This window comes from Streptomyces indicus, assembly GCF_900100315.1.
Classification (GTDB): Bacteria; Actinomycetota; Actinomycetes; order Streptomycetales; family Streptomycetaceae; genus Streptomyces; species Streptomyces indicus.
In genome coordinates, this window is the sequence record NZ_FNFF01000011.1 from 1 (window position 1) to 54,590 (window position 54,590).

Annotated in this window: 64 protein-coding genes, 1 tRNA gene and 1 pseudogene (1 of these 66 running past the window's edge); 60 read left to right on the top strand and 6 right to left on the bottom strand. The window is 68.0% G+C overall.

The features are described from left to right. Nucleotides 1-505: aminotransferase class I/II-fold pyridoxal phosphate-dependent enzyme (locus BLT97_RS24295; protein ID WP_143041374.1), on the bottom strand; the 505-nt coding region annotated here is incomplete at its 3' end. A 237-nt stretch (nt 506-742) separates the two neighbouring features. Here BLT97_RS24295 and BLT97_RS24300 point away from each other — a divergent pair. The 45 genes and pseudogenes from BLT97_RS24300 to rplQ all read left to right on the top strand — a co-directional run bounded on the left by BLT97_RS24300 (nt 743) and on the right by rplQ (nt 36,074). Next, nucleotides 743-815 (top strand) — tRNA-Trp (locus BLT97_RS24300). Between the two features lie 110 nt (nt 816-925). Next, a complete protein-coding gene (gene secE / locus BLT97_RS24305; RefSeq protein WP_093613721.1) occupies nt 926-1,213 on the top strand; it encodes a preprotein translocase subunit SecE in 288 nt (95 codons plus the stop codon). An 84-nt stretch (nt 1,214-1,297) separates the two neighbouring features. Beyond that, on the top strand, nt 1,298-2,152 hold the full coding sequence (gene nusG / locus BLT97_RS24310; RefSeq protein ID WP_093613723.1) for a transcription termination/antitermination protein NusG: 855 nt from the start codon (nt 1,298-1,300) through the stop codon (nt 2,150-2,152). A 194-nt stretch (nt 2,153-2,346) separates the two neighbouring features. After that, complete coding sequence (gene rplK, locus BLT97_RS24315) at nt 2,347-2,781, top strand: 50S ribosomal protein L11 (RefSeq protein ID WP_093613725.1); 435 nt, start codon at nt 2,347-2,349, stop codon at nt 2,779-2,781. Nucleotides 2,782-2,886: 105 nt separating this feature from the next. Next, nucleotides 2,887-3,615 carry a 50S ribosomal protein L1 gene (gene rplA / locus BLT97_RS24320; RefSeq protein ID WP_093613727.1) on the top strand — a complete coding sequence of 243 codons (729 nt, stop codon included), beginning with the start codon at nt 2,887-2,889 and terminating at the stop codon, nt 3,613-3,615. Nucleotides 3,616-3,754: 139 nt separating this feature from the next. Further along, on the top strand, nt 3,755-4,666 hold the full coding sequence (locus BLT97_RS24325; protein ID WP_093613729.1) for an SCO4651 family lipoprotein: 912 nt from the start codon (nt 3,755-3,757) through the stop codon (nt 4,664-4,666). A 392-nt stretch (nt 4,667-5,058) separates the two neighbouring features. Next, nucleotides 5,059-5,589, top strand: a complete 531-nt coding sequence (rplJ, locus tag BLT97_RS24330) for a 50S ribosomal protein L10 (protein WP_093613731.1) — start codon at nt 5,059-5,061, stop codon at nt 5,587-5,589. 115 nt (nt 5,590-5,704) lie between these two features. Continuing rightward, nucleotides 5,705-6,094 carry a 50S ribosomal protein L7/L12 gene (gene rplL, locus BLT97_RS24335; protein WP_093613733.1) on the top strand — a complete coding sequence of 130 codons (390 nt, stop codon included), beginning with the start codon at nt 5,705-5,707 and terminating at the stop codon, nt 6,092-6,094. A gap of 603 nt (nt 6,095-6,697) precedes the next feature. Next, a complete protein-coding gene (gene rpoB / locus BLT97_RS24345) occupies nt 6,698-10,183 on the top strand; it encodes a DNA-directed RNA polymerase subunit beta (RefSeq protein WP_093613735.1) in 3,486 nt (1,161 codons plus the stop codon). Between the two features lie 98 nt (nt 10,184-10,281). Beyond that, nucleotides 10,282-14,181 (top strand): DNA-directed RNA polymerase subunit beta', encoded by a 3,900-nt coding sequence (locus tag BLT97_RS24350; protein ID WP_093613738.1) that lies wholly within the window; start codon nt 10,282-10,284, stop codon nt 14,179-14,181. A gap of 330 nt (nt 14,182-14,511) precedes the next feature. Next, the gene (rpsL, locus tag BLT97_RS24355) at nt 14,512-14,883 is read left to right on the top strand and encodes a 30S ribosomal protein S12 (protein WP_003948652.1); all 372 of its coding nucleotides are present in this window, start codon (nt 14,512-14,514) and stop codon (nt 14,881-14,883) included. A gap of 2 nt (nt 14,884-14,885) precedes the next feature. Further along, nucleotides 14,886-15,356, top strand: a complete 471-nt coding sequence (gene rpsG, locus BLT97_RS24360) for a 30S ribosomal protein S7 (RefSeq protein ID WP_003974303.1) — start codon at nt 14,886-14,888, stop codon at nt 15,354-15,356. Nucleotides 15,357-15,395: 39 nt separating this feature from the next. Next, nucleotides 15,396-17,519 (top strand): elongation factor G, encoded by a 2,124-nt coding sequence (fusA, locus tag BLT97_RS24365; protein WP_093613740.1) that lies wholly within the window; start codon nt 15,396-15,398, stop codon nt 17,517-17,519. Nucleotides 17,520-17,666: 147 nt separating this feature from the next. Continuing rightward, nucleotides 17,667-18,860 carry an elongation factor Tu gene (tuf, locus tag BLT97_RS24370; protein WP_093613742.1) on the top strand — a complete coding sequence of 398 codons (1,194 nt, stop codon included), beginning with the start codon at nt 17,667-17,669 and terminating at the stop codon, nt 18,858-18,860. A 554-nt stretch (nt 18,861-19,414) separates the two neighbouring features. Further along, nucleotides 19,415-19,723 carry a 30S ribosomal protein S10 gene (gene rpsJ, locus BLT97_RS24375; protein ID WP_003948644.1) on the top strand — a complete coding sequence of 103 codons (309 nt, stop codon included), beginning with the start codon at nt 19,415-19,417 and terminating at the stop codon, nt 19,721-19,723. 17 nt (nt 19,724-19,740) lie between these two features. Further along, nucleotides 19,741-20,385 carry a 50S ribosomal protein L3 gene (gene rplC / locus BLT97_RS24380; RefSeq protein WP_093613744.1) on the top strand — a complete coding sequence of 215 codons (645 nt, stop codon included), beginning with the start codon at nt 19,741-19,743 and terminating at the stop codon, nt 20,383-20,385. A 7-nt stretch (nt 20,386-20,392) separates the two neighbouring features. Next, complete coding sequence (gene rplD, locus BLT97_RS24385) at nt 20,393-21,040, top strand: 50S ribosomal protein L4 (RefSeq protein ID WP_093613746.1); 648 nt, start codon at nt 20,393-20,395, stop codon at nt 21,038-21,040. After that, nucleotides 21,040-21,360 carry a 50S ribosomal protein L23 gene (gene rplW, locus BLT97_RS24390; protein ID WP_093613748.1) on the top strand — a complete coding sequence of 107 codons (321 nt, stop codon included), beginning with the start codon at nt 21,040-21,042 and terminating at the stop codon, nt 21,358-21,360. The genes rplD and rplW overlap by 1 nt, the downstream gene beginning before the upstream one ends. 38 nt (nt 21,361-21,398) lie before the next feature. Beyond that, on the top strand, nt 21,399-22,235 hold the full coding sequence (gene rplB, locus BLT97_RS24395; protein WP_093613750.1) for a 50S ribosomal protein L2: 837 nt from the start codon (nt 21,399-21,401) through the stop codon (nt 22,233-22,235). Between the two features lie 12 nt (nt 22,236-22,247). Continuing rightward, nucleotides 22,248-22,529, top strand: coding sequence for a 30S ribosomal protein S19 (gene rpsS / locus BLT97_RS24400; protein WP_053759516.1), 282 nt, complete (start codon nt 22,248-22,250; stop codon nt 22,527-22,529). 43 nt (nt 22,530-22,572) lie between these two features. After that, on the top strand, nt 22,573-22,920 hold the full coding sequence (gene rplV / locus BLT97_RS24405) for a 50S ribosomal protein L22 (RefSeq protein WP_041662774.1): 348 nt from the start codon (nt 22,573-22,575) through the stop codon (nt 22,918-22,920). Continuing rightward, nucleotides 22,920-23,756, top strand: a complete 837-nt coding sequence (gene rpsC / locus BLT97_RS24410) for a 30S ribosomal protein S3 (RefSeq protein WP_093613752.1) — start codon at nt 22,920-22,922, stop codon at nt 23,754-23,756. The genes rplV and rpsC overlap by 1 nt, the downstream gene beginning before the upstream one ends. A gap of 5 nt (nt 23,757-23,761) precedes the next feature. Next, nucleotides 23,762-24,181, top strand: a complete 420-nt coding sequence (gene rplP, locus BLT97_RS24415; protein ID WP_093613754.1) for a 50S ribosomal protein L16 — start codon at nt 23,762-23,764, stop codon at nt 24,179-24,181. Then, nucleotides 24,181-24,405 (top strand): 50S ribosomal protein L29, encoded by a 225-nt coding sequence (gene rpmC, locus BLT97_RS24420; protein ID WP_030759371.1) that lies wholly within the window; start codon nt 24,181-24,183, stop codon nt 24,403-24,405. Before rplP ends, rpmC begins: the two co-directional genes overlap by 1 nt. Then, nucleotides 24,405-24,689 (top strand): 30S ribosomal protein S17, encoded by a 285-nt coding sequence (rpsQ, locus tag BLT97_RS24425; RefSeq protein ID WP_018543912.1) that lies wholly within the window; start codon nt 24,405-24,407, stop codon nt 24,687-24,689. Before rpmC ends, rpsQ begins: the two co-directional genes overlap by 1 nt. Before the next feature lie 128 nt (nt 24,690-24,817). After that, entirely contained in the window at nt 24,818-25,186 is a 369-nt protein-coding gene (gene rplN / locus BLT97_RS24430) for a 50S ribosomal protein L14 (RefSeq protein ID WP_093613756.1), read from the top strand. 2 nt (nt 25,187-25,188) lie between these two features. Continuing rightward, nucleotides 25,189-25,512 (top strand): 50S ribosomal protein L24, encoded by a 324-nt coding sequence (gene rplX, locus BLT97_RS24435; protein ID WP_093613758.1) that lies wholly within the window; start codon nt 25,189-25,191, stop codon nt 25,510-25,512. After that, nucleotides 25,512-26,069: a 50S ribosomal protein L5 gene (rplE, locus tag BLT97_RS24440; RefSeq protein WP_093613760.1), complete on the top strand. Its 558-nt coding sequence runs from the start codon at nt 25,512-25,514 to the stop codon at nt 26,067-26,069. The genes rplX and rplE overlap by 1 nt, the downstream gene beginning before the upstream one ends. A gap of 5 nt (nt 26,070-26,074) precedes the next feature. Further along, nucleotides 26,075-26,260, top strand: a complete 186-nt coding sequence (locus tag BLT97_RS24445) for a type Z 30S ribosomal protein S14 (protein ID WP_003956452.1) — start codon at nt 26,075-26,077, stop codon at nt 26,258-26,260. Between the two features lie 213 nt (nt 26,261-26,473). After that, a complete protein-coding gene (rpsH, locus tag BLT97_RS24455) occupies nt 26,474-26,872 on the top strand; it encodes a 30S ribosomal protein S8 (protein WP_093613762.1) in 399 nt (132 codons plus the stop codon). A 24-nt stretch (nt 26,873-26,896) separates the two neighbouring features. Continuing rightward, complete coding sequence (gene rplF, locus BLT97_RS24460) at nt 26,897-27,436, top strand: 50S ribosomal protein L6 (protein WP_093613764.1); 540 nt, start codon at nt 26,897-26,899, stop codon at nt 27,434-27,436. A gap of 3 nt (nt 27,437-27,439) precedes the next feature. Continuing rightward, nucleotides 27,440-27,823 (top strand): 50S ribosomal protein L18, encoded by a 384-nt coding sequence (gene rplR / locus BLT97_RS24465; RefSeq protein ID WP_093613766.1) that lies wholly within the window; start codon nt 27,440-27,442, stop codon nt 27,821-27,823. Between the two features lie 41 nt (nt 27,824-27,864). After that, nucleotides 27,865-28,470, top strand: coding sequence for a 30S ribosomal protein S5 (gene rpsE, locus BLT97_RS24470; protein WP_052580769.1), 606 nt, complete (start codon nt 27,865-27,867; stop codon nt 28,468-28,470). Next, on the top strand, nt 28,470-28,652 hold the full coding sequence (gene rpmD / locus BLT97_RS24475; RefSeq protein WP_010473936.1) for a 50S ribosomal protein L30: 183 nt from the start codon (nt 28,470-28,472) through the stop codon (nt 28,650-28,652). The genes rpsE and rpmD overlap by 1 nt, the downstream gene beginning before the upstream one ends. Before the next feature lie 2 nt (nt 28,653-28,654). Continuing rightward, nucleotides 28,655-29,110 carry a 50S ribosomal protein L15 gene (gene rplO, locus BLT97_RS24480; protein ID WP_093613768.1) on the top strand — a complete coding sequence of 152 codons (456 nt, stop codon included), beginning with the start codon at nt 28,655-28,657 and terminating at the stop codon, nt 29,108-29,110. A 241-nt stretch (nt 29,111-29,351) separates the two neighbouring features. Next, nucleotides 29,352-30,665: a preprotein translocase subunit SecY gene (gene secY, locus BLT97_RS24485; RefSeq protein WP_093613769.1), complete on the top strand. Its 1,314-nt coding sequence runs from the start codon at nt 29,352-29,354 to the stop codon at nt 30,663-30,665. Continuing rightward, nucleotides 30,665-31,324 (top strand): adenylate kinase, encoded by a 660-nt coding sequence (locus BLT97_RS24490; protein ID WP_093613770.1) that lies wholly within the window; start codon nt 30,665-30,667, stop codon nt 31,322-31,324. Before secY ends, BLT97_RS24490 begins: the two co-directional genes overlap by 1 nt. A 100-nt stretch (nt 31,325-31,424) precedes the next feature. Then, entirely contained in the window at nt 31,425-32,261 is an 837-nt protein-coding gene (gene map, locus BLT97_RS24495; RefSeq protein WP_093613771.1) for a type I methionyl aminopeptidase, read from the top strand. 114 nt (nt 32,262-32,375) lie between these two features. Then, nucleotides 32,376-32,534 (top strand): annotated as a pseudogene (locus tag BLT97_RS24500) (type I methionyl aminopeptidase); the annotation flags it as partial. A gap of 295 nt (nt 32,535-32,829) precedes the next feature. Further along, nucleotides 32,830-33,051: a translation initiation factor IF-1 gene (gene infA / locus BLT97_RS24505; RefSeq protein WP_003948620.1), complete on the top strand. Its 222-nt coding sequence runs from the start codon at nt 32,830-32,832 to the stop codon at nt 33,049-33,051. Nucleotides 33,052-33,110: 59 nt separating this feature from the next. Then, entirely contained in the window at nt 33,111-33,224 is a 114-nt protein-coding gene (rpmJ, locus tag BLT97_RS24510) for a 50S ribosomal protein L36 (protein WP_003948619.1), read from the top strand. 184 nt (nt 33,225-33,408) lie between these two features. Continuing rightward, nucleotides 33,409-33,789 (top strand): 30S ribosomal protein S13, encoded by a 381-nt coding sequence (gene rpsM, locus BLT97_RS24515; RefSeq protein ID WP_093613773.1) that lies wholly within the window; start codon nt 33,409-33,411, stop codon nt 33,787-33,789. A gap of 61 nt (nt 33,790-33,850) precedes the next feature. Continuing rightward, nucleotides 33,851-34,255 carry a 30S ribosomal protein S11 gene (gene rpsK / locus BLT97_RS24520; RefSeq protein ID WP_003948617.1) on the top strand — a complete coding sequence of 135 codons (405 nt, stop codon included), beginning with the start codon at nt 33,851-33,853 and terminating at the stop codon, nt 34,253-34,255. 144 nt (nt 34,256-34,399) lie between these two features. Beyond that, nucleotides 34,400-35,422 (top strand): DNA-directed RNA polymerase subunit alpha, encoded by a 1,023-nt coding sequence (locus BLT97_RS24525; RefSeq protein WP_003966937.1) that lies wholly within the window; start codon nt 34,400-34,402, stop codon nt 35,420-35,422. A gap of 163 nt (nt 35,423-35,585) precedes the next feature. Further along, nucleotides 35,586-36,074, top strand: coding sequence for a 50S ribosomal protein L17 (rplQ, locus tag BLT97_RS24530; RefSeq protein ID WP_093613775.1), 489 nt, complete (start codon nt 35,586-35,588; stop codon nt 36,072-36,074). A 136-nt stretch (nt 36,075-36,210) separates the two neighbouring features. Here the strand turns inward: rplQ and BLT97_RS24535 are convergent, their stop codons facing one another. After that, on the bottom strand, nt 36,211-36,705 hold the full coding sequence (locus BLT97_RS24535; RefSeq protein ID WP_218137323.1) for a peptidoglycan-binding domain-containing protein: 495 nt from the start codon (nt 36,703-36,705) through the stop codon (nt 36,211-36,213). Between the two features lie 114 nt (nt 36,706-36,819). Here BLT97_RS24535 and truA point away from each other — a divergent pair, with 114 nt between their 5' ends. Next, nucleotides 36,820-37,677 (top strand): tRNA pseudouridine(38-40) synthase TruA, encoded by an 858-nt coding sequence (gene truA, locus BLT97_RS24540; protein WP_093613777.1) that lies wholly within the window; start codon nt 36,820-36,822, stop codon nt 37,675-37,677. Nucleotides 37,678-37,815: 138 nt separating this feature from the next. On the opposite strand, the gene BLT97_RS24545 is transcribed toward truA, so the two are convergent. Continuing rightward, complete coding sequence (locus tag BLT97_RS24545) at nt 37,816-38,763, bottom strand: hypothetical protein (RefSeq protein WP_425442759.1); 948 nt, start codon at nt 38,761-38,763, stop codon at nt 37,816-37,818. A gap of 118 nt (nt 38,764-38,881) precedes the next feature. Here BLT97_RS24545 and BLT97_RS24550 point away from each other — a divergent pair, with 118 nt between their 5' ends. The 4 genes from BLT97_RS24550 (at nt 38,882) to glmM (ending at nt 42,918) form a co-directional block, all read left to right on the top strand. Then, nucleotides 38,882-40,156 carry a glycosyltransferase 87 family protein gene (locus tag BLT97_RS24550; protein WP_093613781.1) on the top strand — a complete coding sequence of 425 codons (1,275 nt, stop codon included), beginning with the start codon at nt 38,882-38,884 and terminating at the stop codon, nt 40,154-40,156. Nucleotides 40,157-40,372: 216 nt separating this feature from the next. Next, a complete protein-coding gene (gene rplM, locus BLT97_RS24555; protein WP_093613783.1) occupies nt 40,373-40,816 on the top strand; it encodes a 50S ribosomal protein L13 in 444 nt (147 codons plus the stop codon). 41 nt (nt 40,817-40,857) lie between these two features. Beyond that, complete coding sequence (gene rpsI, locus BLT97_RS24560; protein WP_093613785.1) at nt 40,858-41,373, top strand: 30S ribosomal protein S9; 516 nt, start codon at nt 40,858-40,860, stop codon at nt 41,371-41,373. 186 nt (nt 41,374-41,559) lie between these two features. Continuing rightward, nucleotides 41,560-42,918 (top strand): phosphoglucosamine mutase, encoded by a 1,359-nt coding sequence (gene glmM / locus BLT97_RS24565; protein ID WP_093613787.1) that lies wholly within the window; start codon nt 41,560-41,562, stop codon nt 42,916-42,918. A 171-nt stretch (nt 42,919-43,089) separates the two neighbouring features. Here glmM and BLT97_RS24575 read toward each other — a convergent pair whose 3' ends face one another. Together BLT97_RS24575 and coaA are read right to left on the bottom strand one after the other, a co-directional pair. Further along, nucleotides 43,090-44,040, bottom strand: coding sequence for a DUF389 domain-containing protein (locus BLT97_RS24575; protein WP_093613791.1), 951 nt, complete (start codon nt 44,038-44,040; stop codon nt 43,090-43,092). A 33-nt stretch (nt 44,041-44,073) separates the two neighbouring features. After that, nucleotides 44,074-45,060, bottom strand: coding sequence for a type I pantothenate kinase (gene coaA, locus BLT97_RS24580; RefSeq protein ID WP_093613793.1), 987 nt, complete (start codon nt 45,058-45,060; stop codon nt 44,074-44,076). A gap of 230 nt (nt 45,061-45,290) precedes the next feature. Between coaA and BLT97_RS24585 the strand changes: the two genes are divergently transcribed. From BLT97_RS24585 to BLT97_RS37980, 7 genes are all read left to right on the top strand, one after another. Beyond that, nucleotides 45,291-45,659, top strand: coding sequence for a holo-ACP synthase (locus BLT97_RS24585; protein WP_093614064.1), 369 nt, complete (start codon nt 45,291-45,293; stop codon nt 45,657-45,659). Nucleotides 45,660-45,667: 8 nt separating this feature from the next. Further along, nucleotides 45,668-47,110, top strand: a complete 1,443-nt coding sequence (locus BLT97_RS24590; protein ID WP_093614066.1) for an NAD(P)H-hydrate dehydratase — start codon at nt 45,668-45,670, stop codon at nt 47,108-47,110. Between the two features lie 207 nt (nt 47,111-47,317). After that, the gene (locus BLT97_RS24595) at nt 47,318-48,211 is read left to right on the top strand and encodes a L,D-transpeptidase family protein (RefSeq protein WP_245769525.1); all 894 of its coding nucleotides are present in this window, start codon (nt 47,318-47,320) and stop codon (nt 48,209-48,211) included. Between the two features lie 73 nt (nt 48,212-48,284). After that, complete coding sequence (gene alr / locus BLT97_RS24600; RefSeq protein ID WP_093613795.1) at nt 48,285-49,430, top strand: alanine racemase; 1,146 nt, start codon at nt 48,285-48,287, stop codon at nt 49,428-49,430. 181 nt (nt 49,431-49,611) lie between these two features. Next, nucleotides 49,612-50,847 carry an alpha/beta fold hydrolase gene (locus BLT97_RS24605; RefSeq protein WP_093613797.1) on the top strand — a complete coding sequence of 412 codons (1,236 nt, stop codon included), beginning with the start codon at nt 49,612-49,614 and terminating at the stop codon, nt 50,845-50,847. Then, entirely contained in the window at nt 50,810-51,325 is a 516-nt protein-coding gene (gene tsaE, locus BLT97_RS24610; RefSeq protein WP_093613799.1) for a tRNA (adenosine(37)-N6)-threonylcarbamoyltransferase complex ATPase subunit type 1 TsaE, read from the top strand. The genes BLT97_RS24605 and tsaE overlap by 38 nt, the downstream gene beginning before the upstream one ends. 151 nt (nt 51,326-51,476) lie before the next feature. Next, nucleotides 51,477-51,644, top strand: a complete 168-nt coding sequence (locus BLT97_RS37980) for a hypothetical protein (protein WP_176953880.1) — start codon at nt 51,477-51,479, stop codon at nt 51,642-51,644. An 86-nt stretch (nt 51,645-51,730) separates the two neighbouring features. On the opposite strand, the gene BLT97_RS24615 is transcribed toward BLT97_RS37980, so the two are convergent. After that, nucleotides 51,731-52,279: a hypothetical protein gene (locus BLT97_RS24615; protein ID WP_093613801.1), complete on the bottom strand. Its 549-nt coding sequence runs from the start codon at nt 52,277-52,279 to the stop codon at nt 51,731-51,733. Nucleotides 52,280-52,407: 128 nt separating this feature from the next. On the opposite strand from BLT97_RS24615, the gene tsaB reads away from it, so the two are divergent. The 3 genes in view from tsaB to tsaD are tightly spaced (at most 26 nt apart) and all read left to right on the top strand, a layout consistent with a single transcriptional unit that may run on beyond the window. Further along, nucleotides 52,408-53,061, top strand: coding sequence for a tRNA (adenosine(37)-N6)-threonylcarbamoyltransferase complex dimerization subunit type 1 TsaB (gene tsaB, locus BLT97_RS24620; protein WP_093613803.1), 654 nt, complete (start codon nt 52,408-52,410; stop codon nt 53,059-53,061). Between the two features lie 26 nt (nt 53,062-53,087). Further along, entirely contained in the window at nt 53,088-53,603 is a 516-nt protein-coding gene (gene rimI / locus BLT97_RS24625; RefSeq protein ID WP_093614070.1) for a ribosomal protein S18-alanine N-acetyltransferase, read from the top strand. Beyond that, a protein-coding gene (tsaD, locus tag BLT97_RS24630) for a tRNA (adenosine(37)-N6)-threonylcarbamoyltransferase complex transferase subunit TsaD (protein WP_093613805.1) crosses the window boundary here: on the top strand, nt 53,596-54,590 show its 5' portion. It continues 127 nt past the right edge of the window; the window shows 995 of its 1,122 coding nt (coding positions 1-995); it begins with the start codon at nt 53,596-53,598; the stop codon falls past the right edge of the window. Before rimI ends, tsaD begins: the two co-directional genes overlap by 8 nt.

Below are 54,590 nucleotides of genomic sequence, written 5' to 3' on the forward strand. Positions count from 1 at the left end.
CCGATTCGAGCTGCTCCACCGAGACCCGGTAGCCGGTGGTCTCGTCCGCCGTCACGAACACCGGGACACCGCCCGCGAGCTGGATCGACTCGGGGTACGTCGTCCAGTACGGGGTCGGCACGATGACCTCGTCGCCCGGGTCGAGGATCGTCGCGAAGGCCTCGTAGATGGCCTGCTTGCCACCGTTGGTGACCAGCACGTTGGCCGCCTCGACCTCGTAACCCGAGTCCCGCAGCGTCTTCGCGGCGATCGCGGCCTTGAGCTCGGGAAGCCCGCCGGCCGGGGTGTACCGGTGGTACTTCGGGTTCTTGCAGGCCTCGATGGCGGCTTCGACGATGTAGTCGGGCGTCGGGAAGTCCGGCTCACCCGCGCCGAAGCCGATCACCGGCCGGCCGGCGGCCTTGAGGGCCTTGGCCTTGGCGTCGACGGCGAGGGTCGCGGACTCGGAGATCGCTCCGATCCGGCGGGAGATACGACGTTCGGTGGGTGAGGTTGCAGCGCTCATGCGCCCCATCGTTCCAGACCCGCGGAGCGCCGGGCACATGAGTTCCGAAGAGCGGACGAAGAGCGGACAAGGCCCCGCGCACCGCCCTGCGACAGGTGTCCGAAGGGCTCTCAGCAGGTATCTGTTCGACGCCGGGGCCCGGACCACGTACACTCTTCCCTCGTTGGCCTTCACCGGCCGCTCCCACCTCGCACACCACGTGCTTCCGTGTGGATGCGGTACGTTGGGGGAACCCAAAGGGTCGTAGCTCAATTGGTAGAGCACCGGTCTCCAAAACCGGCGGTTGGGGGTTCAAGTCCCTCCGGCCCTGCTACACACTTCCATCGCCAGGACGTGTGACGCATGTACGTACTGCAAAGCACCGCCGTGCGGCTCCAACCGGGCGCGGCACGGCCACGACCCGGAACCAGGTGAGATTGAGTGACGGACGCCGTGGGCTCCATCGACACGCCTGATGCCCCGGACGAGGCGACCGAGTCCAAGAAGAAGGCCCGCAAGGGCGGCAAGCGAGGCAAGAAGGGCCCCCTGGGCCGGCTCGCTCTCTTCTACCGCCAGATCGTCGCGGAACTCCGCAAGGTTGTCTGGCCGACTCGCAGTCAGCTGACGACATACACCACAGTGGTGATTGTCTTCGTTGTCATCATGATCGCTTTGGTGACCGTGATTGACTATGGCTTCTCCGAAGCCGTCAAGTACATCTTCGGTTAGAAGCAGCAGCGACAAGGACGCCGTTACCCCGGCGTCCCTTTCGCGCGTTCCACCCCCATATGTAGCCAGGAAGAAGCAGCCACCGTGTCTGACCCGAACCTGAACGACGCCAGCGAGTCGATCGAGTCCGTAGAGGACCAGCTCGACATCGTCGAGGCGGCGGACTCCGTGGACCCGGACCAGGCCGAGGCTGCCGACGCCGCTGCCGGTGAGCCGGCCGAAGAAGCCGCGATGAACGTCGAGGACGAGGCCGAGGCCGTCGCCGAGACGGAGGCCGACGAGGCCGCCGCGGAAGAGGCCGAGGTCGAGGAGGCCGAGCCGGTCGACCCGATCGCCGCCCTGCGCGAGGAGCTCCGCACTCTGCCCGGCGAGTGGTACGTCATCCACACGTACGCCGGTTACGAGAACCGTGTGAAGACCAACCTCGAGCAGCGCGCCGTCTCGCTCAACGTCGAGGACTTCATCTTCCAGGCCGAGGTGCCGCAGGAAGAGGTCGCGCAGATCAAGAACGGCGAGCGCAAGACGATCAAGCAGAACAAGCTGCCTGGTTACGTGCTCGTCCGCATGGACCTGACGAACGAGTCCTGGGGCGTCGTCCGCAACACCCCGGGCGTCACCGGCTTCGTGGGCAACGCCTACGACCCGTACCCGCTGACCCTGGACGAGATCGTCAAGATGCTCGCCCCGGAGGCCGAGGAGAAGGCCGCCCGCGAGGCCGCCGAGGCCGAGGGCAAGCCGGCTCCCGCCCGCAAGGTCGAGGTCCAGGTCCTCGACTTCGAGGTCGGCGACTCGGTCACCGTCACCGACGGCCCGTTCGCGACGCTGCAGGCGACCATCAACGAGATCAACGCCGACTCGAAGAAGGTCAAGGGCCTCGTCGAGATCTTCGGCCGCGAGACCCCGGTCGAGCTGAGCTTCGACCAGATCCAGAAGAACTAGCTCTTCCTGAGCTTCCCGGGCGTCCCGGGGCTTTCTGGACAGCACGCTTCCGAACAGGTCAGACGGGCTCTCAAAGCCGGTCTGACCTGCTCGGTTTTTAGCCGCGCATGGATACCCGTTATCGTTGTGCGGTATGCCTCCATCCGGATGATCGGGTGAAGGCAGTTCACTCTCACTAGGACCCGGAGAGAGCAATGCCTCCCAAGAAGAAGAAGGTCACGGGGCTGATCAAGCTCCAGATCCAGGCCGGTGCCGCCAACCCGGCTCCGCCGGTCGGCCCCGCGCTGGGTCAGCACGGCGTCAACATCATGGAGTTCTGCAAGGCCTACAACGCCGCGACCGAGTCGCAGCGTGGCTGGGTGATCCCGGTGGAGATCACGGTCTACGAGGACCGTTCCTTCACCTTCATCACCAAGACTCCGCCGGCCGCGAAGATGATCCTCAAGGCCGCTGGTGTCGAGAAGGGCTCGGGCGAGCCGCACAAGACCAAGGTCGCCAAGATCACCCAGGCGCAGGTCCGCGAGATCGCCGAGACCAAGATGCCCGACCTGAACGCCAACGACCTGGACGCCGCGTCCAAGATCATCGCTGGCACCGCCCGTTCCATGGGCATCACGGTCGAGGGCTGAACCTCACCCTGCGTGGACGTCGTCACTGACGCCCCGTGACCTCAAGTGGTAGGGCCAGGCGCTGGTCCGCACCACGAACTCCAAACCTGAACCTCAGGAGTAGATGTGAAGCGCAGCAAGACTCTCCGCGCTGCGGACGCCAAGGTCGACCGGGACAAGCTGTACGCCCCGCTCGAGGCCGTCCGTCTCGCCAAGGAGACCTCCGCGACGAAGTTCGACGGCACCGTCGAGGTCGCCTTCCGCCTGGGTGTCGACCCGCGCAAGGCCGACCAGATGGTCCGCGGCACCGTGAACCTCCCGCACGGCACCGGTAAGACCGCCCGGGTCCTGGTCTTCGCGACCGGTGACCGTGCCGAGGCCGCGCGTGCCGCCGGCGCCGACATCGTCGGCTCCGACGAGCTCATCGACGAGATCTCGAAGGGCAACCGCCTCAACGAGTTCGACGCCGTCGTCGCCACCCCGGACCTCATGGGCAAGGTCGGCCGCCTCGGCCGCGTCCTCGGCCCGCGTGGTCTCATGCCCAACCCGAAGACCGGCACCGTGACGCCCGACGTCGCCAAGGCGGTCAACGAGATCAAGGGCGGCAAGATCGAGTTCCGCGTCGACAAGCACTCGAACCTGCACTTCATCATCGGCAAGGTGTCCTTCGACGACACCAAGCTGGTGGAGAACTACGGCGCGGCCCTGGAGGAGATCCTCCGTCTGAAGCCGTCCGCCGCGAAGGGTCGCTACATCAAGAAGGCCGCCATCACCACCACGATGGGCCCCGGCATTCCGGTCGACCCGAACCGCACCCGCAACCTCCTCGTCGAGGAGGACCCGGCCGCGGTCTGAGCCCCAGGCTCATAGCTGGTCATTGCCCGGCACCGGCAGCTCTTCGGAGCTGTTGGTGCCGGGTTTTTGCGTTTCTCGCTGTCGTACGCCTCGGCTACGTTGGCTGTCTACTCACAAGCACCACTGGGGGGTTGCACCGATGAACGCGTACAAGCGCATAGGCATGGCCGCCGTATCGGCCGCCGCACTGGTCGCCGTGGCCGGCTGTCAGGGCTCGGAGACGGACGGCAAGGCCGCCGACAAGGCACCGAAGCTCCAGTCCCGGGCGTCGGCCGTCGAGGCGCTGACGGTGGCGTACGAGAAGACGGCCGAGGCGAAGTCGGCCAGGGTCGAGATGACGATGTCGATCCCGGGCGCTCCCGGGGAGACGAAGATGTCGGGTGTCATGGGCTGGGACCCGACCGTGATGGACATGACGATGTCCGGCGCGGCATTCAGCGAGACGCCTGGTGCGCCTGAGCGCATACGCATGGTCTGGCGCGACAACGTGATGTACATGGACATGGGGGCAGAAGCGCCTGCCGAGATGGACGGAAAGCGCTGGATGAAGATGGACCTCGCTGCCATCGCGAAGAAGTCCGGCGCTCCGGGCCTGGAGCAGAAGCTCACCGGCGGCATCGACAACATGAACCAGGACCCGGCCAAGCAGATGGCCATGCTCCTGGAGTCGCCCAGCCTCAAGCACCTTGGCTCCGCGACGGTCTCCGGTGAGAAGACCCAGCACTACAAGGGCACGCTCACCGTCGCCGAGATGCTCAAGACGAACGAGTCCGCATACGACTTCCTCGACGAGAAGGACCGCAAGGAGCTCCTGAAGAACGCGGAGACGGCCGGCATCGAGGGCTACGACACCGAGGTGTGGGTCAACGAGGACGGCTACCCGGTCAAGCTGAACCTCGGCATCGACAGCCCTGAAGGCACCATCGAGATGACGCAGACGTACTCGGACTACGGCGCCAAGGCCCAGGTCGAGGTCCCGCCGGCGTCCCAGACCTTCGACCTGATGCAGATGCTGGAGGAGCTGGAGCAGGCGGGCGGCCTCGAAGGCTGACCGCCCGGCACCTCCCGCCACCTCCCAGTAGCGCGATCGGGCCGGGCGCATCCTAGGTGCTCCCGGCCCGATTTGCTCGGCAAGCATCCGTTCGCGTACTCTTCCTGAGAAGCCAAAGACCGCTGGTCGTTGCTGTGCGCCCGCAAGGGGGTGCGGCGGCCGAAGGATCCGCTTACCGCGGACGACCCGCGCAGGTGACTGTGGAATGTGCTCCTGGACGGTTCCGTCCGGTTGAGTTCACGCCCCGTGCGCCTGCGCCGGGGCGTTTCGTTTTGTACAGACCCGTTTGTGCAGAGCCCCTTCTCCACGTGCCTGATTCAGGCGGTCCGGCGACGTACGGCTGATCGCGAGGTCAGTCGAGGATTCATCACCCCGGAAGGAGGCCGAGGCACATGGCGACGACCGAGAAGGTCACAGCTGTCGAGGAGATCACGCGCGATCTGCGCAACTCCAACGCCGCTGTTGTCACCTCGTACACCGGACTCAGCGTGGCGCAGCTCAAGCAGCTGCGCCGTTCTCTCGGCGAGAACGCTCAGTACCGAGTGGTGAAGAACACGCTGACCAAGATCGCGGCCCAGGAGGCCGGGATCTCTGCGCTGGACGAGCACCTCAAGGGCTCGACGGCCGTTGCCTTCGTTACCGGTGACCCGGTCGAGGCGGCGAAGGGTCTTCGTGACTTCGCCAAGGACAACCCCGCTCTCGTCATCAAGGGCGGTGTCCTTGATGGCAAGGCGCTGTCCGCCGACGAGATCAAGAAGCTTGCGGACCTCGAGTCCCGCGAGGTTCTGCTCAGCAAGCTGGCCGGTGCCTTCAAGGGCAAGCAGTCCCAGGCTGCTTCGCTCTTCCAGGCGCTGCCGTCGAAGCTCGTCCGCACCGTGGACGCGCTGCGCGCCAAGCAGGCCGAGCAGGGCGGTGCCGAGTAATTCGGCTCGCGTCATGATCTGCGCCGCTTGAGGCGCGGGTCGCAGCGGGCCCGAAAGTACGCCCGCCACTCATAGAAACTCCGGCACCAGCCGAATTAGTGGAAGGACCGCCATCATGGCGAAGCTCAGCCAGGAAGACCTGCTCGCGCAGTTCGAGGAGATGACCCTCATCGAGCTCTCCGAGTTCGTGAAGGCCTTCGAGGAGAAGTTCGACGTCACCGCCGCCGCTGCCGCGCCGGTCATGGTTGCCGGTGGCGCTGCCGCCGGTGGCGACGCCGCTGCTGCCGAGGAGAAGGACGAGTTCGACGTCATCCTCACCGGCGCCGGCGACAAGAAGATCCAGGTCATCAAGGTCGTGCGTGAGCTGACCTCCCTGGGTCTGAAGGAGGCCAAGGACCTCGTCGACGGCACCCCGAAGCCGGTCCTCGAGAAGGTCGCCAAGGACGCCGCGGACAAGGCCAAGGAGGCCCTCGAGGGCGCCGGCGCCTCCGTCGAGGTCAAGTGACCTTGCGAGTCTGCTGACTCTTCTGCGTGAACCGGCCCTCGGGCTGTAACGCGCACACACTGAAGGGCGATCACCCATATGGGTGGTCGCCCTTTGGTCTTGTCGAGGGGTCCGTGCGGCGACTGCCTTGCGCTGACAGTGCGGTTGAGTATGGTGATCTTCGTTGTGCTCAGCCAGGCTCCCCAAGGCTCCCGGGTGACGATCTCCACGGGACAGGGGGCCTTGACGAACCGCACGCAGCGCGCAATTCTCAGGACGCGTCGTCACATCGATCCGGATCCGAGGCATGGATCGAAGACGAACTGGGCAGTGTGGATATGCGCCCACCGGCGAGGGGTCTGCCGGAGGCGCCACAACAGCAGCATGACGAGGTGTTCGTGGGTCGGTCGAAAACCCGCACTGGACATCAGTGGGCCTTGTGGCTACACTGACCCTTTGCGCTGCCTGTTAGCTGCCTCCTGCCCGTCACCAGGGGCATGCCCATGCTTGAGCTTCGTTGACCGACTTTCCCTGGCGCCTCTCTGACCAGGGCTTTTCTGTCGACGCGTTCAGTTTGGGACCGGTACGCGCGTAGTGAGTCCGAGCCCTCGGAAGGACCCCCTCTTGGCCGCCTCGCGCACTGCCTCGACCGCGATTACGAACAACGGCGCAAGCACCGCCCCGCTGCGCATCTCCTTTGCAAAGATCAAGGAGCCCCTCGAGGTTCCGAACCTGCTCGCGCTGCAGACCGAGAGCTTTGACTGGCTGCTCGGCAACACCGCTTGGCAGAGTCGGGTCGAGGAGGCTCTGGAGTCCGGTCAGGACGTCCCCACCAAGTCCGGTCTGGAGGAGATCTTCGAGGAGATCTCCCCGATCGAGGACTTCTCCGGGTCGATGTCGCTGACCTTCCGCGACCACCGTTTCGAGCCCCCGAAGAACTCGATCGACGAGTGCAAGGAGCGCGACTTCACGTACGCGGCCCCGCTCTTCGTCACCGCCGAGTTCACCAACAACGAGACCGGCGAGATCAAGTCCCAGACCGTCTTCATGGGCGACTTCCCGCTCATGACGAACAAGGGCACGTTCGTGATCAACGGCACCGAGCGTGTCGTGGTCTCGCAGCTGGTCCGTTCGCCGGGTGTCTACTTCGACTCCTCGATCGACAAGACGTCCGACAAGGACATCTTCTCCGCCAAGATCATCCCGTCCCGGGGTGCCTGGCTGGAGATGGAGATCGACAAGCGCGACATGGTCGGTGTCCGTATCGACCGCAAGCGCAAGCAGTCGGTGACCGTTCTGCTCAAGGCTCTCGGTTGGACGACCGAGCAGATCCTCGAGGAGTTCGGCGAGTACGAGTCGATGCGCGCCACCCTGGAGAAGGACCACACCCAGGGTCAGGACGACGCGCTCCTCGACATCTACCGCAAGCTGCGTCCGGGCGAGCCGCCCACGCGCGAGGCCGCTCAGACGCTGCTCGAGAACCTCTACTTCAACTCGAAGCGCTACGACCTGGCGAAGGTCGGCCGCTACAAGGTGAACAAGAAGCTCGGCGCGGACGAGCCGCTGGACGCCGGCGTGCTCACCACCGACGACATCATCGCCACCATCAAGTACCTGGTGAAGCTGCACGCCGGTGAGACCGAGACGGTCGGCGCCTCGGGCCGCGAGATCGTCGTCGAGACCGACGACATCGACCACTTCGGCAACCGCCGTATCCGTAACGTCGGCGAGCTCATCCAGAACCAGGTCCGTACGGGTCTCGCCCGTATGGAGCGCGTCGTGCGCGAGCGCATGACCACGCAGGACGTCGAGGCGATCACGCCGCAGACCCTGATCAACATCCGCCCCGTGGTGGCGTCGATCAAGGAGTTCTTCGGTACGTCGCAGCTGTCGCAGTTCATGGACCAGAACAACCCGCTGTCGGGGCTGACGCACAAGCGTCGTCTGAACGCCCTCGGCCCGGGTGGTCTGTCCCGTGAGCGGGCCGGCTTCGAGGTCCGTGACGTGCACCCCTCGCACTACGGCCGCATGTGCCCGATCGAGACGCCCGAAGGCCCGAACATCGGTCTGATCGGTTCGCTCGCCTCGTACGGCCGGATCAACCCGTTCGGTTTCATCGAGACGCCGTACCGCAAGGTCGTCGACGGTGTCGTCACCGACGAGGTCGACTACCTCACGGCTGACGAGGAAGACCGTTTCGTCATCGCGCAGGCCAACGCGACGCTGTCCGAGGACATGCGCTTCACCGAGGCCCGCGTCCTGGTCCGCCGCCGTGGCGGCGAGATCGACTACATCCCCGGTGACGACGTCGACTACATGGACGTCTCGCCGCGCCAGATGGTGTCGGTCGCGACCGCGATGATCCCGTTCCTCGAGCACGACGACGCCAACCGTGCCCTCATGGGCGCGAACATGATGCGCCAGGCCGTGCCGCTCATCAAGGCCGAGGCCCCGCTGGTCGGCACCGGCATGGAGTACCGCTGCGCGGTCGACGCCGGTGACGTCATCAAGGCCGAGAAGGACGGTGTCGTCCAGGAGGTCTCCGCCGACTACGTCACGGTGGCCAACGACGACGGCACGTACACCACGTACCGCGTCGCGAAGTTCTCGCGCTCGAACCAGGGCACCTCGGTCAACCAGAAGGTTGTCGTCGACGAGGGCGCCCGGATCATCGAGGGCCAGGTCCTCGCCGACGGTCCCGCCACCGAGAACGGCGAGATGGCGCTCGGCAAGAACCTGCTCGTGGCGTTCATGCCGTGGGAGGGTCACAACTACGAGGACGCGATCATCCTGTCGCAGCGCCTCGTGCAGGACGACGTCCTCTCCTCGATCCACATCGAGGAGCACGAGGTCGACGCCCGTGACACCAAGCTCGGCCCCGAGGAGATCACCCGGGACATCCCGAACGTTTCCGAGGAGGTCCTCGCCGACCTCGACGAGCGCGGCATCATCCGTATCGGTGCCGAGGTCGTCGCCGGCGACATCCTCGTCGGCAAGGTCACGCCCAAGGGTGAGACCGAGCTGACGCCGGAGGAGCGCCTGCTGCGCGCCATCTTCGGTGAGAAGGCCCGTGAGGTCCGTGACACCTCGCTGAAGGTGCCGCACGGCGAGACCGGCAAGGTCATCGGCGTCCGCGTCTTCGACCGCGAGGAGGGCGACGAGCTTCCCCCGGGCGTGAACCAGCTGGTTCGCGTGTACGTGGCGCAGAAGCGCAAGATCACCGACGGTGACAAGCTCGCCGGCCGCCACGGCAACAAGGGTGTTATCTCGAAGATCCTGCCCATCGAGGACATGCCGTTCCTCGAGGACGGAACTCCGGTCGACATCATCCTCAACCCGCTCGGTGTCCCGTCCCGAATGAACCCGGGCCAGGTCCTCGAGATCCACCTCGGCTGGCTCGCCAGCCAGGGCTGGGACGTCTCCGGTCTCGCCGACGAGTGGGCCCAGCGCCTGCAGACCATCGGCGCCGACGAGGTCCAGCCGCGGACCAACGTCGCGACCCCGGTCTTCGACGGTGCGCGTGAGGACGAGCTGGCCGGCCTGTTCGAGCACACCATCCCGAACCGCGACGGCGAGCGCATGGTGCTCCCGTCCGGCAAGGCGCGGCTGTTCGACGGTCGTTCCGGCGAGCCGTTCCCGGACCCGATCTCGGTCGGCTACATGTACATCCTGAAGCTGCACCACCTGGTCGACGACAAGCTGCACGCCCGTTCGACCGGTCCGTACTCGATGATCACCCAGCAGCCGCTGGGTGGTAAGGCGCAGTTCGGTGGTCAGCGCTTCGGTGAGATGGAGGTGTGGGCGCTGGAGGCATACGGCGCCGCGTACGCCCTCCAGGAGCTTCTGACGATCAAGTCCGACGACGTCACCGGCCGTGTGAAGGTCTACGAGGCCATCGTCAAGGGCGAGAACATCCCCGAGCCGGGCATTCCCGAGTCCTTCAAGGTGCTCATCAAGGAAATGCAGTCGCTCTGCCTCAACGTGGAGGTGCTGTCCTCGGACGGCATGTCCATCGAGATGCGTGACACCGACGAGGACGTCTTCCGCGCTGCGGAAGAGCTCGGTATCGACCTGTCCCGGCGCGAGCCGAGCAGCGTCGAAGAGGTCTGACGGGTTCCCCGCCACCCGGCCCAGCCGGCCGGGTGGCGGGACCCCGGACCCCGTACAGACCATTGATGAGACACAACCCTGAGAGGGATTGACGCATAGTGCTCGACGTCAACTTCTTCGACGAGCTCCGGATCGGCCTGGCCACCGCTGACGACATCCGTCAGTGGAGCCACGGCGAGGTCAAGAAGCCCGAGACCATCAACTACCGCACGCTCAAGCCCGAAAAGGACGGACTCTTCTGCGAGAAGATCTTCGGTCCGACCCGGGACTGGGAGTGCTACTGCGGCAAGTACAAGCGCGTCCGCTTCAAGGGCATCATCTGTGAGCGCTGTGGCGTCGAGGTCACGCGCGCCAAGGTGCGCCGTGAGCGGATGGGCCACATCGAGCTTGCCGCTCCCGTCACGCACATCTGGTACTTCAAGGGCGTCCCGTCGCGCCTGGGTTACCTGCTCGACCTCGCGCCGAAGGACCTCGAGAAGGTCATCTACTTCGCCGCGTACATGATCACGTTCGTGGACGAGGAGCGTCGTACCCGCGACCTGCCGTCCCTGGAGGCGCACGTCTCCGTCGAGCGTCAGCAGATCGAGCAGCGCCGTGACGCGGACCTCGAGGCCCGCGCCAAGAAGCTCGAGACCGACCTGGCCGAGCTCGAGGCCGAGGGTGCCAAGGCCGACGTGCGCCGCAAGGTGCGCGAGGGTGCCGAGCGTGAGATGAAGCAGCTGCGCGACCGCGCCCAGCGCGAGATCGACCGTCTCGACGAGGTGTGGAACCGCTTCAAGAACCTCAAGGTCCAGGACCTCGAGGGCGACGAGCTGCTCTACCGCGAGCTGCGTGACCGCTTCGGCACGTACTTCGACGGCTCCATGGGTGCCGCTGCTCTGCAGAAGCGCCTGGAGACCTTCGACCTCGAGGAGGAGGCCGAGCGCCTCCGCGAGATCATCCGTACCGGCAAGGGCCAGAAGAAGACCCGTGCGCTCAAGCGCCTCAAGGTCGTCTCCGCGTTCCTCACCACGAACAACAGCCCCAAGGGCATGGTCCTGGACTGCGTCCCGGTCATCCCGCCGGACCTGCGTCCGATGGTGCAGCTGGACGGTGGCCGCTTCGCGACCTCCGACCTGAACGACCTGTACCGCCGTGTGATCAACCGCAACAACCGTCTGAAGCGCCTGCTCGACCTGGGTGCTCCGGAGATCATCGTCAACAACGAGAAGCGCATGCTTCAGGAGGCTGTTGACGCCCTCTTCGACAACGGTCGTCGTGGTCGCCCGGTCACCGGTCCCGGCAACCGCCCGCTGAAGTCCCTCAGCGACATGCTGAAGGGTAAGCAGGGTCGCTTCCGTCAGAACCTTCTCGGTAAGCGTGTGGACTACTCCGCGCGTTCCGTGATCGTCGTCGGCCCGCAGCTGAAGCTGCACCAGTGCGGTCTGCCGAAGGCCATGGCGCTGGAGCTCTTCAAGCCGTTCGTGATGAAGCGCCTGGTCGACCTGAACCACGCGCAGAACATCAAGAGCGCCAAGCGCATGGTGGAGCGCGGCCGCACGGTCGTGTACGACGTCCTCGAAGAGGTCATCGCCGAGCACCCGGTTCTCCTGAACCGTGCTCCCACCCTGCACCGCCTCGGCATCCAGGCCTTCGAGCCGCAGCTGGTCGAGGGCAAGGCCATCCAGATCCACCCGCTCGTCTGCACCGCGTTCAACGCGGACTTCGACGGTGACCAGATGGCCGTGCACCTGCCGCTGTCCGCGGAGGCGCAGGCCGAGGCCCGCATCCTGATGCTGTCCTCGAACAACATCCTCAAGCCGGCCGACGGCCGCCCGGTGACGATGCCGACGCAGGACATGGTCCTGGGTCTGTTCTTCCTCACCACCGACGGCGAGATGCGCGACGTCAAGGGCGAGGGCCGGTCCTTCGCCTCCGTCGCCGAGGCCATCATGGCGTTCGACGCGGGCGAGCTCTCGCTCCAGTCGAAGGTCGACATCCGCTTCCCGGTGGGCACCATCCCGCCGCGTGGCTGGGTGCCGCCGGTCGCCGAGGAGGGCGAGCCGGAGTACCAGGCCGGCGACAGCTTCCGTCTGAAGACCACGCTCGGCCGTGCGCTCTTCAACGAGCTGCTGCCCGAGGACTACCCGTTCGTCGACTACGAGGTCGGCAAGAAGCAGCTCTCCGAGATCGTCAACGACCTCGCCGAGCGCTACCCCAAGGTCATCGTGGCGGCGACGCTCGACAACCTGAAGGCGGCCGGCTTCTACTGGGCGACCCGTTCCGGTGTCACCGTCGCCATCTCCGACGTCGTCGTGCCCGAGGCCAAGAAGGCCATCGTCGCGGGTTACGAGGCGCAGGACGAGAAGGTCCAGAAGCAGTACGAGCGCGGCCTGATCACCAAGCAGGAGCGCACTCAGGAGCTCATCACCATCTGGACCAAGGCGACCAACGAGGTCGCCGAGGCGATGAACGACAACTTCCCGAAGACCAACCCGATCTTCATGATGGTCAACTCGGGCGCGCGCGGAAACATGATGCAGATGCGTCAGATCGCCGGTATGCGTGGCCTGGTGTCCAACGCGAAGAACGAGACGATCCCGCGGCCTATTAAGGCATCGTTCCGCGAGGGTCTCTCCGTGCTGGAGTACTTCATCTCCACGCACGGTGCTCGTAAGGGTCTGGCGGACACCGCCCTGCGTACCGCCGACTCGGGTTACCTGACCCGTCGTCTGGTGGACGTCTCGCAGGACGTGATCATCCGCGAGGAGGACTGTGGCACCGACCGCGGTCTGAAGCTGCGGATCGCCGAGAAGGACGCCGCCGGCGTGCTGCGCAAGGCCGAGGACGTCGAGACCTCTGTCTACGCCCGCATGCTCGCCGAGGACGTCGTCATCGACGGCAAGGTCATCGCGCCGGCCAACGTCGACCTCGGTGACGTGCTCATCGACGCCCTGGTCGCCCACGGCGTCGAGGAGGTCAAGACCCGCTCGGTCCTGACCTGTGAGTCGGCGGTCGGCACCTGTGCCTTCTGCTACGGCCGTTCGCTCGCCACCGGCAAGCTGGTCGACATCGGTGAGGCGGTCGGCATCATCGCCGCCCAGTCCATCGGTGAGCCCGGTACCCAGCTGACGATGCGTACCTTCCACACCGGTGGTGTGGCCGGTGACGACATCACCCAGGGTCTGCCCCGTGTCGTCGAGCTCTTCGAGGCTCGTACGCCGAAGGGTGTCGCCCCGATCTCCGAGGCCGCGGGCCGTGTCCGCATCGAGGAGACCGAGAAGACCAAGAAGATCGTCGTCACCCCGGACGACGGCAGCGACGAGACGGCGTACCCGATCTCGAAGCGCGCCCGTCTCCTGGTGTCCGAGGGCGAGCACGTCGAGGTGGGCCAGAAGCTCACCGTGGGTGCCACCAACCCGCACGACGTCCTGCGCATCCTCGGCCAGCGCGCCGTGCAGGTGCACCTGGTCGGCGAGGTCCAGAAGGTCTACAACTCGCAGGGTGTGTCGATCCACGACAAGCACATCGAGATCATCATCCGGCAGATGCTGCGCCGCGTGACGATCATCGAGTCCGGCGACGCGGAGCTGCTGCCGGGCGAGCTCGTCGAGCGCTCGAAGTTCGAGACCGAGAACCGTCGTGTGGTCACCGAGGGCGGTCACCCCGCCTCCGGCCGTCCGCAGCTGATGGGTATCACCAAGGCCTCGCTGGCGACGGAGTCCTGGCTGTCGGCCGCCTCCTTCCAGGAGACGACCCGAGTCCTGACGGATGCGGCGATCAACGCCAAGTCCGACAGCCTCATCGGCCTCAAGGAGAACGTCATCATCGGTAAGCTCATCCCGGCCGGTACGGGCCTGTCCCGCTACCGCAACATCCGGGTCGAGCCGACCGAGGAGGCCAAGGCCGCGATGTACTCGGCCGTCGGCTACGACGACATCGACTACTCGCCGTTCGGCACCGGCTCCGGCCAGGCCGTTCCGCTGGAGGACTACGACTACGGTCCGTACAACCAGTAAGAGCGCCTAGGCGCCGGCAGTACGTCCACAGGGCGGTCACCCCTCGCGGGTGGCCGCCCTGTGTCGTATGGTGCCGAGCGGGTGTGCCTGTGCGCGTGCAGTTGTTTTGACCGGAGCCGATGCGATAGGTACGCTCAGACCTTGTGCCTGGGGTGTGCCCTGGCTCGTGCGCGTGCCTACGTCCGCGCGATGAGCCTCTCTAAGGGCCACGCCGCAATCTGTGCCCTCCTCGCCGTATGGCGGGAGCCTGCAGTGCGCGACACACCCGACCGCGTGGGTCGGAGAAGTTCCAGGTTAGCTTTATGACGGCACACAGAAACCGGAGAAGTAGTGCCTACGATCCAGCAGCTGGTCCGCAAGGGCCGGCAGGACAAGGTCGAGAAGAACAAGACGCCCGCACTCGAGGGTTCGCCCCAGCGTCGCGGCGTCTGCACGCGTGTCTTCACCACCACCCCCAAGAAGCCGAACTCGGCGCTGCGGAAGGTCGCGCGTGTTCGCCTGACCTCTGGCATCGAGGTCACCGCTTACATCCCGGGTGAGGGCCACAACCTGCAGGAGCACTCCATCGTGCTCGTGCGCGGTGGCCGTGTGAAGGACCTGCCGGGTGTTCGCTACAAGATCATCCGCGGTTCCCTGGACACGCAGGGCGTCAAGAACCGTAAGCAGGCTCGTTCCCGCTACGGCGCCAAGAAGGAGAAGTAAGAATGCCTCGTAAGGGCCCCGCCCCGAAGCGCCCGGTCATCATCGACCCGGTCTACGGTTCTCCTCTGGTGACCTCCCTCATCAACAAGGTTCTGCTGAACGGCAAGCGCTCCACCGCCGAGCGCATCGTCTACGGCGCCATGGAGGGTCTGCGTGAGAAGACGGGCAACGACCCGGTCATCACGCTGAAGCGCGCGCTCGAGAACATCAAGCCGACCCTCGAGGTCAAGTCCCGCCGTGTCGGTGGCGCGACCTACCAGGTGCCGATTGAGGTCAAGCCCGGCCGTGCCAACACCCTGGCGCTGCGCTGGCTGGTCGGTTACTCCCGCGCCCGTCGCGAGAAGACCATGACCGAGCGTCTCCTCAACGAGCTCCTCGACGCCTCCAACGGCCTCGGTGCCGCTGTGAAGAAGCGCGAGGACACGCACAAGATGGCCGAGTCCAACAAGGCCTTCGCGCACTACCGCTGGTAGTCGCAGCCCACATCGAGACCGAGAGAAGACTGAAGCCTTATGGCTACCACTTCGCTTGACCTGGCCAAGGTGCGCAACATCGGCATCATGGCCCACATCGACGCGGGTAAGACGACCACCACCGAGCGGATCCTGTTCTACACCGGCGTCTCTTACAAGATCGGTGAGGTCCACGACGGCGCTGCCACGATGGACTGGATGGAGCAGGAGCAGGAGCGTGGCATCACGATCACGTCTGCTGCCACCACCTGCCACTGGCCGCTCGAGAACGTCGACCACACGATCAACATCATCGACACCCCGGGTCACGTCGACTTCACCGTTGAGGTGGAGCGCTCCCTGCGTGTGCTCGACGGTGCTGTGACCGTGTTCGACGGCGTGGCCGGCGTCGAGCCCCAGTCCGAGACTGTCTGGCGTCAGGCGGACCGCTACGGCGTTCCGCGTATCTGCTTCGTCAACAAGCTGGACCGTACGGGCGCCGAGTTCCACCGCTGCGTCGACATGATCGTGGACCGCCTCGGCGCCACCCCGATCGTCATGCAGCTCCCCATCGGTGCCGAGGCCGACTTCCAGGGTGTCGTCGACCTCGTCACGATGAAGGCGTACGTCTGGTCGGCCGAGGCCGCCAAGGGCGAGGCCTACGACACCGTCGACATCCCGGCCACGCACACCGAGGCCGCCGACGAGTGGCGCGGCAAGCTCCTCGAGACGGTCGCCGAGAACGACGAAGAGATCATGGAGCTGTACCTCGAGGGCCAGGAGCCCTCGGTGGAGCAGCTGTACGCCGCGATCCGTCGTATCACCATCGCCTCGGGCAAGGGCGGCGAGACCACGGTCACCCCCGTGTTCTGCGGTACCGCGTTCAAGAACAAGGGTGTTCAGCCCCTGCTCGACGCGGTCGTGCGCTACCTGCCCTCCCCCCTGGACGTCGAGGCCATCGAGGGCCACGACGTCAAGGACGCCGAGGTCGTCGTGAAGCGCAAGCCGAGCGACGAGGAGCCGCTCGCGGCCCTCGCGTTCAAGATCGCTTCCGACCCGCACCTGGGCAAGCTCACCTTCATCCGGGTCTACTCGGGTCGCCTGGACGCCGGCACCTCGGTGCTGAACTCCGTCAAGGGCAAGAAGGAGCGCATCGGCAAGATCTACCGTATGCACGCGAACAAGCGTGAGGAGATCGACTCGGTGGGCGCCGGCGACATCGTCGCCGTCATGGGCCTGAAGCAGACCACCACCGGTGAGACGCTGTGCGACGAGAAGGCCCCGGTCATCCTGGAGTCCATGGACTTCCCGGCCCCGGTCATCCAGGTCGCCATCGAGCCCAAGTCCAAGGGTGACCAGGAGAAGCTGGGTGTCGCCATCCAGCGTCTCGCGGAGGAGGACCCCTCCTTCCAGGTGCACTCGGACGAGGAGACCGGCCAGACCATCATCGGTGGTATGGGCGAGCTCCACCTCGACGTCCTCGTCGACCGTATGCGTCGCGAGTTCAAGGTCGAGGCGAACGTCGGCAAGCCGCAGGTCGCGTACCGCGAGACGATCCGCAAGGCCGTCGAGCGCGTGGACTACACCCACAAGAAGCAGACCGGTGGTACCGGTCAGTTCGCCAAGGTGCAGATCGCGATCGAGCCCATCGAGGGCGGCGACAGCTACGAGTTCGTGAACAAGGTCACCGGTGGCCGCATCCCCCGGGAGTACATCCCGTCGGTGGACGCGGGTGCGCAGGAGGCCATGCAGTTCGGCATCCTGGCCGGCTACGAGATGACGGGCGTCCGCGTCATTCTTCTCGACGGTGCCTTCCACGAGGTCGACTCCTCCGAGCTCGCGTTCAAGATCGCCGGTTCGCAGGCCTTCAAGGAGGCCGCGCGCAAGGCCAGCCCTGTGCTGCTCGAGCCGATGATGGCCGTCGAGGTCGTCACGCCCGAGGACTACATGGGTGAAGTCATCGGTGACATCAACTCCCGCCGTGGCCAGATCCAGGCCATGGAGGAGCGCAGCGGCGCCCGCGTCGTGAAGGGCCTCGTGCCGCTTTCGGAGATGTTCGGCTACGTCGGAGACCTCCGCAGCAAGACCTCGGGTCGCGCAAGCTACTCGATGCAGTTCGACTCCTACGCCGAGGTTCCGCGGAACGTCGCCGAGGAGATCATCGCGAAGGCCAAGGGCGAATAAACCACTAGGTTTCACGCTTTAGGCTTGACACCATCCGCCGGGGGTTTCGACCCCGTCCAGGGGCGAACCCCGGCGGCTGGCATCCCAGCAAAGATCACCTGGCGCCGATGAGTAAGGCGTACCAGAACCACTCCACAGGAGGACCCAGTGGCGAAGGCGAAGTTCGAGCGGACTAAGCCGCACGTCAACATCGGCACCATCGGTCACATCGACCACGGTAAGACGACCCTCACGGCCGCCATTACCAAGGTGCTGCACGACGCGTACCCGGACCTGAACGAGGCCTCGGCCTTCGACCAGATCGACAAGGCTCCTGAGGAGCGCCAGCGCGGTATCACCATCTCCATCGCGCACGTCGAGTACCAGACGGAGACGCGTCACTACGCGCACGTCGACTGCCCGGGTCACGCCGACTACATCAAGAACATGATCACCGGTGCTGCCCAGATGGACGGCGCCATCCTCGTGGTCGCCGCCACCGACGGCCCGATGCCGCAGACCAAGGAGCACGTGCTCCTGGCCCGCCAGGTCGGCGTTCCGTACATCGTCGTCGCCCTGAACAAGGCCGACATGGTGGACGACGAGGAGATCCTGGAGCTCGTCGAGCTCGAGGTCCGTGAGCTCCTCTCCGAGTACGAGTTCCCGGGCGACGACGTCCCGGTCGTCAAGGTCTCGGCGCTCAAGGCGCTCGAGGGCGACGCCGAGTGGGGCAAGTCCGTCCTCGACCTGATGAAGGCCGTCGACGAGTCCATCCCGCAGCCCGAGCGTGACGTCGACAAGCCGTTCCTGATGCCGATCGAGGACGTCTTCACGATCACCGGTCGTGGCACCGTCGTCACCGGCCGTATCGAGCGCGGTGTCCTCAAGGTCAACGAGACCGTGGACATCATCGGTATCAAGCAGGAGAAGACCACCACCACGGTCACCGGCATCGAGATGTTCCGCAAGCTGCTCGACGAGGGCCAGGCCGGTGAGAACGTCGGTCTGCTCCTCCGTGGCATCAAGCGCGAGGACGTCGAGCGCGGCCAGGTCATCATCAAGCCCGGTTCGGTCACGCCGCACACCGAGTTCGAGGCCCAGGCCTACATCCTGTCGAAGGACGAGGGTGGCCGTCACACCCCGTTCTTCAACAACTACCGCCCGCAGTTCTACTTCCGTACGACGGACGTGACCGGCGTCGTGACCCTCCCCGAGGGCACCGAGATGGTCATGCCGGGTGACAACACCGAGATGAAGGTGGAGCTCATCCAGCCCGTCGCCATGGAAGAGGGCCTGAAGTTCGCCATCCGTGAGGGTGGCCGCACCGTGGGCGCCGGCCAGGTCACCAAGATCAACAAGTAATTGTCGATCGCGGTACCTGAGCTTCCAGCTCGAAACCGGAGCCCCCGTACACCTTCCGGGTGTACGGGGGCTCCGGCCTTTTCCGGCCCGGTTTCTCAGGGGCCGGGGGAGACCTTGGTCATACGGGAATCGTGATCCGGGTTTGACAAGCGGGCCCGCGGGGGTACGCTTCTCGGCCCGATTGGCGTCCGATGCAACCCGTATGGCACACTATCCAGGTTGCTCGGTTGAGTGCCGATGCTGCGCGCCTCCCGCCGGGAGGACCGGAAGCGAGTCCCACAGTACTCGTCGCCTTAACTGCCATCCGTGGCAGCGCTGGGGCGGACGTACGGGAATCTTCCGGGAAGTGCAGTGCTGTTGCTCGGCCAGGCGCCCGGTGGGTGTTCTTTCCCCGCCACTGCGGTCCTCGGCGGCCGTGACCCCCTAGCAGGGAAATCCTTCGGGAGATCTGTGTCAGTGCGGTTGCGACACGCCCGACCGCGTGGGTCGGAGAAAGAGTCCACAGAGCCCCCGGGTTCCAGAGCGTTTACTAGAGACAGGACTACTGAGTAGCCATGGCGGGACAGAAGATCCGCATCCGGCTCAAGGCCTACGACCACGAGGTCATCGACTCCTCGGCGAAGAAGATCGTCGAGACGGTGACCCGTACTGGTGCGTCGGTCGCGGGCCCGGTGCCGCTCCCCACCGAGAAGAACGTGTACTGCGTCATCAAGTCGCCGCACAAGTACAAGGACTCGCGCGAGCACTTCGAGATGCGCACGCACAAGCGCCTGATCGACATTCTCGACCCGACCCCCAAGACCGTTGACTCTCTGATGCGACTCGACCTCCCGGCCGGTGTCGACATCGAGATCAAGCTCTAAGGGCTGGTGATCTGAGAATGGCTAAGCAGATCAAGGGCATCCTGGGCGAGAAGCTCGGCATGACGCAGGTCTGGGACGAGAACAACCGCATCGTCCCCGTGACCGTCGTCAAGGCCGGCCCCTGCGTCGTGACCCAGGTCCGTACGAACGACAGCGACGGCTACGAGTCGGTCCAGATCGCCTTCGGCGAGATCGACCCGCGCAAGGTGAACAAGCCCCTCAAGGGCCACTTCGCCAAGGCCGACGTGACCCCCCGCCGCCACCTCGTCGAGATCCGTACCTCGGACGCTTCCGAGTACACCCTCGGCCAGGAGCTCACCGCTGAGACCTTCGAGTCCGGCGTCAAGGTCGACGTGACCGGTAAGAGCAAGGGCAAGGGCTTCGCCGGTGTCATGAAGCGCCACAACTTCAAGGGTGGCAAGGCTTCCCACGGTGCCAAGCGCATCCACCGCAAGCCCGGTTCCATCGGTGGCTGTGCCACCCCCGGCCGTGTCTTCAAGGGCATGCGCATGGCGGGCCGCATGGGCAACGAGCGGGTCACCACCCAGAACCTGACCGTCCACGCCGTTGACGCCGAGAAGGGTCTGCTGCTCATCAAGGGCGCCGTCCCCGGCCCCAACGGTGGCCTCGTCCTGGTCCGCACCGCGGCCAAGGGGGTTTGAGGAACCGATGAGCACCATTGACATCCTTTCGCCGGCAGGCGACAAGGCCGGGACCGTCGAGCTCCCTTCGGAGATCTTCGACGCGAAGGTCAGCGTTCCGCTGATCCACCAGGTCGTCGTCGCGCAGCTGGCCGCTGCCCGCCAGGGCACGCACAAGACCAAGACCCGCGGCGAAGTCCGTGGTGGCGGCAAGAAGCCGTACCGCCAGAAGGGCACCGGCCGCGCCCGTCAGGGTTCGACCCGTGCGCCGCAGTTCGCCGGTGGTGGCGTCGTCCACGGCCCCGTGCCGCGTGACTACTCGCAGCGGACCCCGAAGAAGATGAAGGCCGCCGCCCTGCGCGGTGCCCTCACCGACCGGGCCCGCCACAACCGCATCCACGTCGTGTCCGGCGTGGTTGAGGGCGACATCAGCACCAAGGCCGCCAAGACCCTCCTGGGCAAGGTCAGCGAGCGCAAGAACGTGCTCCTGGTCATCACCCGCGAGGACGAGGCCGCTCTGCTGTCCGCTCGCAACCTGCCCCAGGTCCACATCCTGGAGCCGGGCCAGCTGAACACGTACGACGTGCTCGTTTCGGACGACGTGGTCTTCACCAAGGCCGCCTTCGACTCCTTCGTCGCCGGCCCCAAGGCTGACACCGAAGGGAGCGAGGCCTGATGTCCGAGGCCACGATCACCAGCAAGACCTTCTCCGACCCGCGCGACATCCTCGTCAAGCCGGTCGTCTCGGAGAAGAGCTACGCGCTGCTCGACGAGAACAAGTACACGTTCATCGTCGCGCCCACCGCCAACAAGACCCAGATCAAGCAGGCCGTCGAGGCGGTCTTCTCGGTCAAGGTCACCGGCGTGAACACGATCAACCGCCAGGGCAAGCGCAAGCGCACCCGCACGGGTTTCGGCAAGCGTGCCAACACCAAGCGCGCGATCGTGACCCTCGCTGAGGGCGACCGTATCGACATCTTCGGCCAGGCCTCCTAACGGAGACCCTGGTCCGAATATCGGACGAGGACTGAGAAATGGGAATCCGCAAGTACAAGCCGACTACGCCGGGCCGTCGTGGCTCCAGCGTCGCCGACTTCGTCGAGATCACGCGGTCCACGCCGGAGAAGTCGCTGGTCCGCCCGCTGCACAGCAAGGGCGGCCGTAACAACACCGGTCGTGTGACCGTCCGCCACCAGGGTGGTGGCCACAAGCGCGCCTACCGCGTGATCGACTTCCGTCGTCACGACAAGGACGGCGTGCCGGCGAAGGTCGCGCACATCGAGTACGACCCCAACCGCACCGCGCGTATCGCGCTGCTGCACTACGCCGACGGCGAGAAGCGCTACATCATCGCGCCGCGCGGTCTGCAGCAGGGCGACCGGGTTGAGAACGGCCCGACGGCCGACATCAAGCCGGGCAACAACCTCGCGCTGCGCAACATCCCCGTGGGTACGACGATCCACGCCATCGAGCTCCGTCCCGGTGGCGGCGCCAAGTTCGCCCGCTCCGCGGGTGCCTCGGTGCAGCTCCTCGCGAAGGAGGGCACCATGGCCCACCTCCGCATGCCCTCCGGCGAGATCCGCCTGGTCGACGCGCGCTGCCGCGCGACGGTCGGCGAGGTCGGCAACGCCGAGCAGAGCAACATCAACTGGGGCAAGGCCGGCCGTATGCGCTGGAAGGGCGTCCGCCCGACCGTGCGCGGTGTCGTCATGAACCCGGTTGACCACCCCCACGGTGGTGGTGAAGGCAAGACCTCCGGTGGTCGCCACCCGGTCTCGCCCTGGGGTCAGAAGGAAGGCCGTACTCGTTCGCCCAAGAAGGCGTCGAACAAGTACATCGTCCGCCGCCGCAAGACGAACAAGAAGCGCTAAGGACGGGTTGAGATGCCTCGTAGCCTGAAGAAGGGGCCCTTCGTCGACGACCACCTGATGAAGAAGGTGGACGCCCAGAACGAAGCCGGCACCAAGAACGTCATCAAGACCTGGTCCCGTCGCTCCATGATCGTGCCGGCCATGCTCGGCCACACGCTTGCGGTGCACAACGGCAAGACCCACATCCCGGTGTTCGTCACCGAGTCGATGGTCGGCCACAAGCTCGGCGAGTTCTCGCCGACGCGTACCTTCCGGGGTCACGTCAAGGACGACCGGAAGTCGAAGCGCCGCTAGTAGCGGATCGCATTCAGACACGTAAGAAACTGAAGGGACAACCATGGAAGCCAGGGCCCAGGCGCGGTACATCCGCGTCACGCCCATGAAGGCCCGCCGCGTGGTGGACCTCATCCGTGGCATGGACGCCACGGAGGCCCAGGCCGTCCTGCGATTCGCTCCGCAGGCAGCCTCGGTTCCCGTTGGCAAGGTGCTCGACAGCGCCATCGCCAACGCCGCGCACAACTACGACCACTCCGACGCCTCTTCGCTGTACATCAGCGAGGCGTTTGTGGACGAGGGTCCGACCCTGAAGCGGTTCCGTCCGCGTGCTCAGGGCCGTGCCTACCGGATCCGCAAGCGGACCAGCCACATCACCGTGGTCGTCAGCAGCAAGGAAGGAACCCGGTAATGGGCCAGAAGGTAAACCCGCACGGGTTCCGGCTCGGTGTCACGACCGACTTCAAGTCGCGTTGGTACGCCGACAAGCTGTACAAGGACTACGTCAAGGAAGACGTCGCCATCCGTCGGATGATGACGTCCGGCATGGAGCGCGCCGGTATCTCGAAGGTTGAGATCGAGCGCACCCGTGACCGTGTCCGCGTGGACATCCACACCGCCCGCCCGGGCATCGTCATCGGCCGCCGTGGCGCCGAGGCCGACCGCATCCGCGGTGACCTCGAGAAGCTCACCGGCAAGCAGGTCCAGCTGAACATCCTCGAGGTCAAGAACCCCGAGACCGACGCTCAGCTGGTTGCCCAGGCCGTTGCCGAGCAGCTGTCCTCCCGCGTCTCCTTCCGTCGGGCCATGCGCAAGAGCATGCAGTCCGCCATGAAGGCCGGCGCCAAGGGCATCAAGATCCAGTGTGGTGGCCGTCTCGGCGGCGCCGAGATGAGCCGTTCGGAGTTCTACCGCGAGGGTCGTGTGCCGCTGCACACGCTGCGCGCGAACGTCGACTACGGCTTCTTCGAGGCCAAGACCACCTTCGGCCGTATCGGCGTGAAGGTCTGGATCTACAAGGGCGACGTCAAGAACATCGCTGAGGTTCGCGCCGAGAACGCTGCGGCCCGTGCGGGTAACCGCCCGGCCCGTGGTGCTGGCGACCGCCCCGCTGGCCGTGGTGGCCGCGGTGGCGAGCGCGGCGGCCGCGGCCGCAAGCCCGCACAGCAGACGGCTCCGGCCGCCGAAGCCCCCAAGGCTGACGCTGCCGCTGCTCCGGCTGCTGAGAGCACCGGAACGGAGGCCTGACCACCATGCTGATCCCCCGTCGGGTCAAGCACCGCAAGCAGCACCACCCCAAGCGCTCGGGCATGAGCAAGGGTGGCACGCAGGTTGCGTTCGGTGAGTACGGCATCCAGGCGCTCACGCCGGCGTACGTCACCAACCGTCAGATCGAGGCCGCGCGTATCGCGATGACCCGTCACATCAAGCGTGGCGGCAAGGTCTGGATCAACATCTACCCGGACCGCCCCCTCACCAAGAAGCCTGCCGAGACCCGCATGGGTTCCGGTAAGGGTTCGCCGGAGTGGTGGGTGGCCAACGTCAAGCCCGGACGCGTGATGTTCGAGCTGTCGTACCCCAACGAGAAGATCGCCCGTGAGGCCCTGACTCGCGCAGCCCACAAGCTGCCGATGAAGTGCCGGATCGTCAAGCGCGAGGCAGGTGAAGCGTGATGTCGGCCGGTACCAAGGCGTCCGAGCTGCGCGAGCTGGGCAACGAGGAGCTTGTCGCCAAGCTCCGCGAGGCCAAGGAAGAGCTGTTCAACCTCCGCTTCCAGGCGGCGACCGGGCAGCTTGAAAACCATGGCCGTCTGAAGGCGGTCCGCAAGGACATCGCGCGGATCTACACCCTGATGCGCGAGCGTGAGCTGGGCATCGAGACGGTGGAGAACGCCTGATGAGCGAGAAGAACGTGACTGAGAACGCTGAGGCCCGTGGCTTCCGCAAGACCCGTGAGGGTCTCGTCGTCAGCGACAAGATGGACAAGACCGTCGTCGTCGCCGTCGAGGACCGCGTGAAGCACGCGCTGTACGGCAAGGTCATCCGCCGTACGAACAAGCTCAAGGCACACGACGAGCAGAACGCCGCGGGTGTCGGCGACCGCGTCCTCCTCATGGAGACCCGGCCGCTGTCCGCGACGAAGCGCTGGCGCGTCGTCGAGATCCTCGAGAAGGCCAAGTAGGCAATTCCCGTAAGGGAATTCCGGCAAGTACTGCCTAGAGGGGTCTCCCTCTGGGTTCGTTCCGCCAGGCTCCCGGGGCAGTTCCGTGAACTGCCCCGGGGGAACCGGCAGACAAACAGGAGATAGACGTGATCCAGCAGGAGTCGCGACTCAAGGTCGCCGACAACACTGGTGCGAAGGAAATCCTTTGCATCCGTGTGCTCGGTGGCTCGGGTCGCCGCTACGCGGGCATCGGCGACGTCATCGTCGCCACCGTCAAGGACGCGATCCCCGGCGGCAATGTGAAGAAGGGTGACGTCGTCAAGGCGGTCATCGTTCGCACCGTCAAGGAGCGCCGCCGTCCGGACGGCTCGTACATCCGCTTCGACGAGAACGCCGCCGTCATTCTGAAGAACGACGGCGACCCTCGTGGCACCCGTATCTTCGGCCCGGTCGGCCGTGAGCTGCGCGAGAAGAAGTTCATGAAGATCATCTCGCTCGCGCCGGAGGTGCTGTAAGCATGAAGATCAAGAAGGGCGACCTGGTCCAGGTCATCACCGGTAAGGACAAGGGCAAGCAGGGCAAGGTCATTGCCGCTTACCCGCGCGAGGAGCGCGTCCTGGTCGAGGGTGTCAACCGGGTCAAGAAGCACACCAAGGCCGGTCCGACCGCCAGCGGTTCGCAGGCCGGCGGCATCATCACCACCGAGGCGCCGATCCACGTCTCCAACGTCCAGCTGGTCGTTGAGAAGGACGGCAGCAAGGTCGTGACCCGCGTCGGTTACCGCTTCGACGACGAGGGCAACAAGATCCGCGTTGCCAAGCGGACGGGTGAGGACATCTGATGACGACCACCACCACTCCGCGTCTCAAGACGAAGTACCGCGAGGAGATCAAGGGCAAGCTGCTTGAGGAGTTCTCGTACGAGAACGTCATGCAGGTTCCCGGCCTCGTCAAGATCGTGGTCAACATGGGTGTGGGCGACGCCGCCCGCGACTCCAAGCTGATCGAGGGCGCCATCCGCGACCTCACCACGATCACCGGTCAGAAGCCGGCCGTCACCAAGGCCCGCAAGTCCATCGCGCAGTTCAAGCTGCGTGAGGGTCAGCCGATCGGTGCCCACGTCACGCTCCGTGGCGACCGCATGTGGGAGTTCCTGGACCGCACCCTGTCGCTCGCGCTGCCGCGCATCCGCGACTTCCGTGGTCTGTCCCCCAAGCAGTTCGACGGCCGTGGCAACTACACCTTCGGTCTCACCGAGCAGGTCATGTTCCACGAGATCGACCAGGACAAGATCGACCGTACCCGGGGTATGGACATCACCGTGGTCACCACGGCGACCAACGACGACGAGGGCCGTGCCCTTCTGCGTCACCTCGGCTTCCCGTTCAAGGAGGCGTGAGCGAGATGGCGAAGAAGGCTCTGATTGCCAAGGCTGCTCGCAAGCCCAAGTTCGGTGTGCGTGCCTACACCCGCTGCCAGCGCTGTGGCCGCCCGCACTCCGTGTACCGCAAGTTCGGCCTCTGCCGCGTGTGCCTTCGTGAGATGGCTCACCGTGGCGAGCTGCCGGGCGTGACCAAGAGCTCCTGGTAATCCCCGAATTCTCGGGAATTCCAGGCGCTCTCGGTAAGCACTCTGGACGGCAGACCCCTCCTCCGCATGCCGTAGGCTTGTGGGGTTGGGCGTCTGCCGCCCTGAAACGACTTACTACGCCGTAGGTCCCCGCGCCGCACCCGTCCCGCCCCAGTGTGGGGAGAGGGATGGCGCATACAGGAAACCCCGGCGAGAGAGGCCGAAGGCCAATTCATGACCATGACTGATCCGATCGCAGACATGCTGACGCGTCTGCGGAACGCGAACTCGGCGTACCACGACTCGGTGTCGATGCCGCACAGCAAGATCAAGTCCCACATCGCGGAGATCCTCCAGCAGGAGGGCTACATCACCGGCTGGAAGACCGAGGACGCCGAGGTCGGCAAGAACCTCGTCCTCGAGCTGAAGTTCGGCCCGAACCGTGAGCGCTCCATCGCGGGCATCAAGCGGATCTCCAAGCCCGGTCTCCGGGTTTACGCGAAGTCCACCAACCTGCCCAAGGTCCTCGGTGGCCTCGGCGTGGCGATCATCTCCACGTCGCACGGTCTCCTGACCGACAAGCAGGCCGGCAAGAAGGGCGTAGGCGGAGAAGTCCTCGCCTACGTCTGGTAACGGAAGGGAACGGAGGAAACAGCTATGTCGCGTATTGGCAAGCTCCCCATCACGGTTCCCGCCGGCGTGGACGTCACCATCGACGGCCAGACGGTCACGGTGAAGGGTTCCAAGGGCACCCTGAGCCACACCGTCGCGGCTCCGATCGCGATCGCGAAGGGCGAGGAGGGCGTTCTGAACGTCACCCGTCCCAACGACGAGCGTCAGAACAAGGCCCTGCACGGCCTGTCCCGCACGCTGGTGGCGAACATGATCACCGGCGTGACCCAGGGTTACGTGAAGAAGCTCGAGATCAGCGGTGTCGGTTACCGCGTTGTCGCGAAGGGCTCCAACCTGGAGTTCTCGCTCGGCTACAGCCACCCGATCCTGATCGAGGCGCCCGAGGGCATCTCCTTCAAGGTCGAGTCGCCGACCAAGTTCTCGGTCGAGGGCATCGACAAGCAGAAGGTCGGCGAGGTTGCGGCCAACATCCGCAAGCTGCGCAAGCCCGACCCGTACAAGGCCAAGGGTGTCAAGTACGAGGGCGAAGTCATCCGCCGCAAGGTCGGAAAGGCGGGTAAGTAAGCCATGGCATACGGCACGAAGATCGCTAAGGGCGACGCTTACAAGCGTGCTGCCATCAAGCGCCGTCACATCCGTATCCGTAAGCACATCTCGGGTACGGCTGAGCGTCCGCGCCTGGTCGTGACGCGTTCGAACCGCCACATCGTGGCCCAGGTCATCGACGACATCAAGGGTCACACCCTGGCGTCGGCGTCGACCCTGGACACGACGATCCGCGGCGGCGAGGGCGACAAGTCCTCGCAGGCCAAGCAGGTCGGTGCCCTGGTCGCCGAGCGCGCCAAGGCCGCCGGTGTCGAGGCTGTCGTATTCGACCGTGGTGGTAACCAGTACGCCGGGCGCATCGCCGCCCTGGCGGACGCCGCCCGCGAAGCCGGACTCAAGTTCTGAGTCGGTTCCGTAGCTAGCGGAAACAGAGAGAGGTAATTCCAATGGCTGGACCCCAGCGCCGCAGTGGCGGTGCCGGTGGCGGCGAGCGGCGGGACCGGAAGGGTCGCGACGGTGGCGCTGCTGCCGCCGAGAAGACCGCGTACGTTGAGCGCGTTGTCGCGATCAACCGCGTCGCCAAGGTTGTGAAGGGTGGTCGTCGCTTCAGCTTCACCGCGCTGGTCGTGGTGGGCGACGGTGACGGCACCGTGGGTGTCGGTTACGGCAAGGCCAAGGAGGTGCCGGCCGCCATCGCCAAGGGTGTGGAGGAGGCCAAGAAGCACTTCTTCAAGGTCCCCCGTATCCAGGGCACCATCCCGCACCCGATCCAGGGTGAGAAGGCTGCCGGCGTCGTGCTGCTCAAGCCCGCGTCCCCGGGTACCGGTGTTATCGCCGGTGGTCCGGTGCGTGCCGTGCTCGAGTGCGCCGGTATCCACGACATCCTGTCGAAGTCGCTCGGCTCCGACAACGCGATCAACATCGTGCACGCCACGGTGGCGGCCCTCAAGGGCCTGCAGCGTCCCGAGGAGGTCGCGGCCCGCCGCGGTCTGCCGCTCGAGGACGTCGCTCCCGCCGCCCTGCTGCGTGCGCGTGCCGGGGCGGGTGCGTAATGGCTCGCCTCAAGATCACGCAGACGAAGTCGTACATCGGCAGCAAGCAGAACCACCGCGACACCCTGCGCTCCCTTGGTCTCAAGGGCATCAACACGCAGGTCGTCAAGGAGGACCGCCCCGAGTTCCGCGGCATGGTGCACACCGTCCGCCACCTCGTGACGGTCGAGGAGGTCGACTGATCATGGCGGAGAACAACCCGCTCAAGATCCACAACCTCCGTCCGGCCCCCGGCGCCAAGACCGCCAAGACCCGTGTCGGTCGTGGTGAGGCGTCGAAGGGTAAGACGGCCGGTCGTGGTACCAAGGGCACCAAGGCCCGTTACCAGGTTCCGGAGCGCTTCGAGGGTGGGCAGATGCCCCTCCACATGCGCCTCCCGAAGCTGAAGGGCTTCAAGAACCCGTTCAAGACCGAGTTCCAGGTCGTGAACCTGGACAAGCTGGCTTCGCTCTACCCCGAGGGTGGCGAGGTCACGGTCGAGGACCTGGTCGCCAAGGGTGCCGTGCGCAAGAACAGCCTCGTCAAGGTCCTGGGCCAGGGCGAGATCTCCGTGGCGCTGCAGGTGACGGTCGACGCCGTCTCCGGCTCCGCCAAGGAGAAGATCGCCGCCGCCGGCGGCACCGTCACCGAGCTCGTCTGATCCACTGGACGTCTCGTTGACTTGAACGATCCCACCGGGGATGCCCATAAAAGGGGCATCCCCGGTTGGTCGTTCCTAGGGGGGCATGGTCGCCGGTAAGGTGGCGTGCGTTAATGCTTCCGCGCGGTCTGCCACTGGGCTGGGAACCGTGCGGCTCTTGCCTCAGTTGTACTTTTCGTTATTCGTCGAACCTCAAGACCGTCACCTCTGACGCACGCGCGCGGGGGTCGCAGGAGGCACCGTGCTCACCGCGTTCGCCCGGGCGTTCAAGACGCCCGACCTGCGCAAGAAGCTGCTGTTCACGCTCGGCATCATCGTCATCTACCGGCTCGGTGCGCACATCCCGATCCCCGGTGTCTCGTACGAGAACGTGCAGATCTGTCTCGACCAGGGCAACAAGACCGGTGGCCTGTTCGGGCTGGTCAACATGTTCAGCGGTGGTGCGCTGCTGCAGATCACGATCTTCGCGCTGGGCATCATGCCGTACATCACGGCGAGCATCATCCTGCAGCTGCTGACCGTGGTCATCCCGCGGCTCGAGGCCCTCAAGAAGGAGGGCCAGTCGGGTACCGCGAAGATCACGCAGTACACGCGTTATCTGACGGTCGCGCTCGCAGTGCTCCAGGGCACCGGCCTCGTCGCCACCGCGCGCAGCGGTGCGCTGTTCAGCACCTGCCCCGTCGGCAGCGAGATCGTGCCCGACCAGTCCATCTTCACGACCGTGGTCATGGTCATCACCATGACCGCCGGTACGGCCGTCGTGATGTGGCTCGGCGAGCTCATCACGGACCGCGGCATCGGCAACGGCATGTCCATCCTGATGTTCATCTCCATCGCCGCCGGCTTCATCGGCGCGCTGTGGGCCATCAAGGAGCAGGGCAAGCTGGCCGACGGCTGGATCGAGTTCGCGATCGTCATCGCGGTGGGCCTGGCGATGGTCGGCCTCGTGGTCTTCGTCGAGCAGGCGCAGCGCCGGATCCCGGTGCAGTACGCGAAGCGCATGATCGGCCGCCGGTCCTACGGCGGCACGTCGACGTACATCCCGCTGAAGGTCAACCAGGCGGGCATCATCCCTGTGATCTTCGCCTCGTCGCTGCTCTACATTCCGGCCCTCATCGCGCAGTTCGCCGGCGGCGACTCGGGGTGGAAGCGGTGGATCGAAGCCCACTTCGTCAAGGGTGACCACCCGTATTACATCGCCACGTACTTCGTGCTGATCGTGTTCTTCGCCTTCTTCTACGTGGCCATCTCGTTCAACCCCGAAGAAGTCGCCGACAACATGAAGAAGTATGGTGGCTTCATCCCGGGCATCCGGGCAGGCCGTCCCACCGCCGAGTATCTGAGCTACGTGCTCAACCGCATCACTTGGCCGGGGTCGCTGTATCTGGGTCTGATCGCTCTTGTGCCGACGATGGCGTTGGCACCTCTCGGTGCAAACCAGAACTTCCCGTTCGGCGGGACGAGCATCCTCATCATCGTGGGTGTGGGTCTGGAGACCGTGAAGCAGATCGAGAGCCAGCTCCAGCAGCGTAATTACGAAGGGTTCCTCCGCTGATGCGTATCGTCCTCGTCGGACCGCCCGGTGCGGGCAAGGGAACGCAGGCTGCGTTCCTGGCCCAGAACCTCGCGATCCCGCACATCTCCACGGGCGACCTTTTCCGGGCCAACATCAGCCAGGGCACGGAGCTCGGCCTCAAGGCCAAGTCCTACATGGACGCGGGCAACCTGGTGCCGGACGAGGTCACCATCGGGATGGCCAAGGACCGCATGGCGCAGGCCGACGCGGCGAACGGCTTCCTGCTCGACGGCTTCCCGCGCAACGTGTCGCAGGCCGAGGCCCTCGACGACGCGCTGAAGCTGGACGGCCAGGAGCTGGACGCGGTGCTCGACCTGGAGGTCCCCGAGGACGAGGTCGTCAAGCGCATCGCGGGCCGCCGCATCTGCCGCAACGACTCGTCGCACGTGTTCCACGTCGCGTACAAGCAGCCGCAGACCGAGGGTGTCTGCGACATCTGCGGCGGCGAGCTGTACCAGCGCGGTGACGACACCGAGGAGACGGTCCGCCGGCGCCTGGAGGTCTACCACAGTGAGACCGAGCCGATCATCGACCACTACCGGGCCCAGGGCCTGGTCGTGACGATCTCGGCGCTCGGCAGCGTCTCCGAGGTGACGGAGCGCGCGATGGCGGCGCTGCGCAAGGACGACGCCGCCTGAGGTGTGTGAGCTGTAGTACGGCCGCGGTGCCCTGACGGGTGCCGCGGCCGTAGTGTTGTGTCTGTACCTGTTTTTACGTAGATACGGAGCGTCCCCGGCCATGGTGGAGATCAAGACCCCCGAGCAGCTCGCCAAGATGCGTGAGGCGGGCCTGGTCGTCGCCGCGATCCACAAGGCCACCCGTGAGGCGGCCGTGCCGGGCGCGACCACGAAGGACCTCGACGACGTCGCGCGCAAGGTGCTCGACGAGCACGGCGCGAAGTCGAACTTCCTCGGGTACGGCGGCTTCCCCGCGACGATCTGCACGTCCAAGAACGAGGTCGTGGTCCACGGCATCCCGTCCGAGGACGTGGTCCTCGAGGACGGCGACATCATCTCCATCGACTGCGGCGCGATCGTCGACGGCTGGCACGGCGACGCCGCGTACACCGCGTTCGTGGGCTCCGGTCACGCGCCCGAGCTGATCGAGCTCTCGCGGGTCACCGAGGAGTCGATGTGGGCCGGCATCGCGGCCATGAAGCAGGGCAACCGCCTGGTCGACGTCTCCAAGGCCATCGAGTCGTACATCCGCCGCCAGCCGCGTCCGGCCACGGGCAAGTACGGGATCATCGAGGATTACGGCGGCCACGGCATCGGCACCCAGATGCACATGGAGCCCCACCTCCTGAACTACGTGGAGCGCCGCCGCGGCCGCGGCCCGAAGCTGGTGCCCGGCTTCTGCCTCGCGATCGAGCCGATGGTCTCGCTGGGCACTCCGCGCACGGAGGTCCTGGAGGACGACTGGACGGTCATCACGACCGACGGCACGTGGTCCTCGCACTGGGAGCACTCGGTGGCGGTGACGGAGGCGGGGCCGCTGGTGCTGACGGCGCCGGACGGCGGCAAGGCGAAGCTGGCTGAGATGGGGATCACGGCGGCGCCGGATCCGTTGGGCTGATCGGTCTTTCCTCCGGGCGGTCATCAGGTCGGCGGACGGAGTCCGGCGCAGCCGCTCGAAGCTTGTGAGGCGCCCTCGGCGCCGAGCCCGCGAGAGGGGCGTCGAAAATAGGTCGACTGGACGGTCATCACGACCGACGGCACGTGGTCCTCGCACTGGGAGCACTCGGTGGCGGTGACGGAGGCGGGGCCGCTGGTGCTGACGGCGCCGGACGGCGGCAAGGCGACGCTGGCTGAGATGGGGATCACGGCGGCGCCGGATCCGTTGGGCTGAGGTCGTCTGGCGGGTGCCGGTGTGTGGGTGCCTGCGGTGGGCTTTTCTCCCCGCCCCGCCCCTTCCCGAAACCGGGGCTCCGCCCCGGGCCCCGCATCCGGCCTGCGGCCGGATCGCCTCACACGCCGGCGGGGCTGATTGCTTAACGATCTTCTACGCTGGGCAAACATTCCGGATTCGTCTTTCCGGGGGCTCTGACGTAGACTGACTCGTCGGCTCTCGTGCACCCGTATGCCTGCATTCCGCAGGAGGCGGCAGCGAGACCGATCAAGGTAGTCGATTCGAAGGGCGAAGCGTGGCCAAGAAGCAAGGTGCCATCGAGATCGAAGGCACTGTCGTCGAGTCTCTTCCGAACGCCATGTTCAAGGTGGAGCTCCAGAACGGCCACCAGGTCCTGGCACACATCAGCGGCAAGATGCGTATGCACTACATCCGCATCCTCCCTGACGACCGGGTCGTGGTGGAGCTGTCTCCGTACGACCTGACGCGTGGCCGGATCGTCTACCGGTACAAGTAGATCTTGCCCTCAGTCCCGCATTCCGCGGGCGGTGGCACTGACCCGGAGAACCTCATCACATGAAGGTCAAGCCGAGCGTCAAGAAGATCTGCGACAAGTGCAGGGTGATTCGCCGTCACGGCCGAGTCATGATCATCTGCGACAACCCGCGCCACAAGCAGCGCCAGGGCTGACGCAGGTCTGCACCCGCAGATCATCGCGCGACGCATAGCTGAACAGTAATTACGCAGGACCCGTCCCTCTTCAGCGATGGAGGGCGACACCCCCGGTTCGGAGGCCGGGGACCCAGCATGTACCTCATACGGCAGCTGGGAGTGGTCCTGCGGCAGACCTCCGAAGATCAACTGGAGCCATTCAATGGCACGCGTTTCCGGTGTTGACATCCCGCGCGACAAGCGCGTGGAGGTCGCTCTCACCTACGTGTTCGGCATCGGCCGGACCCTTTCGCAGAAGACGCTGGCCGAGACCGGCGTCAACCCGAACACCCGCGTTCGTGACCTCTCCGAGGAGGAGCTGGTCAAGATCCGCGAGTACGTGGACAACAACATCAAGACCGAGGGTGACCTCCGTCGTGAGGTTCAGGCCGACATCCGCCGCAAGGTCGAGATCGGTTGCTACCAGGGTCTGCGTCACCGTCGCGGCCTGCCCGTCCACGGTCAGCGCACGAGCACGAACGCCCGTACCCGCAAGGGCCCGCGTCGCGCCATCGCCGGCAAGAAGAAGCCGGGCAAGAAGTAGTCCGCAGCCAGCGGTCCCACCAGCTGCTGTAGGACCGACCACCTCCCCGTAGGAGTTATAGATGCCCCCCAAGGGTCGTCAGGGCGCTGCCAAGAAGGTGCGCCGCAAGGAAAAGAAGAACGTCGCTCACGGGCACGCCCACATCAAGAGCACGTTCAACAACACGATCGTGTCCATCACGGACCCGACCGGCAACGTGATCTCGTGGGCCTCCGCCGGCCACGTCGGCTTCAAGGGCTCGCGTAAGTCCACGCCGTTCGCCGCGCAGATGGCCGCCGAGTCGGCTGCCCGTCGCGCGCAGGAGCACGGCATGCGCAAGGTCGACGTCTTCGTGAAGGGCCCGGGCTCGGGTCGCGAGACCGCCATCCGTTCGCTGCAGGCGACCGGTCTTGAGGTCGGTTCGATCCAGGACGTCACGCCGACCCCGCACAACGGCTGCCGTCCGCCCAAGCGCCGCCGCGTCTGACGCACGGCTGCTTGGTCTGAGGTTTTCGGGCGGTACGGCTCTTCGGGGCCGTATCGCCCGTACCCTTGCAAGACCCCGTGTTTTACGGCACGGGTTTCCGTCGGACATCAAATAGTGGGTGTCCACGACTGAAGGATTCACTTCATGCTGATCGCTCAGCGTCCCTCGCTGACCGAAGAGGTCGTCGACGAGTTCCGCTCCCGGTTCGTGATCGAGCCGCTGGAGCCGGGCTTCGGCTACACCCTCGGCAACTCCCTGCGTCGTACGCTCCTCTCCTCGATCCCGGGTGCGGCGGTCACGTCCATCCGTATCGACGGTGTCCTGCACGAGTTCACCACCGTGCCGGGCGTCAAGGAGGACGTCACCGACCTCATCCTGAACATCAAGCAGCTGGTCGTCTCCTCGGAGCACGACGAGCCGGTCGTGATGTATCTGCGCAAGCAGGGTCCCGGCCTGGTCACCGCTGCTGACATCGCCCCGCCGGCCGGTGTCGAGGTGCACAACCCCGACCTGGTGCTCGCCACGCTGAACGGCAAGGGCAAGCTGGAGATGGAGCTGACCGTCGAGCGCGGTCGCGGCTACGTCTCCGCCGTGCAGAACAAGCAGGTGGGCCAGGAGATCGGCCGTATCCCGGTCGACTCCATCTACTCGCCGGTCCTCAAGGTCACCTACAAGGTCGAGGCGACCCGAGTCGAGCAGCGCACCGACTTCGACAAGCTCATCGTCGACGTCGAGACCAAGCAGGCCATGCGCCCGCGCGACGCCATGGCGTCCGCCGGCAAGACCCTGGTCGAGCTGTTCGGTCTGGCCCGCGAGCTCAACATCGACGCCGAGGGCATCGACATGGGCCCGTCCCCGACGGACGCCGCCCTCGCCGCCGACCTGGCGCTGCCGATCGAGGAGCTCGAGCTCACCGTTCGTTCGTACAACTGCCTCAAGCGTGAGGGCATCCACTCCGTGGGTGAGCTCGTGGCGCGCTCCGAGGCGGACCTCCTGGACATCCGCAACTTCGGTGCGAAGTCCATCGACGAGGTCAAGGCGAAGCTCGCGGGCATGGGTCTTGCGCTGAAGGACTCGCCCCCCGGGTTCGACCCGACCGCCGCCGCTGACGCCTTCGGCGCCGACGACGACGCGGATGCCGGGTTCGTCGAGACCGAGCAGTACTAAGAGCTCGGGACCGACGGGTTCGATTCTTGCTGCGGGCCCGCTGTGGCTGGTCGCGCAGTTCCCCGCGCCCCTTACGGGGCGCGGGTCTCCGACAGACATCCGTCTGCTCGGATACTGACTCCGGTACCTGACACGGCCGGGGCAGCACACAAGGAGAAACATCATGCCGAAGCCCGCCAAGGGTGCCCGTCTGGGCGGCAGCGCTGCGCACGAGCGGCACATGCTGGCGAACCTCGCCAAGTCGCTGTTCGAGCACGGCCGTATCACGACGACCGAGGCCAAGGCCCGCCGCCTGCGTCCGGTCGCCGAGCGCCTGATCACCAAGGCGAAGAAGGGCGACATCCACAACCGTCGCCAGGTGCTGCAGACGATCACCGACAAGGGCATCGTCCACACCCTCTTCACCGAGATCGCGCCGCGGTACGCCGAGCGTCCGGGTGGCTACACCCGTATCACCAAGATCGGTAACCGCCGTGGCGACAACGCGCCCATGGCCGTGATCGAGCTGGTCGAGGGCGAGATCGCCAAGAAGGCGACCGTCGCCGAGGCCGAGGCCGCCACCAAGCGTGCGGTCAAGGAAGACGCTCTCAAGAAGGACGCGCCCGCCGAGGACGCTCCGGCTGAGGCCGCTGAGGAGTCGAAGGACGCCTGAGCGTTCTGAGATTGCTCCCGGGTTCTTCGTGAACCTGGCGGACGGGCCCGCACCCTGCTGAGGGGTGCGGGCCCGTCCGTGTGCGTGGCTGGGTGGGGCGAGGGGCGACCGGGATGAGGGGCGACCGGGATGTGGCTCAGTCGGGGATGCGGCTCTTGCACTCGTCGAGCCAGGTCGCGTAGCGCTTGAAGGCGGCGGGGTTGTCGAGGTTCTCCCTCTTGCCCTTCTCCATCAGGAGCTCCATCCGCGCACCCGTCTTCGCACCGACGATCCCGTCCTTGGACAGCCCGTTGTTGTCCTGGAAGAGCTTCACGGCCTTCTCCGTGCCGGTGCCGAAGACACCGTCGGCGACGATCTGCGGCCGGTTGAAGGCGTTCACGGCTCGCTGGACGCACTTGACCTTGGTGCCGGTGTCGCCCTTGCGGATGGGCTTGGGCTGACCGGAACCGGCGGCCCCGCCGGAGGAACCGGAACCCGCCCCGGCCTTGTTGCTGAGACCCTTCTTGCCCGCTGAGGTCTTGCTCTTGTCCGCCGTTTTCGTCCCGGCGTCACCGCCGCCGCAGGCCGTGAGCCCCAGAGCGAGCATGCCGGTGGCGAGCAGGGTGGCGGCAGGCGTGGTCCACTTGGTCATCGTTCCCCCGATGTATGCGATCCCGTCGCGGACGTACGCGGCGGAAGACGCCGGCTCACGGCGTGGTAGTTGCGTGATGAACATCACCTGAGTTCAGCAGGGAGGCAGGTTTCGGTGGCCGACGAGGTGGAGCCCGGTTTCGTACGGGTGCGGCTTGATCTTTCGTACGACGGCAAGGAGTTCTCGGGCTGGGCCAAGCAGCTCCGCCAGGAGACCCGGACCGTGCAGGGGGAGATCGAGGACGCGCTGCGCACCGTGACGCGTTCGGGCGTGACCTTTCCGCTGACGGTCGCCGGGCGCACCGATGCCGGGGTGCACGCGCGCGGGCAGGTGGCGCATGTGGACCTGCCGGCCGAACTGTGGGCCGAGCACCGGGAGAAGCTGCTGCGCCGACTGGCCGGGCGGCTGCCGCACGACGTACGGGTGTGGAAGGCCGAGGAGGCGCCGAGCGGGTTCAACGCGCGGTTCTCGGCGATCTGGCGCCGGTACGCCTACCGCGTGACCGACAACCCCGGCGGGGTCGACCCGCTCCTTCGCGGTCATGTCCTGTGGCACGACTGGGAGTTGGACGTCGACGCGATGAACGAGGCCGCGGCCGGACTGGTCGGCGAGCACGACTTCGCCGCGTACTGCAAGAAGCGCGAGGGCGCCACGACCATCCGTACGCTCCAGGAGCTGAGCCTGGTGCGCGGGGACGACGGGATCATCACGGCGACCGTGCGCGCGGATGCCTTCTGCCACAACATGGTGCGCTCGCTGATCGGCGCGCTGCTGTTCGTGGGGGACGGGCACCGGGGGCCGGGGTGGCCGGCGAAGGTGCTCGCGGCCGGGGTGCGCGATTCGGCGGTGCATGTGGTGCGGCCGCACGGGCTGACGCTGGAGGAAGTGGGTTATCCGGCGGACGAGTTGCTTGCGGCGCGGAATCTGGAGGCTCGGAACAAGCGGACGCTGCCGGGTGCGGGGTGCTGCTGAAGCGAGGCCGGAGTTCGCAGTCGGGCGTGGTGCGGTCGGCACCGCCACGGCGAGTCCGTTCCCGGCTGCAGCGTACGGAGAGGGCAGGCACTCCGCTTCCCGCCTTCACGGAGTGCCGACTGCTTCCCTCCCGCCGCCTCAGGGATTCTGCACAGCCGCCGAAGCCTGAGCCTCGCCCCTGCGGTGGATCTGCTGGAAGGCCAGGCCGGCGATGTCGTCGCCGGCTGTGAAGACCTTGCGGTCCTTGGTCGTGACGTCCTTGCCGCTGGTGAAGCCGCCGACCGTGAAGTAGGCGTAGCGGCCGTAGGAGTTGGTGGTCGAGCGGCAGACCGTGGTGTTGCAGAAGGCCGCGACGCCCTTGCCCGACAGGGACTTGATCGTGCCCTTCTTGTAGGCGTCCTTGACCTTCTCGGCCTGCTTCTCCGTGTCGAAGACCGCGACGCCGACCGTGATCGCCACGCCGTCCTTCTCGTACGTGGCGCGCAGCACCCTGGTGCAGTCGTGGGATTCCAGGAGGGCGCCGAGCGGGCCGTTGGTGACCGAGCCGCAGTCCTTCGTCTCTGCGGTGGCGCCCTTCTTGTACGTGGTGCCGCCCTTCGTGTACTTCGTGCCGGGGAACAGGCCTGCCGCGCTCAGCGGTGCCTTGTCCTTGTCCGCGCTGGAGATGTAGTCCTTCGGGTCCGGCGGCGGGGGCGGCTTCGTCTCGGCGAAGGTGGGCTGCTGCGAGGCGGTGGAGCCGGGGATCGAGGCGGAGGGCGGGAGTTCGCCCGCGGGCTTGCCGTCGCTCCCGCTGTTGGCGTTCACCACGGCGACCGCGACGACCGCGGCCACCGCCACGGTGGCCAGCGCGCCGCCGCCCACCATCAGGAGCCTGCGCTTCCTGGCGCGCGACTCGGAGGCCTCGGCCAGCGCGGCCCAGTCGGGGGTCTGCGTCCCGGGTGCGCCGGCGCCCCAGTCCTGAGCCCCGGGCGCACCGGCCGGCGGCATGCCCGGCTGTCCGCCCCACTGCGGCTGCTGCTGGTACGGCTGCTGAGGCTGCTGCTGACCACCGGAACCCCACTGGGGTCCCCCCTGCCCAAAGCTCATGCGCCGCATCTTAGGCCGTCCCGGTGACGGCGGGTGCGGGCGTCGGCAGGGCGTTATCGGCGGGTGGGCAGCGCGTTATGCGGGGGTGACCCGGGGGCACCGGCCTAGGTTGAATTGCATGGATTCCGCACGATTCTCGGCAGTCGCCTGGTTACGGGAGCCCGCCTCGCGCACGCTCCGGTCCGTCCTCGCCGTGGTGCTCGCCGCCGGTGTCGTACGCGCCGGACTGCAGTCCGCCGACGGCGGGATGGACAACGCCATCGTCATCAAGGCCGCGCGGACCTGGCTCGACGGCGGCTCCCCGTACGACGACCCGCACTTCCTCTATCTGCCGAGCGCCGTGCTCGCCGCCGTCCCGCAGGCCCTGCTGCCGGACCGGCTGCTGCGCTTCGCCGCGCCCGCCTTCGTGACCGGCGCGCTGACGGTGGGCTGGCTCTGTGCGCTGCGGCTGTACGGGGTGGCGCTGCGCAGCCGGTACGCGGCGGCCGGACTGCTCGCGCTCGCGCTCGGCTTCGCGCCCTTCGGGCACCTGGTCGTGCTCGCCAACTGGACGGTGGTCGCGGCCGCCGTCCTGCCGGCCGCCCTGCTGCTCGCGCACCGGGGGCGCTGGACGGCGGCGGGTGCCCTGATCGGGGCGGCCGTCGCGTTCAAGCCGCTGCTCGTGCCCGTGCTCGTCCTCTTCGTCTTCGCGCGGCGGTGGCGGGCGCTGGCCGCGGCGGTCGTGGTGCCCGCCGGTGCGTCGGGGCTCGCCGCGCTCGCGATGCCCGACCCCGCGGGGTTCTTCACGCGCACGCTCCCGTTCCTGCTGAAGGGCGAGGACAGCTTCGTACGCCTCTACGAGGCTTCGCCCGCGGCCGTCCTTCCGCGGCTCGGGGTGCCGCAGGGCGCCGCCTCGCTGCTGGCCCTGTGCTGTGCCGCGGCCGGGCTGTGGTGTGCGTGGCGGCGCTGGGGGAGAGGGGACGCCGGCTTCACGGCGGGGGGCGACTTCACGGCGGGCTCCGCCCCCGTGGCGGGTGCCGGCTCCGTGGCGGGTGCCGGCTCCGCGGCGCGGCTCGGCGAGTGCGCCGCGATGGTGATGCTCGCCGCATTTCTCGTCTCGCGGCCCTCGTACGACCACTACCTGCTCGTCGTCCTGCCGCTGCTGCTCGCCGGGGCCCTGGAGCCGGGGGCGCCCGCGCGCACGGCCGGATTCTGGGTGGCCCTGGTGCCGCAGGTGCCCGGATTCGTATGGCCGTGGCTGGAGCCCGGGACGCGGCGGGCGTTCAAGGACGCCTTCACGCTGTGTGTGCTTGCGGTGACCGTGGGGCTGTGCTGCCTGCGACGGGGGCGGGTGCTGCTGCCGCGAGCCCGTACCCTGGAGGTGGCAGAGCCTGCGGGCGAGCGCGCGTTTTGACCCGAACGGGTAAGCGCGGGTATTCTGCCAGTTCGTTATGCGTATCGGCTTGGTCGTTCTCACGCGATGGGCCCATACGTAAGTTCCCTGGAGCAGTTACCAGTGGCTCGCATACCGGGCGTTCCGCCTGGGCCTTTGTGAGCCCCAGCTGCATGATCGCTTCAGCGGATCCGTGTGTCTGGAATCCCATCCACTGAAGAAGCGAAGGCTACCGAAGTGCGTACGTACAGCCCCAAGCCCGGCGATATCACGCGCCAGTGGCACGTGATCGACGCCCAGGACATCGTCCTCGGCCGTCTCGCCAGCACCGCCGCCACCCTGCTGCGCGGCAAGCACAAGCCGATCTACGCGCCGCACGTTGACGCTGGTGACTTCGTCATCATCATCAACGCCGACAAGGTGCACCTGTCCGGCAACAAGAAGACCCAGAAGATGGCCTACCGCCACTCCGGCTACCCGGGCGGTCTGCGCTCTGTCCGTTACGACGAGCTGCTGGACAAGAACCCCGAGAAGGCCATCGAGAAGGCCGTCAAGGGCATGCTCCCCAAGAACACCCTGGGCCGTCAGATGCTCTCGAAGCTGAAGGTCTACTCGGGCGAGAACCACCCGCACGCTGCGCAGCAGCCGGTTCCGTTCGAGATCACCCAGGTCGCGCAGTAAGTCCGGCCACCCCCTAAGACGAAAAGAATCTGAGGAGCATCGTGGCCGAGACCACCGCAGAGCAGCCGCTCGAGGACATCGAGACCCCCGAGCAGTACACGACCGAGTCCGAGGCGCCCATCGAGGGCGAGTACACCTCGGAGTCGAACGCCGCGCGCTTCGGCGACCCGCAGCCGGCCGCCGGCCTGGGTCGTCGCAAGAACGCCATCGCCCGCGTCCGGATCGTCCCCGGCACCGGCAAGTGGAAGGTCAACGGGCGCACGCTCGAGGACTACTTCCCGAACAAGGTCCACCAGCAGGAAGTCAACGAGCCCTTCAAGGTGCTCGAGCTGGAAGGCCGTTACGACGTCATCGCCCGCATCTCGGGTGGCGGCGTCTCGGGTCAGGCCGGCGCCCTGCGCCTCGGCGTGGCCCGCGCCCTGAACGAGGCCGACGTGGACAACAACCGCGGCGCGCTGAAGAAGGCCGGCTACCTCCGCCGCGACGACCGTGCGGTCGAGCGCAAGAAGGCCGGTCTCAAGAAGGCCCGCAAGGCTCCGCAGTACAGCAAGCGTTAATCTCGCTCGCTGCACTGCTTGGCAGACGCTTCTGCCACACGTTCGCCCCGGCGGCACGCTGAGTGCTGCCGGGGCGTTCGTTTTATTGAAGGCCTTAGGCGTATAACGACACTAACGACATAAAGCGCTCAGCAGTTGTCAGATCAGATCTTGGCTGCTTGGCATTTTTCGTTCGGAGGACATCTAGTGGGACGACTCTTCGGCACCGACGGCGTGCGCGGCGTCGCCAACGCGGACCTGACGGCCGAGCTCGCGCTCGGACTGTCCGTCGCGGCGGCCCATGTCCTGGGGGAGGCGGGCTCGTTCGAAGGGCACCGTCCGGTGGCGGTCGTCGGCCGTGATCCGCGCGCCTCGGGCGAGTTCCTCGAAGCGGCGGTCGTGGCCGGCCTCGCGAGCGCGGGCGTGGACGTCCTGCGCGTCGGTGTGCTGCCGACCCCCGCGGTCGCCTACCTCACCGGCGCCCTCGGCGCCGACCTCGGTGTGATGCTCTCCGCCAGCCACAACGCCATGCCGGACAACGGCATCAAGTTCTTCGCGCGCGGCGGCCACAAGCTCGCCGACGAGCTCGAGGACCGGATCGAGTCCGTCTACGAGGAGCACCGCACCGGCGACCCGTGGGACCGCCCGACCGGCGCGGGCGTCGGCCGCATCAAGTCGTACGACGAGGGCTTCGACCAGTACGTCGCGCACCTCATCGGTGTGCTGCCGAACCGGCTCGACGGACTGAAGATCGTCCTCGACGAGGCGCACGGCGCGGCCGCCCGGGTCTCGCCCGAGGCCTTCGCGCGCGCGGGTGCCGAGATCGTCACGATCGGCGCGGACCCCAACGGTCTGAACATCAACGAGGGCTGCGGCTCCACCCACCTCGAGCTCCTCAAGGCCGCCGTGGTCGAGCACGGCGCCGCGCTCGGCATCGCGCACGACGGCGACGCGGACCGCTGCCTCGCGGTGGACCACGAGGGCAACGAGGTCGACGGCGACCAGATCCTCGCCGTCCTCGCGCTCGCCCTGCGCGAGCGCGGGCAGCTGCGCGAGAACACCGTGGTCGCGACCGTGATGTCCAACCTCGGCTTCAAGCTGGCGATGGAGCGCGAGGGCGTCGAGCTGATCCAGACGGCGGTCGGCGACCGCTATGTCCTGGAGTCGATGAAGGAGCACGGATACGCCCTCGGCGGCGAGCAGTCCGGCCACGTCATCGTGCTCGACCACGCCACGACCGGCGACGGCACGCTCACCGGCCTGCTGCTCGCGGCGCGCGTCGCGCAGACCGGCAAGTCGCTCGCCGAGCTCGCGGGTGTGATGGAGCGGCTGCCGCAGATCCTGATCAATGTGCCGGACGTCGACAAGTCCCGCGTCTCCACCTCGGCCGAGCTGGCCGCGGCGGTTGCGGACGCCGAGCGTGAACTGGGCTCCACCGGACGGGTGTTGCTGCGTCCCTCGGGCACCGAGCCGCTCGTCCGCGTGATGGTCGAGGCCGCCGACATCGACCAGGCGCGGTCGGTGGCGGGCCGGCTCGCGGACGCGGTGAAGTCCGCGCTCGGCTAGGGCCTGTCGTCAATCTCCCGTCGTTCGCCCCGAAGGGGCGGCCGGGCGGCGTCTGGTGCGTGCGATCGCAAGGCGGAGGAGGGAGTCGACGCGGAGCGTCGGCGACCGACGACAACGCAGCGAGCGTGCGTGCCAGGCGTCGCCCGGCAGGCGGGAGATTGACGACAGGCCCTAGACCCGTCCGGAGCGCGCACCGATACGGTCACGCTGCCTGGCCCAGAAGAACTTCTGGGCCAGCAGCGTGAGGGTGCCCGCGACCGCGATGCCGAGCAGGTTGAGCAGCAGCTGCTCGGTGGACCCCTTCGCCTGGTTGTACTGCCCGTAGCTGAAGGCCACGGCCGCGTTGGCGGCGGCCGGCACCGTGGTCACCGAGATCGCCACCCCCACCAGGGCCCCCGACTTCGCCGAGGTCAGCGACAGGGTGCCGGCGGCGCCCGCGAGCAGCGCCACGATGAACGAGAACCAGTCCGGGGCGTAGATGAACCCGGTGTTCGGCCGGTCCTGCCGCAGCAGTTTGTCCGTGAACAGGCCGACGGCCTCCATGAAGTAGCTGAAGCCGAGCGTCACCACCATCGCCACCGCGAAGCCCATGAGCAGCGCCGTCAACGACCGCAGGGCGAGCCGCGGCTGACGGTGCACCAGCGCCGTGCAGAACCCGGCCAGCGGCCCGAACTCCGGGCCCACCGCCATCGCGCCCACGATCAGGATCGCGTTGTCGAGCACCACACCGCAGGCCGCGATCATCGTGGCCAGCGTGATGAAGGCGAGATACGTGACGGAGAGCGTCGACTCCTCGTGCGTCGCGTCCGCAAGCTGCTCCCACAGCACCGCGTCCGCGGCCTCGCCGGGCGCCTCCTTCTCGGCCTTGTCGGCGCGCTTGGACAGCGACAGGTCGATGTTCTCGACGGCGATCGAACCGCATTCGTCGATGCCCAACTGCCGCAGTCCGGCGAGCAGTTCGTCGCCCGCCTCGCGCGCCACGTCGCACAGGACCACGTCGCCGCGCGGATTGCGCGCGGCGCCGCCGAGCACCGCGAGATGCGTGGTGCCCACGGTCTTCTCGATCAGCTGGACCACTTCGTCCGTACGGTCGGACGGGGTGATCAGGCGCAGGTGCAGCATGTCGGCACCCTAACGCGGGAGGTGAGGGCTTGGTCAGAGCTTCCGCAGCCGCAGACGCTGCACCTTGTGGTCCGGGCCCTTGCGCAGGACCAGGGTCGCGCGGGCGCGGGTCGGGGCCACGTTCTGGGTGAGGTTGGGGAGGTTGATGGTCTGCCACATGCGGCGCGCGTACGCCATGGCCTCCTCCTCGGAGACCAGCGTGTGGCGGTGGAAGTACGAGTCGGGGTTCTGGAAGGCCGTCTCGCGCAGCTTGCGGAAGCGGCTCAGGTACCAGCTCTCGATGTCCTCGGGCTTGGCGTCCACGTACACACTGAAGTCGAAGTAGTCCGCGAGACCGACGCGGGTGCGGCCGTCCTTGCCGGGCAGGGCGGGCTGCAGGACGTTGAGGCCCTCGACGATGAGGATGTCGGGGCGGCGCACGGTGAGGCGCTCGCCCGGCACGATGTCGTACTTCAGGTGCGAGTAGACGGGCGCGGTGACCTCGTCCTTGCCCGCCTTGATGTCCGCGACGAAGCGCGTCAGGGCCCTGCGGTCGTACGACTCGGGGAAGCCCTTGCGCGCCATCAGGCCGCGGGCCTCCATCTCCTTCATCGGCCACAGGAAGCCGTCGGTGGTGACGAGTTCGACCCGCGGGTGCTCCGGCCAGCGCGCCAGCAGCGCCTGGAGGAGGCGCGCGACCGTGGACTTGCCGACGGCGACCGAGCCGGCGACTCCTATGACGAACGGGGTGCCGTGCTGCGTGCCGTGGCCGTCGCCCGTGTCCAGGAAGGTGTTGAGCGCGCCGCGCAGCCGGTCGGTGGCCTCGACGTACAGGTTGAGCAGCCGCGACAGCGGCAGATAGACGTCCCGCACCTCGTCCAGGTCGATCACGTCGCCGAGGCCGCGCAGCTTCTCGACCTCCGCGGCCGTCAGCGGCAGCGGGGTCTTGTCGCGCAGCGCGCTCCACTCCGACCTGGTGAGGTCCACGTACGGGGTGGGCTCCTGGCGGCGGGGCGTGCCCGGCAGCGGCGAGGTGATCACCCCGTCATTGTTGCGGCTTCATGAACGCGGTGTGGCGTGGGGTGTGTCACGTGGGTGGGCCCGGCGGTCCCGGTGCGCCGCTGCTTCGGTCCCGTCCACGACCTGTGCGCCGCCGCTTCGGTCCGGTGCACGCCCTGCGCGCCGCCGCTTCGTCCCCGGCCGCGACCTGTGCGCCCCTGCTCCGCCCCGTAGGCTGCCGCCATGCGCGCATCACAGCCGGGGCGGGCCGGATGATCATCGGAGTCGGGATCGACGTGGCCGAGATCGAGCGCTTCCGGGCCTCCCTGGAACGCACACCGTCGCTCGCCCGGAGGCTCTTCGTCGACAGCGAGCTGTATCTGCCGAGCGGTGAACGCCGCGGCCACGCCTCACTCGCCGCCCGGTTCGCCGCCAAGGAGGCGCTCGCCAAGGCGCTCGGGGCGCCGGCGGGGCTGCACTGGACGGACGCCGAGGTGTACGTGGAGGAGAGCGGGCAACCGCGCCTTCGCGTGACCGGCACCGTCGAAGCGCGCGCCGTCGCCCTCGGGGTGCGCGGCTGGCATGTGTCCCTGAGCCACGACGCGGGCATCGCGTCCGCCGTGGTGATCGCGGAGGGGTGAGGTCCGACGTGCGTACCGCTCACAGTGCCGAGACCGTGCGCGCCGCCGAGCGCGCGCTGATGGCCGAGCTGCCGGAGGGCGCGCTGATGCAGCGGGCCGCGGCCGGGCTCGCGGCCGCCTGCGCCGATCTGCTCGGCCGGGTCTACGGCTCGCGGATCGTGCTGCTCGTGGGCAGCGGCGACAACGGGGGCGACGCGCTGTACGCCGGCGCCCGGCTCGCTCGCCGCGGCGCCGGGGCCACGGCGGTGCTGCTCGCACCGGAACGCACCCACGAGGGCGGGCTCGCGGCGCTGCGCGGAGCGGGCGGCCAGGTCACCACACCGGCCGATGCCGGGCCCGCGCTCGCCCGCGCCGACCTCGTCCTGGACGGCATCGTGGGCATCGGAGGCAAGGGCGGCCTGCGCCCTGAGGCGGCCGAACTCGCTGCTGCCGTACGGGAGTCGGACGCCGTGGTCGTCGCCGTGGACCTGCCCAGCGGCATCGAGGCCGACACCGGGGAAGTGCTCGGGGAGGCCGTACGGGCCGACGCGACGGTGACCTTCGGGACGTACAAGCCGGGGCTGCTCATCGATCCGGCGCGCTCGTACGCGGGGGCCGTACGGCTCGTGGACATCGGACTCGACCTGCCCGCCGTGCCCGAGCTCGAGGCGTTGCAGTACGCGGACGTGGCGGCGCTGCTGCCCGAGCCGGGGGCGGAGAGCGACAAGTACCGGCGGGGTGTGGTCGGGATCGCGGCCGGCTCGGCCACGTATCCGGGAGCGGCGGTCCTCGCCGTCGCGGGCGCGCTGCGGGGCGGGGCCGGGGCGGTGCGCTACTCCGGGCCCGCCGGCGACGAGGTGCTCGCGCGCTTCCCCGAGACGCTGGTGCACGCCGGACCGCCCTCGGCCGCGGGCCGGGTGCAGGCGTGGGTGGTCGGTCCCGGCATCGGGGAGGACGCGGCGCGGGTCGCCGACGTCCTGGCCCAGGACGTGCCGGTGCTCGTGGACGCGGACGGGCTGCGGCTCGCGGACCCGCAGGTGCTGCGCTCCCGTACGGCGCCGACCGTCCTGACCCCGCACGCGGGGGAGGCGGCGGCGCTGCTCGGGGTCCCGCGCGAGGAGGTGGAGTCGGCCCGGCTCGCCTCCGTACGGCGCCTGGCGGCGGAGTTCTCCGCGACCGTCCTGCTCAAGGGGTCGACCACGCTGGTCGCGCCGGCGGACGGCGGGCCGGTGCGGGCCAACCCGACGGGCACCTCGTGGCTGGCCACGGCCGGGAGCGGGGATGTGCTCTCGGGCCTGTCCGGGGCGCTGCTCGCGGCGGGGCTCTCCGGCGTGGACGCGGCCTCGGTGGGCGCTTATCTGCACGGGCTCGCGGGGCGCCGGGCGGCTTCGGGGGCGCCGGCGTCGGCGCAGGACGTGGCGGCCGCGATCCCGGAGGTCTGGCGGGATGTACGGGGTGAGGCGCCGGCGTAGGGCCGGGTGCGGGTCGGTGTACGGGGGCGTGCGGGTCGGCGTACGGGTGCGTGCGGGTCGGCGTACGGGCGCGGCCCTGCGTCCCCGCGTCACTGCGTCCCCGTGTCCCCGTTTCGCGCTGAACGCGCTCCTCCCTGGCCGCCGTACGGGCTGACATGTGCCGCGCGCCTTCAGGGATTTGCCCCGGTTCACCCGTTTCCTGAAGGGATGATGCAGCGCTTCACACGCCTCACCCTCGCCGCGGCCCTCGCGCTCGCGACCCTCGCCACCCTGCCGCCCGCGGCCACCGCCGAGCCCGGCCCCCCGCCCGTCCCCGCACCCCAGCAGGAGCTGGTGCCGGGCGTGCCGCTCACCCCGTACCACCGCTGGCAGCTCGACACCCCCGACCAGGGCATGCCGCCGCTCGTGTACACGCCGAGCGCCGAGGAGGACGCGGTCGAGCCGATGGAGCCGCCCGCCGAGCTCGACGCGCTCATCGAGTACGTGCCGCCGGGCGAGGTCGTACGCGGCCTCGCGGCCCCGCGGTGCAGCAAGCGGACCGGTCCCCACCAGCGCCAGGTCGAGAAGTGGCTGCGGCTCAAGGCGGACGGCAGGCAGTCGGCGCGGGACTGCGCGGCGATCCGGAAGTTCCAGCGAGCGCAGGGGATCCGGCCGGCCATCGGGTTCGCCGGGCCGGTGACCTGGGCCCGGATGCGCCGGCTCACCGCCGTACGCGATCCGAAGGTGCTGAGGCAGTGCCCGCCGCGTCCGTACCGCATCGCCTGTGTGGACCTCGGTCGGCAGCTGATGTGGGTGCAGAAGGGCGGCAAGGCGATCTTCGGGCCGGTCCCCGTGCGCAGCGGCAAGCGGTCCACACCGACCCGGACGGGCTGGCACAAGGTCTACTGGAAGCACAAGAACCACTTCTCGACGCTCTTCCGCACGCCCATGCCGTACAGCCAGTTCTTCAGCGGCGGCCAGGCCTTCCACGCGATCTACGGCAGCGTGTACAACCCGCCGGGCTCCCCGGGCTGCGTGAACCTCTCCTACCGGGACGCCAAGCGGCTGTGGACCAAGCTCTACAAGGGCGACCGGGTGTACGTGTGGGGGCGCAGGCCGTGACGCTCCCGGCCTGCGCGGGTTCCGAGCCACGACGACGCCGACGCCGCGCACGGCTCTGAGACACTGGGGCGCGATGACTGAGACACCTGTGCGCGTCCGCGCCGAGATCGATCTGGCCGCCCTGCGGGCCAACGTGCGGGCGCTGCGTGCCCGCGCGCCGCGGTCCGCGTTCATGGCCGTGGTGAAGGCGGACGCGTACGGGCACGGGATGGTGCCCTGCGCCCGGGCCGCCCTCCAGGCCGGCGCCACCTGGCTCGGCACCGCGACGCCCGAGGAGGCGCTCGCCCTGCGCGCCGCCGGCATCGGCCCCGACGACGCCCGCGTCATGTGCTGGCTGTGGACCCCCGGCGGCCCCTGGCGCGCGGCGATCGAGGCGGACATCGACCTCGGCGTGAGCGGCATGTGGGCGCTGCGCGAGCTGACCGCGGCGGCCCGCGCGGCCGGCCGTACGGCCAAGGTGCAGCTGAAGATCGACACCGGTCTCGGGCGCAACGGCTGCATGCCCGCCGACTGGCCCGAGCTGGTCGAGGCCTGCCTGAAGGCCGAGGCCGAGGGCACCGTCAAGGTCACCGGCATCTGGTCGCACTACGCGTGCGCCGACGAGCCCGACCACCCGTCGATCGCGCTCCAGTCCGCCGAGTTCGCCGACGCGGTGCGCTTCGCCGAGCAGGCCGGCCTCACCCCCGAGGTCCGCCACATCGCCAACTCCCCGGGCACGCTCACGCTCCCCGAGTCGCACTACGACCTCGTGCGCCCCGGGATCGCGATGTACGGCCTGTCGCCCAGCCCCGAGCTCGGCACCCCCGCCGACTTCGGGCTGCGCCCGGTGATGACGCTCAGCGCCTCGCTCGCGCTGGTCAAGCGCGTCCCGGCGGGTCTCGGCGTCAGCTACGGGCACCACTACGTCACCCCGGAGCCCACCACCCTCGGCCTCGTCCCCGCCGGCTACGGCGACGGGCTGCCCCGGCACGCATCCGGCACCGGAAAGGTCCTGGTCGGCGGCCGCGTGCGGACGGTCGCGGGCCGGGTCGCCATGGACCAGTTCGTGGTCGACCTCGAAGGCGACGAGCCCGCGGTGGGCGACGAGGCGGTCCTCTTCGGCCCCGGCGACCGGGGCGAGCCCACCGCCGAGGACTGGGCGCAGGCGGCGGGCACCATCGGATACGAGATCGTCACCCGCATCGGATCGCGCGTTCCCCGCGTCTATGTGAACGAGTGACGTCGCCCGCGTATGTGAACGAGTGACGTTGCCCTCGCCCAGGGGAACGTGTGAGCGGGCGGAACGGGTAAGAGGTCAAACTGTGAACGAGTGCCCGGACCGGTGGACGTGACCGGACGGCCACCGTGCGGCAGACGCTGCCGGGCTGGTGACCTCGTAACGCAGGAGGCAGGAGCGGCACGTGAGTGACACAGGCACCCAGATCGCGCAGGCCGCCCAGGCCGCCGAGACCGCAGCGGGCGGCTGGCGCAGGGCGGGCCTCGCGGGCGCCGCGATAGGCGTGATCGCCGCGGGCGCGGCGGCCGGTGTCGCGGTCGAGCGGCTCACGGTCGGACGCGGCATGCGCAAGAAGGCCCGCCTCGCACTCGACTCCGCCGGACCTTACGGCTCGCTGCGCGGCCAGCCCGGCAAGGCCGTCGCGGAGGACGGCACGGCCCTCTATTACGAGGTGGACGAGCCCGAACCGGACAGCTCCCAGGCCCGCCGCAGGCGCCGCCTCTTCGGCCGCAAGGCCCCCGCGCCCGTCACCGTGGTCTTCTCGCACGGCTACTGCCTCGGCCAGGACTCCTGGCACTTCCAGCGTGCGGCCCTGCGCGGCGTGGTGCGCACCGTCTACTGGGACCAGCGCAGCCACGGCCGCTCGGAGCGGGGCAAGGCGCAGACGGAGCGCCAGGAGCCGGTCACCATCGACCAGTTGGGCCGCGACCTGAAGGCCGTCATCGACGCGGCCGCGCCCGAGGGCCCGGTCGTCCTCGTCGGCCACTCCATGGGCGGCATGACCGTCATGGCGCTGGCCGACCAGTTCCCCGAGCTCGTCCGCGAGCGCGTCGTGGGCGCCGCCTTCGTCGGCACATCCTCGGGCCGGCTCGGCGAGGTCAACTACGGGCTCCCGGTCGCGGGCATGAACGCCGTGCGCCGGGTCCTGCCCGGCGTCCTCAAGGCGCTCGGCTCGCGCGTCGAGCTGGTCGAGCGGGCCCGGGGCGCCACCGCCGACCTGTTCGCGGGCATCATCAAGCGCTACTCGTTCGCCTCCCGCGAGGTGGACCCCGCGGTCGCCCGCTTCGCCGAGCGGCTGATCGAGTCCACCCCGATCGACGTGGTCGCGGAGTTCTACCCGGCCTTCGGCGACCACGACAAGCAGGCGGCGCTGCGGCACTTCGCGGACGTACCCGTCCTCGTGCTCGCCGGCGACAAGGACCTGGTGACGCCCAGCGAGCACAGCGAGGCCATCGCGGACGAGCTGCCCGAGGCGGAGCTGGTGATCGTGCCCGACGCCGGCCACCTCGTGATGCTGGAGCACCCCGAGCTGGTCACCGACCGTCTCGCCGACCTTCTGGCGCGTGCGGGCGTGGCCGCGCCGGCCGCTACCGTGGTTGCCCATGGAAGCACCGCGCCCCACGTCGACTCCCGCAAGTAGCGTCCGGTTCACCGTCAGCTCGCCCGCCGAGATGGGTGAGCTGGGCCGCCGCCTGGCCAAGCTCCTGCGCGCCGGCGACCTCGTCATGCTCAACGGCGAGCTGGGGGCCGGCAAGACGACCCTGACCCGGGGCCTGGGCGAGGGTCTCGGCGTGCGTGGAGCCGTCACCTCGCCGACCTTCGTCATCGCCCGCGTCCATCCCTCGCTCGGCGACGGGCCGCCCCTGGTCCACGTGGACGCGTACCGCCTCGGCGGCGGGCTCGACGAGATGGAGGACCTCGACCTCGACGTCTCGCTGCCCGAGTCCGTGATCGTCGTGGAGTGGGGCGAGGGCAAGGTCGAAGAGCTCACCGACGACCGGCTGCACGTGGTGATCCACCGCGAAGAAGGCGACGCCGCCTCGGACGTACGGACGATCACGCTGACCGGGCTCGGGGAGCGCTGGGCGGGCGTGGACCTGGAGGCCCTGGCCGCCTGAGCCGGCCGCGGGCTCGCTCATGGTTTCCGACAACGTTCCGACAAGCCGTCGGCAAGATATTGCGCGGCCCCTGCCTGCCGTGTTCACATGGATACCGAGCCACGGTTAGGTCTGCCTAACCACGCCCGCCTCGGGAGCCTCGGGAGGCACCATGTCGGCCCCGGACCATGAGACGACCCGCCCGCCGCAGCCGTCGATGAGCGACCTGCTCGCGTCCTGCGCCGCGGCCACCGCGGTCTCCACGCCGCCGAGCCTCGCCGAGCGCGTACGGGGCGAGGACGGGCACAAGGAAGCGGCGCCGCACCGCGACGCCGCCTGACCACACTTCCGGCACCTCGTCCACGCGACGAGGTGCCGCGCCTGAACGAGGTGTCGCACCTACTCGCCTGAACCGCGGTGTCGCGCCTACTCGACGACGACGACCTTCGTCCCCACCGTTGCGAACTCCCACATCGCGCGCCCGTCCTCGCGCGTCTCGCGGATACCGCCGGTCTTGCGGGAGGTGTCCGGCTCGGGCGTCGAGCCGTCCTGCGCCGCGCTGAACCCGATCGTCACGCCCTCGTTCGAGGCGAAGCGCACGACGTGCTCGATCGGCACCCCGTCCGAGCCCGTGATCGCCCCCGAGCGGGTGGACACCGCGTACTCGCCGGGCAGCGGGTCCACCGTGCTCGGCATGACCTTGAAGGTGCGCTGGACCTTGTCGCCCTGGCCGACCAGCCACACGCGGTCGGTGCCCAGCTGGTACACGACCCGCTCGCCCTGGCCGGACAGCGCCGGCAGCGCACCGGGCTTGGTCTTGCCGCCGGGCTTCTTCGAGGCGCTCGACGAGGAGGGCGTCGTGGGCTTGCCGAGGGTCTCCGGCGCGGATCCTGAGGCCTGGACGGCGAGGAAGCCGACGACCGCGAGGGCCGCCGCGGTGAGCCCGGCCACGTATCCGGCGCTGCTGCGTGCCACCGAGCTACCTCCACACCCTTCGTACACACGACTGGGTCCGTCAAATACGTCCGGAGAGCGACGTTAGCAGCCGGGCCCTGTACGGCCGGGGCGCCGTGCCTTGCCCCTGCACGCCGTAGGCTGTTCGCGTGCTCTTGCTCGCTCTGGATACCGCCACCCCCGCCGTCACGGCCGCCCTGCACGACGGCCGGACCGTCCTGGCCGAGTCATCGAGCGTCGACGCGCGCAGACACGGTGAGCTGCTGCTCCCGGCCGTCGACCGGGTGCTCGCCGACGCGGGCGTGAAGCTGGACGCCGTCACCGCGATCGTGGTGGGCACCGGCCCCGGCCCGTACACCGGACTGCGCGTCGGCCTGATGACGGCCATGACCTTCGGCTCGGCCCTCGGCGTGCCCGTGCACGGCCTGTGCACGCTCGACGGACTCGCGTACGCCTCCGGCCTCGAAGGGGACTTCGTCGTCGCGACGGACGCCCGCCGCAAGGAGGTCTACTGGGCCCGCTACAGCGGCAGCCGTACGCGCGTCACCGACCCGGCCGTGGACCGCCCCGCCGAGATCGCCGAGCAGGTCGCGGGTCTGCCCGCGGTCGGCGCCGGCGCGGGTCTGTACCCGGAGACGTTCCCCGACGCGCACGGGCCCGAGCACGTCAGCGCCGGTGCGCTGGCCTCGCTCGCGGCCGAGAAGCTCGCGGCCGGCGAGGAGCTGACCGAGCCGCGGCCGCTGTACCTGCGCCGCCCGGACGCCCAGGTGCCCAAGAACTACAAGGTGGTCACCCCGAAGTGACCAGCGAGACCCCTGTCCTGCGCGAGATGCGCTGGTGGGACATCGAACCGGTGCTGGAGCTCGAGAAGGAGCTGTTCCCCGACGACGCCTGGTCGCGGGGGATGTTCTGGTCCGAGCTCGCGCACGCCCGTGGCCCCGGCGCGTCCCGCCGCTATGTGGCGGCGGTGGACGGCGAGCGGATCGTCGGCTACGCGGGCCTGGCGGCCGTCGGCGGGCTCGGCGACATCCAGACCATCGCCGTGGCGCGCGAGCAGTGGGGCACGGGCCTCGGCTCGGCCCTGCTCACCGACCTGCTGCGGCACGCCACCGCCTTCGAGTGCACCGAGGTGCTGCTCGAAGTGCGCGTGGACAACGAGCGGGCCCAGAAGCTCTACGAGCGCTTCGGCTTCGAGCCCATCGGCTTCCGGCGCGGCTACTACCAGCCGGGCAACGTGGACGCGCTGGTGATGCGCCTGACCGACCCCGCGTCGGCGCCCGCGACGCCCTCCGCCTCCGCCTCCGTAGAAGAAACCCCTGTACAAGGAACCGAGACCCATGGCTGACGAACCGCTCGTTCTGGGCATCGAGACCAGCTGCGACGAGACCGGAGTCGGCATCGTCCGCGGCACCACGTTGCTCGCCGACGCGGTGGCCTCCAGCGTCGACGAGCACGCCCGCTTCGGCGGCGTGGTGCCCGAGGTCGCCTCGCGCGCGCACCTGGAGGCGATGGTGCCGACCATCGAGCGCGCCCTGAAGGAGGCGGGCGTCAGCGCGAAGGACCTCGACGGCATCTCCGTGACGGCCGGGCCCGGTCTCGCGGGCGCGCTGCTCGTCGGCGTCTCGGCCGCGAAGGCGTACGCGTACGCGCTCGGCAAGCCGCTGTACGGCGTGAACCACCTCGCCTCGCACATCTGCGTGGACCAGCTGGAGCACGGCCCGCTGCCCGAGCCGACGATGGCGCTGCTCGTCTCCGGCGGCCACTCCTCGCTGCTGCTCTCGGCCGACATCACCTCGGACGTGCGCCCCCTCGGCGCCACCATCGACGACGCGGCCGGCGAGGCCTTCGACAAGATCGCGCGGGTGCTCAACCTCGGCTTCCCCGGCGGCCCGGTCATCGACCGGTACGCGAAGGAGGGCGACCCGAACGCGATCTCCTTCCCGCGTGGCCTGACCGGCCCGCGCGACCCCGCGTACGACTTCTCCTTCTCGGGCCTGAAGACCGCGGTCGCGCGCTGGATCGAGGCGAAGCGCAATGCGGGCGAGGACGTGCCCGTACGCGATGTCTCGGCCTCCTTCCAGGAGGCGGTGGTCGACGTCCTGACCCGCAAGGCCGTACGGGCCTGCAAGGACGAGGGCGTGGAGCACCTGATGATCGGCGGCGGCGTGGCGGCCAACTCCCGGCTGCGGGCGCTGGCCCAGGAGCGCTGCGACAAGGCGGGCATCCAACTGCGCGTCCCGCGCCCGAAGTTGTGCACGGACAACGGCGCGATGGTCGCGGCCCTCGGCGCCGAGATGGTGGCCCGGGGCCGGTCGGCCTCGGACTGGGACCT

What these genes read in the sequence shown, in the direction of transcription:
- rplK (WP_093613725.1), top strand. Translation starts at nt 2,347, where the DNA reads ATGCCTCCCAAGAAGAAGAAGGTCACGGGGCTGATCAAGCTCCAGATC.
- BLT97_RS24325 (WP_093613729.1), top strand. Translation starts at nt 3,755, where the DNA reads ATGAACGCGTACAAGCGCATAGGCATGGCCGCCGTATCGGCCGCCGCA.
- rplJ (WP_093613731.1), top strand. Translation starts at nt 5,059, where the DNA reads ATGGCGACGACCGAGAAGGTCACAGCTGTCGAGGAGATCACGCGCGAT.
- rplL (WP_093613733.1), top strand. Translation starts at nt 5,705, where the DNA reads ATGGCGAAGCTCAGCCAGGAAGACCTGCTCGCGCAGTTCGAGGAGATG.
- rpsG (WP_003974303.1), top strand. Translation starts at nt 14,886, where the DNA reads ATGCCTCGTAAGGGCCCCGCCCCGAAGCGCCCGGTCATCATCGACCCG.
- fusA (WP_093613740.1), top strand. Translation starts at nt 15,396, where the DNA reads ATGGCTACCACTTCGCTTGACCTGGCCAAGGTGCGCAACATCGGCATC.
- rpsJ (WP_003948644.1), top strand. Translation starts at nt 19,415, where the DNA reads ATGGCGGGACAGAAGATCCGCATCCGGCTCAAGGCCTACGACCACGAG.
- rplC (WP_093613744.1), top strand. Translation starts at nt 19,741, where the DNA reads ATGGCTAAGCAGATCAAGGGCATCCTGGGCGAGAAGCTCGGCATGACG.
- rplD (WP_093613746.1), top strand. Translation starts at nt 20,393, where the DNA reads ATGAGCACCATTGACATCCTTTCGCCGGCAGGCGACAAGGCCGGGACC.
- rplW (WP_093613748.1), top strand. Translation starts at nt 21,040, where the DNA reads ATGTCCGAGGCCACGATCACCAGCAAGACCTTCTCCGACCCGCGCGAC.
- rplB (WP_093613750.1), top strand. Translation starts at nt 21,399, where the DNA reads ATGGGAATCCGCAAGTACAAGCCGACTACGCCGGGCCGTCGTGGCTCC.
- rpsS (WP_053759516.1), top strand. Translation starts at nt 22,248, where the DNA reads ATGCCTCGTAGCCTGAAGAAGGGGCCCTTCGTCGACGACCACCTGATG.
- rplV (WP_041662774.1), top strand. Translation starts at nt 22,573, where the DNA reads ATGGAAGCCAGGGCCCAGGCGCGGTACATCCGCGTCACGCCCATGAAG.
- rpsC (WP_093613752.1), top strand. Translation starts at nt 22,920, where the DNA reads ATGGGCCAGAAGGTAAACCCGCACGGGTTCCGGCTCGGTGTCACGACC.
- rplP (WP_093613754.1), top strand. Translation starts at nt 23,762, where the DNA reads ATGCTGATCCCCCGTCGGGTCAAGCACCGCAAGCAGCACCACCCCAAG.
- rpmC (WP_030759371.1), top strand. Translation starts at nt 24,181, where the DNA reads ATGTCGGCCGGTACCAAGGCGTCCGAGCTGCGCGAGCTGGGCAACGAG.
- rpsQ (WP_018543912.1), top strand. Translation starts at nt 24,405, where the DNA reads ATGAGCGAGAAGAACGTGACTGAGAACGCTGAGGCCCGTGGCTTCCGC.
- rplX (WP_093613758.1), top strand. Translation starts at nt 25,189, where the DNA reads ATGAAGATCAAGAAGGGCGACCTGGTCCAGGTCATCACCGGTAAGGAC.
- rplE (WP_093613760.1), top strand. Translation starts at nt 25,512, where the DNA reads ATGACGACCACCACCACTCCGCGTCTCAAGACGAAGTACCGCGAGGAG.
- BLT97_RS24445 (WP_003956452.1), top strand. Translation starts at nt 26,075, where the DNA reads ATGGCGAAGAAGGCTCTGATTGCCAAGGCTGCTCGCAAGCCCAAGTTC.
- rpsH (WP_093613762.1), top strand. Translation starts at nt 26,474, where the DNA reads ATGACCATGACTGATCCGATCGCAGACATGCTGACGCGTCTGCGGAAC.
- rplF (WP_093613764.1), top strand. Translation starts at nt 26,897, where the DNA reads ATGTCGCGTATTGGCAAGCTCCCCATCACGGTTCCCGCCGGCGTGGAC.
- rplR (WP_093613766.1), top strand. Translation starts at nt 27,440, where the DNA reads ATGGCATACGGCACGAAGATCGCTAAGGGCGACGCTTACAAGCGTGCT.
- rpsE (WP_052580769.1), top strand. Translation starts at nt 27,865, where the DNA reads ATGGCTGGACCCCAGCGCCGCAGTGGCGGTGCCGGTGGCGGCGAGCGG.
- rpmD (WP_010473936.1), top strand. Translation starts at nt 28,470, where the DNA reads ATGGCTCGCCTCAAGATCACGCAGACGAAGTCGTACATCGGCAGCAAG.
- rplO (WP_093613768.1), top strand. Translation starts at nt 28,655, where the DNA reads ATGGCGGAGAACAACCCGCTCAAGATCCACAACCTCCGTCCGGCCCCC.
- BLT97_RS24490 (WP_093613770.1), top strand. Translation starts at nt 30,665, where the DNA reads ATGCGTATCGTCCTCGTCGGACCGCCCGGTGCGGGCAAGGGAACGCAG.
- map (WP_093613771.1), top strand. Translation starts at nt 31,425, where the DNA reads ATGGTGGAGATCAAGACCCCCGAGCAGCTCGCCAAGATGCGTGAGGCG.
- rpmJ (WP_003948619.1), top strand. Translation starts at nt 33,111, where the DNA reads ATGAAGGTCAAGCCGAGCGTCAAGAAGATCTGCGACAAGTGCAGGGTG.
- rpsM (WP_093613773.1), top strand. Translation starts at nt 33,409, where the DNA reads ATGGCACGCGTTTCCGGTGTTGACATCCCGCGCGACAAGCGCGTGGAG.
- rpsK (WP_003948617.1), top strand. Translation starts at nt 33,851, where the DNA reads ATGCCCCCCAAGGGTCGTCAGGGCGCTGCCAAGAAGGTGCGCCGCAAG.
- BLT97_RS24525 (WP_003966937.1), top strand. Translation starts at nt 34,400, where the DNA reads ATGCTGATCGCTCAGCGTCCCTCGCTGACCGAAGAGGTCGTCGACGAG.
- rplQ (WP_093613775.1), top strand. Translation starts at nt 35,586, where the DNA reads ATGCCGAAGCCCGCCAAGGGTGCCCGTCTGGGCGGCAGCGCTGCGCAC.
- BLT97_RS24535 (WP_218137323.1), bottom strand. Translation starts at nt 36,705, where the DNA reads ATGACCAAGTGGACCACGCCTGCCGCCACCCTGCTCGCCACCGGCATG.
- BLT97_RS24545 (WP_425442759.1), bottom strand. Translation starts at nt 38,763, where the DNA reads ATGAGCTTTGGGCAGGGGGGACCCCAGTGGGGTTCCGGTGGTCAGCAG.
- BLT97_RS24550 (WP_093613781.1), top strand. Translation starts at nt 38,882, where the DNA reads ATGGATTCCGCACGATTCTCGGCAGTCGCCTGGTTACGGGAGCCCGCC.
- BLT97_RS24575 (WP_093613791.1), bottom strand. Translation starts at nt 44,040, where the DNA reads ATGCTGCACCTGCGCCTGATCACCCCGTCCGACCGTACGGACGAAGTG.
- BLT97_RS24585 (WP_093614064.1), top strand. Translation starts at nt 45,291, where the DNA reads ATGATCATCGGAGTCGGGATCGACGTGGCCGAGATCGAGCGCTTCCGG.
- BLT97_RS24595 (WP_245769525.1), top strand. Translation starts at nt 47,318, where the DNA reads ATGATGCAGCGCTTCACACGCCTCACCCTCGCCGCGGCCCTCGCGCTC.
- alr (WP_093613795.1), top strand. Translation starts at nt 48,285, where the DNA reads ATGACTGAGACACCTGTGCGCGTCCGCGCCGAGATCGATCTGGCCGCC.
- tsaE (WP_093613799.1), top strand. Translation starts at nt 50,810, where the DNA reads ATGGAAGCACCGCGCCCCACGTCGACTCCCGCAAGTAGCGTCCGGTTC.
- BLT97_RS37980 (WP_176953880.1), top strand. Translation starts at nt 51,477, where the DNA reads ATGTCGGCCCCGGACCATGAGACGACCCGCCCGCCGCAGCCGTCGATG.
- rimI (WP_093614070.1), top strand. Translation starts at nt 53,088, where the DNA reads ATGCGCTGGTGGGACATCGAACCGGTGCTGGAGCTCGAGAAGGAGCTG.